40 protein-coding genes are annotated in these 42,322 nt (G+C 63.3%); 23 read left to right on the top strand and 17 right to left on the bottom strand.

Annotated features, from left to right (window positions below):
• Positions 1-135: 135 nt before the first annotated feature.
• Positions 136-1,020, bottom strand: a complete 885-nt coding sequence (locus tag HX824_RS24780; RefSeq protein WP_076016066.1) for a LysR family transcriptional regulator — start codon at positions 1,018-1,020, stop codon at positions 136-138.
• A gap of 104 nt (positions 1,021-1,124) precedes the next feature.
• On the opposite strand from HX824_RS24780, the gene HX824_RS24775 reads away from it, so the two are divergent.
• The 4 genes from HX824_RS24775 to HX824_RS24760 all read left to right on the top strand — a co-directional run bounded on the left by HX824_RS24775 (position 1,125) and on the right by HX824_RS24760 (position 5,131).
• Positions 1,125-1,781 carry an RraA family protein gene (locus HX824_RS24775; protein WP_177055261.1) on the top strand — a complete coding sequence of 219 codons (657 nt, stop codon included), beginning with the start codon at positions 1,125-1,127 and terminating at the stop codon, positions 1,779-1,781.
• Positions 1,778-3,001 carry a pyridoxal phosphate-dependent aminotransferase gene (locus HX824_RS24770; protein ID WP_177055259.1) on the top strand — a complete coding sequence of 408 codons (1,224 nt, stop codon included), beginning with the start codon at positions 1,778-1,780 and terminating at the stop codon, positions 2,999-3,001. The genes HX824_RS24775 and HX824_RS24770 overlap by 4 nt, the downstream gene beginning before the upstream one ends.
• Positions 3,002-3,104: 103 nt before the next feature.
• Positions 3,105-4,442 carry an MFS transporter gene (locus tag HX824_RS24765; protein WP_023658999.1) on the top strand — a complete coding sequence of 446 codons (1,338 nt, stop codon included), beginning with the start codon at positions 3,105-3,107 and terminating at the stop codon, positions 4,440-4,442.
• A 26-nt stretch (positions 4,443-4,468) separates the two neighbouring features.
• Positions 4,469-5,131 carry an RraA family protein gene (locus HX824_RS24760; RefSeq protein ID WP_177055257.1) on the top strand — a complete coding sequence of 221 codons (663 nt, stop codon included), beginning with the start codon at positions 4,469-4,471 and terminating at the stop codon, positions 5,129-5,131.
• Between the two features lie 8 nt (positions 5,132-5,139).
• Here the strand turns inward: HX824_RS24760 and gspD are convergent, their stop codons facing one another.
• From gspD to HX824_RS24700, 12 genes are all read right to left on the bottom strand, one after another.
• Positions 5,140-7,338 carry a type II secretion system secretin GspD gene (gspD, locus tag HX824_RS24755; protein ID WP_177055255.1) on the bottom strand — a complete coding sequence of 733 codons (2,199 nt, stop codon included), beginning with the start codon at positions 7,336-7,338 and terminating at the stop codon, positions 5,140-5,142.
• Positions 7,335-7,859 (bottom strand): general secretion pathway protein GspN, encoded by a 525-nt coding sequence (locus tag HX824_RS24750; protein WP_102368632.1) that lies wholly within the window; start codon positions 7,857-7,859, stop codon positions 7,335-7,337. The genes gspD and HX824_RS24750 overlap by 4 nt, the downstream gene beginning before the upstream one ends.
• The gene (gene gspM, locus HX824_RS24745) at positions 7,856-8,467 is read right to left on the bottom strand and encodes a type II secretion system protein GspM (RefSeq protein WP_023659000.1); all 612 of its coding nucleotides are present in this window, start codon (positions 8,465-8,467) and stop codon (positions 7,856-7,858) included. Before gspM ends, HX824_RS24750 begins: the two co-directional genes overlap by 4 nt.
• Positions 8,442-9,482, bottom strand: a complete 1,041-nt coding sequence (locus HX824_RS24740) for a PilN domain-containing protein (protein WP_177055253.1) — start codon at positions 9,480-9,482, stop codon at positions 8,442-8,444. Before HX824_RS24740 ends, gspM begins: the two co-directional genes overlap by 26 nt.
• Positions 9,479-10,201, bottom strand: coding sequence for a general secretion pathway protein GspK (locus tag HX824_RS24735; RefSeq protein WP_177021243.1), 723 nt, complete (start codon positions 10,199-10,201; stop codon positions 9,479-9,481). The genes HX824_RS24740 and HX824_RS24735 overlap by 4 nt, the downstream gene beginning before the upstream one ends.
• A complete protein-coding gene (locus HX824_RS24730) occupies positions 10,198-10,815 on the bottom strand; it encodes a prepilin-type N-terminal cleavage/methylation domain-containing protein (RefSeq protein WP_177055251.1) in 618 nt (205 codons plus the stop codon). Before HX824_RS24730 ends, HX824_RS24735 begins: the two co-directional genes overlap by 4 nt.
• A complete protein-coding gene (locus HX824_RS24725) occupies positions 10,812-11,180 on the bottom strand; it encodes a prepilin-type N-terminal cleavage/methylation domain-containing protein (protein ID WP_177055249.1) in 369 nt (122 codons plus the stop codon). The genes HX824_RS24730 and HX824_RS24725 overlap by 4 nt, the downstream gene beginning before the upstream one ends.
• Positions 11,177-11,608, bottom strand: a complete 432-nt coding sequence (locus HX824_RS24720) for a type II secretion system protein (protein WP_003209913.1) — start codon at positions 11,606-11,608, stop codon at positions 11,177-11,179. Before HX824_RS24720 ends, HX824_RS24725 begins: the two co-directional genes overlap by 4 nt.
• On the bottom strand, positions 11,608-12,033 hold the full coding sequence (gene gspG, locus HX824_RS24715) for a type II secretion system major pseudopilin GspG (protein ID WP_003209911.1): 426 nt from the start codon (positions 12,031-12,033) through the stop codon (positions 11,608-11,610). Before gspG ends, HX824_RS24720 begins: the two co-directional genes overlap by 1 nt.
• A 20-nt stretch (positions 12,034-12,053) precedes the next feature.
• Entirely contained in the window at positions 12,054-13,256 is a 1,203-nt protein-coding gene (gene gspF / locus HX824_RS24710; protein ID WP_177055247.1) for a type II secretion system inner membrane protein GspF, read from the bottom strand.
• Positions 13,253-14,947: a type II secretion system ATPase GspE gene (gene gspE, locus HX824_RS24705; RefSeq protein WP_166742193.1), complete on the bottom strand. Its 1,695-nt coding sequence runs from the start codon at positions 14,945-14,947 to the stop codon at positions 13,253-13,255. The genes gspF and gspE overlap by 4 nt, the downstream gene beginning before the upstream one ends.
• A gap of 627 nt (positions 14,948-15,574) precedes the next feature.
• Entirely contained in the window at positions 15,575-16,615 is a 1,041-nt protein-coding gene (locus HX824_RS24700; RefSeq protein ID WP_008437199.1) for a LacI family DNA-binding transcriptional regulator, read from the bottom strand.
• 205 nt (positions 16,616-16,820) lie between these two features.
• Here HX824_RS24700 and HX824_RS24695 point away from each other — a divergent pair, with 205 nt between their 5' ends.
• Genes HX824_RS24695 through HX824_RS24685 form a run of 3 tightly spaced genes read left to right on the top strand, consistent with a single transcriptional unit; the run spans position 16,821 to position 21,345 of the window.
• Positions 16,821-19,061, top strand: a complete 2,241-nt coding sequence (locus HX824_RS24695) for a TonB-dependent receptor (RefSeq protein ID WP_177055245.1) — start codon at positions 16,821-16,823, stop codon at positions 19,059-19,061.
• Positions 19,062-19,063: 2 nt separating this feature from the next.
• Positions 19,064-20,395: an LLM class flavin-dependent oxidoreductase gene (locus HX824_RS24690; RefSeq protein WP_102605829.1), complete on the top strand. Its 1,332-nt coding sequence runs from the start codon at positions 19,064-19,066 to the stop codon at positions 20,393-20,395.
• Entirely contained in the window at positions 20,392-21,345 is a 954-nt protein-coding gene (locus tag HX824_RS24685; protein ID WP_102605828.1) for a sulfonate ABC transporter substrate-binding protein, read from the top strand. Before HX824_RS24690 ends, HX824_RS24685 begins: the two co-directional genes overlap by 4 nt.
• Here HX824_RS24685 and HX824_RS24680 read toward each other — a convergent pair.
• Positions 21,315-23,705: a TonB-dependent receptor gene (locus HX824_RS24680; protein ID WP_177055243.1), complete on the bottom strand. Its 2,391-nt coding sequence runs from the start codon at positions 23,703-23,705 to the stop codon at positions 21,315-21,317. The genes HX824_RS24685 and HX824_RS24680 overlap by 31 nt on opposite strands.
• A gap of 88 nt (positions 23,706-23,793) precedes the next feature.
• Complete coding sequence (gene hpaR / locus HX824_RS24675) at positions 23,794-24,216, bottom strand: homoprotocatechuate degradation operon regulator HpaR (RefSeq protein ID WP_008437189.1); 423 nt, start codon at positions 24,214-24,216, stop codon at positions 23,794-23,796.
• A gap of 212 nt (positions 24,217-24,428) precedes the next feature.
• Here hpaR (HX824_RS24675) and HX824_RS24670 point away from each other — a divergent pair, with 212 nt between their 5' ends.
• On the top strand, positions 24,429-25,685 hold the full coding sequence (locus HX824_RS24670; protein WP_177055241.1) for an OprD family porin: 1,257 nt from the start codon (positions 24,429-24,431) through the stop codon (positions 25,683-25,685).
• Positions 25,686-25,696: 11 nt separating this feature from the next.
• On the opposite strand, the gene hpaA is transcribed toward HX824_RS24670, so the two are convergent.
• A complete protein-coding gene (gene hpaA / locus HX824_RS24665) occupies positions 25,697-26,599 on the bottom strand; it encodes a 4-hydroxyphenylacetate catabolism regulatory protein HpaA (protein ID WP_003209891.1) in 903 nt (300 codons plus the stop codon).
• A gap of 143 nt (positions 26,600-26,742) precedes the next feature.
• Here hpaA and HX824_RS24660 point away from each other — a divergent pair, with 143 nt between their 5' ends.
• The 8 genes from HX824_RS24660 (at position 26,743) to hpaI (ending at position 34,171) form a co-directional block, all read left to right on the top strand.
• Positions 26,743-27,408, top strand: coding sequence for a fumarylacetoacetate hydrolase family protein (locus tag HX824_RS24660; RefSeq protein ID WP_008437186.1), 666 nt, complete (start codon positions 26,743-26,745; stop codon positions 27,406-27,408).
• Entirely contained in the window at positions 27,405-28,175 is a 771-nt protein-coding gene (locus tag HX824_RS24655; protein WP_177037364.1) for a fumarylacetoacetate hydrolase family protein, read from the top strand. Before HX824_RS24660 ends, HX824_RS24655 begins: the two co-directional genes overlap by 4 nt.
• 5 nt (positions 28,176-28,180) lie before the next feature.
• Positions 28,181-29,641, top strand: coding sequence for a 5-carboxymethyl-2-hydroxymuconate semialdehyde dehydrogenase (gene hpaE, locus HX824_RS24650; protein WP_177037363.1), 1,461 nt, complete (start codon positions 28,181-28,183; stop codon positions 29,639-29,641).
• 148 nt (positions 29,642-29,789) lie between these two features.
• Positions 29,790-30,647 carry a 3,4-dihydroxyphenylacetate 2,3-dioxygenase gene (hpaD, locus tag HX824_RS24645; RefSeq protein ID WP_003209884.1) on the top strand — a complete coding sequence of 286 codons (858 nt, stop codon included), beginning with the start codon at positions 29,790-29,792 and terminating at the stop codon, positions 30,645-30,647.
• 142 nt (positions 30,648-30,789) lie between these two features.
• The gene (locus HX824_RS24640) at positions 30,790-31,182 is read left to right on the top strand and encodes a 5-carboxymethyl-2-hydroxymuconate Delta-isomerase (RefSeq protein ID WP_087694947.1); all 393 of its coding nucleotides are present in this window, start codon (positions 30,790-30,792) and stop codon (positions 31,180-31,182) included.
• A 51-nt stretch (positions 31,183-31,233) separates the two neighbouring features.
• Entirely contained in the window at positions 31,234-32,538 is a 1,305-nt protein-coding gene (locus HX824_RS24635) for an MFS transporter (protein ID WP_008437183.1), read from the top strand.
• Positions 32,539-32,548: 10 nt separating this feature from the next.
• Positions 32,549-33,352: a 2-oxo-hept-4-ene-1,7-dioate hydratase gene (gene hpaH / locus HX824_RS24630; RefSeq protein WP_003209880.1), complete on the top strand. Its 804-nt coding sequence runs from the start codon at positions 32,549-32,551 to the stop codon at positions 33,350-33,352.
• A gap of 18 nt (positions 33,353-33,370) precedes the next feature.
• Positions 33,371-34,171 carry a 4-hydroxy-2-oxoheptanedioate aldolase gene (gene hpaI / locus HX824_RS24625; RefSeq protein ID WP_177022136.1) on the top strand — a complete coding sequence of 267 codons (801 nt, stop codon included), beginning with the start codon at positions 33,371-33,373 and terminating at the stop codon, positions 34,169-34,171.
• A 132-nt stretch (positions 34,172-34,303) separates the two neighbouring features.
• Here the strand turns inward: hpaI and hpaR (HX824_RS24620) are convergent, their stop codons facing one another.
• A complete protein-coding gene (hpaR, locus tag HX824_RS24620) occupies positions 34,304-34,726 on the bottom strand; it encodes a homoprotocatechuate degradation operon regulator HpaR (protein ID WP_003209875.1) in 423 nt (140 codons plus the stop codon).
• A 195-nt stretch (positions 34,727-34,921) separates the two neighbouring features.
• Between hpaR (HX824_RS24620) and HX824_RS24615 the strand changes: the two genes are divergently transcribed.
• The 7 genes from HX824_RS24615 to HX824_RS24585 all read left to right on the top strand — a co-directional run.
• A complete protein-coding gene (locus HX824_RS24615) occupies positions 34,922-36,220 on the top strand; it encodes an FAD-binding oxidoreductase (protein WP_008437180.1) in 1,299 nt (432 codons plus the stop codon).
• Positions 36,221-36,374: 154 nt separating this feature from the next.
• On the top strand, positions 36,375-36,740 hold the full coding sequence (locus HX824_RS24610) for a cupin domain-containing protein (protein ID WP_087694950.1): 366 nt from the start codon (positions 36,375-36,377) through the stop codon (positions 36,738-36,740).
• Positions 36,741-36,792: 52 nt separating this feature from the next.
• Complete coding sequence (locus tag HX824_RS24605; protein WP_177055239.1) at positions 36,793-37,452, top strand: LuxR C-terminal-related transcriptional regulator; 660 nt, start codon at positions 36,793-36,795, stop codon at positions 37,450-37,452.
• Positions 37,453-37,538: 86 nt separating this feature from the next.
• A complete protein-coding gene (locus tag HX824_RS24600; RefSeq protein WP_177055237.1) occupies positions 37,539-38,360 on the top strand; it encodes a molybdenum cofactor biosynthesis F family protein in 822 nt (273 codons plus the stop codon).
• Entirely contained in the window at positions 38,353-39,153 is an 801-nt protein-coding gene (locus HX824_RS24595) for an SDR family NAD(P)-dependent oxidoreductase (protein ID WP_102605817.1), read from the top strand. The genes HX824_RS24600 and HX824_RS24595 overlap by 8 nt, the downstream gene beginning before the upstream one ends.
• A complete protein-coding gene (locus tag HX824_RS24590) occupies positions 39,146-39,907 on the top strand; it encodes an SDR family oxidoreductase (protein ID WP_177055235.1) in 762 nt (253 codons plus the stop codon). The genes HX824_RS24595 and HX824_RS24590 overlap by 8 nt, the downstream gene beginning before the upstream one ends.
• Positions 39,908-40,081: 174 nt before the next feature.
• Positions 40,082-42,322 (top strand): DUF6531 domain-containing protein (locus tag HX824_RS24585; protein WP_177055263.1); only part of this gene is annotated, 2,241 nt, incomplete at its 3' end.

Here is a 42,322-nt window from a genome sequence, read left to right as displayed (position 1 = left end):
CCTAAGCGAGGTGCTGAGTGGTGGGGCAAGAGCGTTTTGGTTACTTTTGGGGCGTTTGCCAAAAGTGACCCGCTGTAAGAGCGGAACCATAAGCCGCCGTTACCTAAATAACGGATATGTACTCAACCCCAACCCCTAGCGAAACCGCGCAATCACCGCCTCCACCACCGGATTCGGCCGCTGGGTATTCCACGCGACAGCCGTAGTCACCACATTGAGTTTCTGACTCAACCCACGAAACACCACATTAGCCGGCGCCAGCTTCTTCAACGACGCCGGCACCAACGCAATACCCTGCCCATAGCTGACAAACGCGATCTGCGAAGCCACCGACCGCACTTCATGCAGCACCCGAGGCGAAAACCCGCTGGCACGACAGGTAGCGATCAAATTGTCGAAATACACCGGACTGACGTTGCGCGAAAACATCACCAACGGCTCATTCGCCAGGCTCGACAAACTGATCCGCGTACGACTCGCCAACGGGTGATCCGCCGGAAGCGCCACCACCAGCCGGTCCTCCGTCAGCGGCAATGACTGCACCGAAGCCCCAAGGTCACCATCCAGCCGGGCAAACGCCAGGTCGATATCCCCGGCCTCCAGCGCCGGCAACGCCTCGACGCTGTCGATTTCCCGCACCGACACCGTGAGCTGCGGGTAATCAAGCTTCAGTTGCTCGATCAACCCCGGCAGCACATCAAACATCGCCGTGGAAATCGCGCCGATGGTCAACATCCCCGACTGCCCCGCCACCGCTTCTTCCACGGCGAGTTCCAGGCGCTCCAGCTGCTCGGCGAACTTGCGCACCGCCGGCAGGATCGCCGCGCCCACCGGAGTCAGCTTGGCCCCCCGTCGGGAGCGGTCGAACAGCTTGACCTTGAGCGCCTGCTCCAGCACCTGGATCTGCTCGCTCAGCGGTGGCTGGGACATGCCGAGGCGCTTGGCCGCACGGCCAAAGTTCTGCTCTTCAGCCACGGCCAGGAACAACCAGAGGTGACGAATCAGGCGAAAGTTGATCATGGTCTTATCCATAGGTTAAGCGTATGCAAGGCTTCTGTACTTCGTAATATACCTATCATAGGCACTGCCTGACACTGGCCGCCTCCGTCACCCGAGGCTTGCCCATGACCCCTGACCGTTTGCTCGACCGCCTGGCCGCACTGGACACCAACACCGTGTCCGACGCCCTCGACTTCCTCGGCCTGCCCGGCGCCACCGTGGGCCTGCGCCCATTGTGGAACTGCCCGAAGATCGTTGGCCGCGCCAGTACCGTACTGCTCGGCCCCAAGTCCGACATCGCCCCGACCGTGCACTTGATCACCCCGGTGATCGAACAGGTCGCGACAGACGACCGGGTGCTGGTGATTGCCGGCGGTATCGAGGGCATTTCCTGCTGGGGCGACATCATCGCCAACGCGGCGTTGCGCAAACACATACGCGGTACGGTGATTGATGGTTTCAGCCGCGATATCGACGGCAGCGAAGCCATCGGCTATCCGGTGTACGGACGCGGCGTGACCATGATCAGCGCGCGCAACCGCGTGGTGCAGCTCGACGCCGGCGTGACCCTCAGCGTTGCTGGCGTAAGCGTCAGCGAGGACGACTACGTGATTGCCGATACCTGCGGCACGGTATTCGTGGCCCAGGCGGTGATCGAAAAGGTCCTGGACCTGGGCGAGCGCATTGCCCGCCGCCAGGACGGCATGGTGCAGGCCGTGCGCAGTGGGCGCTCTGTGGTCGAGGTGATGCACGACGCACAGTTTGAGGCGATCAGCCGATGAGTACCGATATCCAGCGGCTGAACCCGCGCCTGGCCAGCGCACAACCGTCTGCCACCTATCGCATCATGGACCGCGTCGCCGAACGCCGGGCGCAAGGCGCGCAGATTATCTCGCTGTGCGCCGGCGAACCGGATTTCGACACCCCGGCGCATATCCGCGAAGCCGCGATCCAGGCCATTGAAACCGGGCATACCCGCTACACCCAGGTGGCCGGTGCGCGGGCCCTGCGGGAGGCGGTGGCGGCGAAGTTCCGGCGCGAAAACGGCCTGGACGTGTCCTGGCAGGATACCCTCGTGTGCAACGGCGGCAAGCAGGTGATCTACAACGCCCTGGCAGCCACCCTCAATGAAGGCGACGAGGTGATCGTGCCCGCGCCGTACTGGGTCAGTTACCCGGAGATGGTGCAACTGTGCGGCGGCGAGGCGCGCATCGTCACTTGCAATGCCAACAGTGGATTCAAGCTGACACCCGAGGCCCTGGCTGCTGCAATGACCCCGCAGACGCGCTGGCTGATCCTCAACTCACCGTCCAACCCCACCGGTGCGGTGTACAGCCAAGACGACTTGCGGGCACTCGCCGAGGTGCTGCTGACCCACCCGCAGGTGCTGATCCTGGCCGATGACATTTACGAGCACCTGATCTTCGACGGCCAGGCCTTTCATACCCTGGCCCAGGTTGAGCCGCGTTTGGCACCACGCACATTGACCATGAACGGCGTGTCCAAGGCCTACGCCATGACCGGCTGGCGCATCGGTTTCGCCACCGGCCCACGCTGGCTGCTGGAGGCCATGGAAAAACTCCAGGGCCAGCAGACCTCCGGCGCCTGTTCGATCTCGCAACAGGCGGCCCTCGCGGCACTGGAAGGCCCCAGGGATTTCATCCGCGACAGCCGCCGGGTGTTCCAGGCGCGCCGGGACTTGATGGTCCAGTTGCTGAACGACACGCCAGGCCTGACGTGCATCAGCCCCGCCGGCGCGTTCTACGCGTTCGCCTCATGCGCCGTGCTGATCGGGCGCACCTCGGCGGGCGGGCGGCTGCTGCGCAGCGATGAAGACGTGGCCCTGGCGCTGCTGGATGAGGCCAATGTAGCCGTGGTGCATGGCAGCGCCTTCGGCCTGGGGCCGTACATCCGCATCGCCTATGCCCTGGATGACAAGTCGTTGCGCCAGGCGTGCGAGGCAATCCGCGGCTTCTGCAGCAGCTTGCTGGCAGAAGAATAAAAGTGATGAGTTCACATAGATAAATATCGCTAATGGTGGCGTGCGCCCCTTCTTAAGATTAAGGCCGAACAGGACAACACTCACAACAACAAGGTCCGCCCCCATGTCTATGCCTGAAGTCATAAAACCCGCTGTGCGCAGCCAATACCGCTGGGTGGTTGCTGCGCTGATTTTCCTGATCTACACCGTGGCCGCCGCCGACCGGGCCAACCTCGGCGTGGCGCTGCCGTTCATTCGCCAGGAATTTGCAATGAGCAACGCCCAGGCCGGTGGCCTGGTCAGCCTGTTCCTGCTGGCTTACGCCCTGGCACAACTGCCGTCGGGCTTTGCCTTCGGGCGCTTTGGCGTCAGCCGGATCCTGCCGGGGGCCATGGTACTAACCTCCCTGTTGACCGGGCTGGTGGGCACCGCCAGCTCACTGCTGGCGCTGAAACTCTATCGCCTGGGCCTGGGTATCGCCGAAGGCCCGCTGCCCATCAGCATGACCACCACCATCAATAACTGGTTTCCGGCACGGGAAAAAGGCACCGCGTCGGGGATCTTTCTGTCGGCCGTGAAGTTCGGACCGGTGATCGTGCCGCCGCTGTGTGCCGTGATCATTTCGGTATGGGGCTGGCGCGAAATTTTCTACTTCTTTGCGATCCCGGGCATCGTGCTGGCGGTGGTCTGGTACTTCCTGGTCACCGACCATCCGTCCCGCAGCCGCTTCGTCAACCAGGCCGAACTTCAATACATCGTCGAAGACACCGCAATCGCCCAGACCGCCCGTGTGCACAAGACGCCGGCGTGGGTGAAAAAGCTCGACCGGGTGATCCGCACCCGCGATGAAAAGCCCCTGGAAACCAACCGTCAGGTTTTCACCTCATGGAATATCTGGGGGTGCGCCACCAGCTACTGCTTCCAGCTCGGTGTCTCCAGCGTGCTGCTGGCGTGGATTCCCACCTACCTGATGACCGTCAAGCAGTTTTCGATCATGAACATGGGCCTGGTCTCGGCAGCGCCCTGGGTGGGCGCGGTGCTGGGCAACCTGCTGGGCGGTTTCTGCTCGGACCGCCTGATGGGCGGGCGCCGCAAGCCGGGCATGTTGCTGTCGGCGGTCGGCACCTCGTTGATGATGTACCTGCTGATCAACTCACCGGCCGAGCCCCTGCCCTACGGCTTGCTGCTGATGCTGACCGGCGTGGTGCTGAGCCTCGGCTTCTCGTCCTACATGGTCTACCCGATGGGCCTGACCACCAAGAAGACCTTCCCGATCTCCAACGCCATCGTGAACATGATCGGCCAGTTGGGCGCCGCCGCCACGCCCTTCATCACCGGCCTGCTGCTGGACAACTACGGCTGGAACTACGTATTTGCCTGGCTGGCGATCGGCTCGTTCATCAGCTTCATCATTTTGCTGACCATTGCCGAGCCCCGCCCGGCCTCCAGCCACCCGACCTGATTTGTCACCACCACGAGGAGTTATCCATGTCACCCCAAGACCAAGAATTGGTTGCCCTGTTTACCGGCCTGGACACCCCGGGCGTGTCCGACGCCCTGGACAAACTCGGCCTGCCCGGCCAATGCCTGGGAATCATGCCCCTGGACAACTATCGCCAGGTGGTGGTCGGCCCGGCCTTCACGGTGCGCTACGTCAGCGCCAGCACCCCGCCGGGCACCGTAGGCGACTTTATCGATGACGTGGCCGAAGGCGATGTGGTGGTGATCGACAACGACGGACGCACCGACTGCACGGTGTGGGGCGACATCATGACCCAGTACGCCGGCAGCCAGCGGATCGCCGCGACGGTGATCGATGGCGTGTGCCGCGACGTGAGCAAGGCCCTGGGCGACGGCTACCCGCTGTTCACCAAGGGCCGGTTCATGCGCACGGGCAAGGACCGGGTTGAAGTGGAAGCGGTAAACCAGCCGGTGTCCATCGGCCAGGCCCGGGTGTGCGCCCGGGACATCGTGGTCGCCGACGCCAACGGCGTGGTGATCGTGCCGCGCGAGCGCGCCCATGAAGTGGCAGCCTGTGCACGCTCGATTGAAGCGGTGGAAGCGCGTATCCGGGCGCTGCTCGATGAAGGCAAATCCCTGCGTGAAGCACGGGCGGCGCTGGGTTATCACACCCTGCAACGCAAGGGCTGAAAGGTCCTTCAGTTGGCCGGTCGCAACAGCTGCATCTGCTGGCGGTAGTCATCCGTCACCTGCCGCGACTGGCTGCTGCTGGTAATCACCCTCGGTGTGATCAGCACGATCAGTTCGGTGCGATCCTTGGACTTGCTGGTGTTGCCAAACAACCAGCGCAGCCCGGGGATTTTCCCCAGGTACGGCACGGCGCTGACGCTCTCGGCGTTGTCCTGCTTGATCAGCCCGCCGAGCAACACGGTCTGGCCGCTTTGCACCGCCACCTGGGTCGACACCGAACGTGTGGAGATGCGCGGGTTGTTGGGTGTGTCACTGCTGTTGGTGGTTTGGTTCTCGGCGTCGCTGACCTGTTGCTGGATGTCCATGTACACCAGGCCGCCCGGGTTGATCCGCGGCACCACGTCGAGGATCACCCCGGTCTGCACGTATTCGACGCTGCTCAAGGTGCTGTCGGCGTTGCCGGTGTTGACCGTGGTCTGGCTGATGGGGATGTTGTCACCCACCTGGATCTGCGCCGGCTGGTTGTTCATCACCACCAGCGATGGCGCCGACAGCACCTGGGTGCGGCCGTTGGTTTCCAGGGCGTGCAAGGCCACTTGCAGGTTGGAGCTGACGAAGGAATAGAACAGCGAATCCGCGCCCAATCCCGCACCGCCGCCACCCAGGGCGCCCTGGCCGCCAGGGGTATTGGCTACCGTGGTGCTGGTGGAGTTGCCCGCCAGGCGGCCCAGGTACCATTGCACCCCGAGGTCCAGTTCGCCGGTGAGTTTGACTTCGAGGATGCGCGTCTCGATCTGCACTTGCAGCGGCGGGTTGTCGAGGCGCTTGATCGCCGATTCGATCTCCTTCCACTGCACCGGTCGGGTGCGTACCAGCAACTGGTTACTGCTTTTTTGCGCGGTGATCCGGGTGCCGGCGTCGAGGCTTTTGGCAGCGCCCGGCTCTGCATTTTCACCGTCTTCGCTGGCGGCCGGGGCCTGGTCCTCATCGTCACTGACGGGCGGGCTATTGCTGCTGTTGTTCAAGCCACCGGAGGTGCCGCCGCTGGTGTTGAGTGACGACAAGGTCGCCGTGCGCAGCCCCGGCGCCACCTTGGCCGGCGCATCGTCCTTGATCGCGCCGGTGCCGTAGATCTGCCGCAGGTATTTGGCGAGGTCCGTGGCCTTCATGTTGCGCACGTCGTAGACGTACATCTGCGGCTCGTTGCCGCCGCCCTCATCGATGGTGTGAATCCAGTCGCCAACTTCACTGAGGTACTGCGGCTGGGACGAGATCGCCACCACCGAATTGGTCCGCTCGATGGGCAGGAAGCGCACCATGCCCGCCAGGGGCATGCCGCTGTCGGGGCCAAACATTTTTTGCAGCTCGGGCATCAACTCGGCCACCGAGGCCCGTTGCAAACCGAACACCCCCACCGACATCCCCTTGAGCCAATCGACGTCGAAGGTGTCGATGGTGTCCTGATAGTTGGCCAACTCATCCGGCGTACCGGCCAGGCTCAGCACATTGCGCGCCGGGTCCACCAGCAGGAACGCGTTTTCCCGGGCAAACGGCTTGAGCAGTTTCTGCATTTCCGTGGCCGAGATATAGCGCAACGGAAACAGCCGCGCCGAGAGCCCGCTGGAGGGTTGCGACACGCTCATTTCCGGCACCAGCTTGCCCGCCACCGCCTGGTTGGCGGGCAGAATCACGTAGCGCTGGCCCTGGCGGATCATCGCGTTATCGGTCCAGGACAACAGGGTTTCGAGGATCGACAGCGCCTGTTTCTTGTTCACCGGCTTTGAGGTGGAGAAGCTTACGTTGCCTTTCACACCCTGGGCGATGCTGTAGTTCTCGTGCAGCAGGTCGCCCATGACGCTGTTGATCACCGCCTCAATCGGCTGGTCGGCGAAGTTGAACACGATGTCGCCGCTGGCTTCATCCTTGACCGCCGGCGCAGGTGCGGGCTGGCGCACGAACTGCTGGTTACCGCGAATCAACTGGCGCTGGGGCGGCGTAGGCACCTGGGGTTGGCGGCTGTCGGCCGCAGGCGACTCGCTGGCCGGGTCCACGGGCGGCCGTTGCGAACCGGTGCCCTGCATCGCCTCGTGAAGCAAGGCATCGTCCGGGTCGAGGTGATCGGGGAATGACCCACAGCCGCCCAGGGCGACGGCGGTGGCCAGGCAAAACACGCTGGTGCGCAAGGCGCTAGGGGAAGTATCGATCAAGGGGCGGGCTCGTGAGGAAGGGAAATCGGGGGTGTGGTGGACGGCGGCGGCAAACGCGGAACGCTGAGGCTCAGGGTTTGCGTGCGGCCATCCAGCACAAAACGGGCGTGCAGCGGTGTCAGGTGTTCCAGGCGCCAGCCGTTGGGCAGGGTCTGGCCTTGATGGATTTTGAGCGGCGGGCCGTCGGCACGCTTGAGCAGCGCGACGCGCAGGTCGCCGTCGAGCAGCACGCCGGTCAGCTTCAGGCTCGACAGGCTGGAAATCTCGGCCTGGCCAACGGCGGCATCGGGGCTGCGGTCGGGGCTGAACAGCGGCGCCTGCCAGGTGCCGGCGAGGCTTTCCAGGGTCGCACTCGGGGCCACGTGAACCTTCGCCGAAGCATTGGCGCGCACGGCGGAGGCAGGCTCATCCAGCCACTGCGGCGCATCGCCGATGCTGCTCAAGATGCCCACCATCAGCAGGCCCAGCAGCCCGGCCACACCGAGCAACACCCACTCGAGGGGGCGCAATGAATTGATCATCGGCGGGCCTGCGTGGCGGCTGCCGGTTGCAGATAACCGCGCACCAACAGGTGCACCACCAGCTTTCCGGCACCGCCGCTGGCGGGGGCATTCGGCCCGCGACGGACGCTCATTTCATCCACGAACAGGAAAGGTCGCTGGTACTCCAGCTCATGCAGGATCGCGGTCAGGGGTTCGATGGCGCAGTTGAGGGTCAGGCTGACTTTGACCTGGCGATAGGGCTCGGTGTCGTCCTGCTCCGGAGTAATGGGCATGCGCTGGGTCAGGCTGCAGCCGCCGCCGAGGCCGGCGCGGCTGTTGATCAGGTCGGCGATGCGCTGCATCAGGTCCGCCGCCACGGCGCTGGGGTCATCCCCCGGCAACAGGCTGGTGCTGCTGGCCGGGTCCTGGCGGGCTTGCTCCAGTTGCTCACGCAAGGCGGCGCCCTGGTGCAGGAGGCCCGCATAGCGTTGCTGTTGTTCGCGCAGCTGTTCGGCCTGCTCGCCCATGGCACGCAATGGCCCGGCGAACCAGCTGTCGATCAGCAGCCAGTAACCGCCGCCCAGCACCAGCGCCAGGACCAGCAAGGCGGCGCCGCGACGCTCACGGGGTGTCAGTGGTCGGCGCATCGGCGGCCTCCTGGTGCAAGTGGGCGCGCAGGGAAAACTGATCCTTGCCGGTTTGCGCATCGGGTTGGATCACCCCTTCGAACTGGGGGTTTTCCAGGCTGTGGCACGCCTTGATCCGAGTGATCAGGGCACTCGCCTTGGCGCTTTGCCCGGAGAAGGACACGTCGGCGCCGTTGTTGACGTCCAACTGGTCGAGCCAGGTATCGGCGGGCAGGCAGGCGGTCAGCTCGTTGAGCAACGCCGCCAACGGCGGTTGTGCCGACTTGCGGCGAATCAGGTACTGCGCGGCGCCACGGGTATTGAGCAGTTGCTGGCGCAGGCTCTGGACCTCGGCGACCTGGGCTTTCTGTTGTTGCACCTGCGCCTGCATGACGTCGAGCACCCGCTGGCGGTCGTTGAGCCACAGCAGCATCGCGGCAATCAGCAAGGCGCCGCACAGCCAGGGCAGGCTGCGTTGCAAGCCCTTCCCGGCCGGCCGCTGGCGTGGGCGCAACGGCGCCGGCAGCAGGTCGATGCCCATTGGCCCGTCCACATCCACAGCATGGGGCTGCAAGCCGAGGGCAGCGCAGTCCAACAGGATTTGATCCAGGCGCTCCCGCAGGATGGCCACCAGGGTCACTTGCACATGCGTGGCGGTGCGCCGTTCCTGGCGGGCCACGAAGTACAACTGTTCAGCCTCGAACGGGGTAAAGCGGTCCAGCTCATAACCCATAACGGTCGACAGGTTGCGCGCGACCGCCAGGGGCAGTTGCAGGGTTTGCAGCAGCACCGCCGAGGGCGCGAGCACCAGCACCTGGCGCACCTCGTCGGCAGGTTTTGCCACCGGCTCGGTCAACGGCCAGTGGTAGCGGTGCTCGGGGATGTCACGGACCGACAGCCACGCCGGCAGGCAGCCACGCAGCTCCTTGAGCCACAGGCGCCAGCCCACTTGCAGCAAGCTGCCGCGCCAGCGCCGGGTGAGCGGTTCGGCCAGCTGTTGAAGGCGCGCCACTGGCGCCGAAAGGTATGGATTCATTCTTGCCAACGCAGCACCCGATAAGGTTGTGCGCTTCCCTCCGATGGGCTCAATAAAACCGTGGTTCGTAACCGGGCGTGGTAACCGCCGGGGCGTTGTGCGCGGCTGTCGATCACCAGCACGTCACCGGGGTCGGCCCCTACTGCGCTCTGCCGGGGCAGGTTCAGCGCCTGGCGCATCAAGGGGCTGGCGAAGGCGGGATCGGGCCGGTCGAGGCCACTCCACAAACTGATTTCCGGGGCCAGCCGGCTGTACAGCGCCTGGGTCATGCCGGGCAATTGCCGCACTTCCTCCACCACGCGGAACGGCGCCAGGCCTGCGTTGCGCCGCATTTCCAGGTCCCTGGCGAGCCGGCCGGCCTGAGCCTGGGTGGCGCCGCAGGCCAGGGCCAGGCGGGCAAAGTCAGCGGCCTCGGCGCTGTTCAAATACAGCTTGCCGCGCTCGCTGTGCAGGCTCACGTGAAGCTGTGCGTCATCAAATACCAGGGGCATTTCACGGCCGTCGGCGATCCATTGCTTGCGTTGCAGCGGGTCGGCCAAGGCCTGCATGGCCAACGCCACACCCGCCTCCGCCGCCAGCAACGCCTGGGTATGCTGGCGATGCCACAGGGCCTGGCGACTTTCCAGTTGTACCCACCCGGCCAGGCCGCCCAGCAGCAGGCTGAGCAACGCCAGTACCCACAGCACCAGCAGCAATGCAACGCCGCGCTGACGCTTCATTCGCCTGATGCTCCGCTAGAGAGGTTCAGCCGCAGGGCAACCACTTGGGTGACCCACGGCACCGGTCCGTTGACTTGTGCTGCAATGCGTACCGCATAAGGCAGGCGTTTGGTCCACGGCCAGTCACTGATCCAACCGGTGGCCTGGCCCTTGGGCGACAGGCCGCGATAGCTGAATTGCAGATCCTCGACGTTCTTCAGCAACACCTGCGGTTCGCTGCGGGTGGCCGGCACGCTCACTTGGGCATTGGGCTCAAACCGTGCGAACGCCACCTGCAACTCGCGCTCGGTCAACTGCAAGGTGAAACGCTGGATACCGCCGCCGAGCACGCCCGGCAAGGTCGCGACGTATTGCAGGCGCTGGGGAGCGCCGACAAAAAAGCCGTTGGTCTGGCTGTCGTCCTCGGTCACGTCCAGGGGCAGCGCCTCGCTGATGGAAGTGCGCAGGAACTGTTGCGCGGCGCGACTTTCATCCAGGCTGACGGTGTAGCGCTGCGCCTTGAGTACTGCACGGTTGGCTCCCAGGAGCGCGCCGCCCACCAGGGCCAACAACACGCCCAGCAGGCTAAGCACGATCATGATTTCGAGCAACGAGAAGCCCCGCTGCTGCTTCACTGGAGGCACCCGTCGCGGCTGGCGCGCAGTTTCAAGGTACTGAAATTTGCGCGGCGCGGACCTTCGCTGACGCTGAGATCAAGGCGAAACAAATGTGGCTGACCGATGCGGGTGGGCTGCTGGGCGACGCGCAGTTGCCAGGCAATGCCGTCCAGCTCGCCCTGGCGCACGCCACTGGCCAGGGGCCCCGACGCCTCCTGATCCATCACGCTCAAGGCGGTATGGGTCAGGCGGTCGCTGTGGGCCACCTGCAACAACGAGCGCGCGCTTTGGCCGAACGCGACCAGCAACACCGTGCTGCAGATCGCCATGAGGGTCAGCGCTGCGAGCATTTCCAGCAAGGTGAAACCCGACTGACGCTTCATGGCAATGCCCTGGACTGCACGCTACCGGTCAGCCAGCCGACGTCGATGCGCCAGCGCCGCGTGCCATTGGCCAATAACAGGTTGCCGCCGGTAGAGCTGCCGTCGGGGTAAAACTCCACCGCAGCGCCTGCGTGTTCGGCGGTGTGCAGGGTCACTTGCAGATCGGCCGGCCAGTGCTTGATGGGTTGCCCCGGCGCCTGAAAGCTCAGCCGGGCCAAGTCGAAGACGGTCTTGGCCGACCTGCCGCTGACAATCGCCCGTGCCCGTGTGCTGCGCAGGGCATCCACCATCTGCCCGACCACCTGGCGCTCTTTCGCTACCCGCAGGCCTTGTTGCAGGCCAAATCCCACCAACCCGGCCGCGATGCTGATCAACACGATCACCACCAGCATCTCCAGCAGGGTAAAGCCGCGTTGGAGGGCCGGCATTATTCCCAGTTGCCCAGGTCGGCGCTGTAGCCTTCGCCGCCGGGCTGGCCGTCCTGACCGTAGAAGATCAGGTCGAAGGCGCCATGTTCACCGGGGAAGCGATAGCCGAAGGCATGGCCGAACGGGTCCTTGAGGTCTGAGGGCTTGGCGTACGGTCCGGCCCAGCCGGCGGTGTTGCCGGGCTTGTCGACCAATTGCTGGAGGGTCTTGGGTGGCGAGCCGACGTCCAGGCCGTAGCTCTCGATCTTCATGCTCAGGCTGGCCAGTTGCGCCTTGCCCGCGCCGTATTTGCCCTTGTCGACGTTGCCGCCCACCTGGCGCACCACGATGGTCGCGACGATGCCCAGCAACACAATCACCGCGAGCATTTCCAGCAAGGTGAAACCGCCTTGGCGGCGGGCGGGTTTGAAACGGGTATGGCGCATCGGCTTGCTTCCTTGGGTCTTCATATATTGCTGGTCAGGCTCATCAGCGGCAGCATGATCGCGAGCATGATCACCGCCACCAGCACCGCCATGACCACCGTCAGGGACGGCACCAGGGCGGCGAGCAGGCGGTCGATGCCGCGCTTGGCTTCGACGTCGAACACGTCGGCGACCTTGAGCAGCATGCTGTCCAGTTCACCGGCCTGTTCGCCGACTTCAATCATTTGCAGGGCCAGGTCCGGCAGCAGCGGTTGGCTGCCAAATGCACTGGCCAGGGTGCCGCCGCCTTTCACCGACTCGGCGGCCTGGGCCACTTGTGCCTGCAAGGCACGGTTGGTGCAGACCTGGCGGGCGATCACCAGCGCTTGCAGCAGCGCCACGCCGTTGCTCAGCAAGGTGCCGAGGGTGCGCGCCAGGCGTGCGGCTTCGACCCGCTGCAACAGCGGGCCGATAACGCGGATACCCAGCACGCACCGGTCGTACTGCTCGCGGTGTCGTGGGTTGCGCAGGCGTGCCGCCAGGGCCCAGACCGTCACGATCAACCCGGCGAGTACCGCCAGGCCATAGGCGCCGAGGAACTGGCCAAGGCCCAGGATCACTTCGGTGATCAACGGAATCGGCACGCCCAGGTCCTTGAAGATCGGCACGAACTGCGGCACCACGTAAGCCAGCAACAGCGCCAGGGAACCGAGCACGCCCACCACCAGGAAGGCGGGATAGATCAGCGCGTTGATCACCTCGCCTCTCAATAACTGGCTGCGTTCCAGGTAGTCACTGAGTTGGCGCAGGGTGTTCTCCAGCGCACCGCCCGCCTCACCGGCACGCACCATGCTCAGGTACAGCGGCGAAAACTGGCTGCCCTCCTCTTCCAGCGCTGCCGACAATGGCTTGCCGGCCTTGACGTGCTCGCGGATACGCTCGATCAGCGCCCGGGTCTGCGGCTGGCCGGGCTGCTTGAGCAGGATGCCCAGCGAGCGCTCCAGCGGTTGGCCCGCGCCCAGCAGGGTGGCCAGTTGCTGGGTAAAACTGACCAGCGCCGCGCCATTCAACTGACCGCGCCCGAAGGCATTGCGCAGCCCTTGGGCACCGGCGGCATCGATGTGCAATAGCAGCAGGCCACGCTTGTGCAGCGCAGCGACGGCGGCGGCCTGGTCCTTCGCTTCGAGGGTGCCGTTCTGCGCGACGCCCTGGCTGTCCAGGGCACGGTATTTGAACAGGCTCACGCGCCCTCTCCACGGGTGGCGCGCAACACTTCTTCAAGGGACGTGACACCGGCCACCGCCTGGCGCAGGCCTTCTTCATGCAGGGTGCGCAAGCCACCACGGCGGGCGGCCTGTTCGAGGGTCGCGGCGTCGGCCTGGCGCATCAACAAGCTGCGCAGTTCGTCATTCATCACCAGCAATTCGGTGATTGCACTGCGGCCGTGGTAACCGCCGCCGGCGGCGTTGGCGCGAGGCCGGTAAAGCAGGATCGGGCGCTGTTCGGTGAAGCGGTCGAGGCCGTGTTCCTCGATCAACTCCGGCGGCGCTTCGAACGCCTCACGGGTCGCCGGGTCGAGGCGGCGCACCAGGCGCTGCGCGAGGATGCCATTGACGGTCGAGGCGATCAGGTAGCTCTCCACACCCATGTCCAGCAGGCGCGTGATACTCGCTGCGGCACTGTTGGTGTGCAGGGTCGAGAGCACCAGGTGGCCGGTCAGGGAGGACTGGATGGCGATGCGGCAGGTTTCGAGGTCGCGGATTTCACCGATCATGATCACGTCCGGGTCCTGGCGCACGATGGAGCGCAGCGCGCCGGCGAAGTCCAGCCCAATGGCGGGTTTGACCTGGATCTGGTTGATGCCTTCCAGCTGGTATTCCACCGGGTCTTCGACGGTGATGATCTTGCGCTCGGCGGTATTGAGCCGCGACAACGCGGTATAGAGCGTAGTGGTTTTACCCGAGCCGGTGGGGCCGGTGACCAGCAGGATGCCGTGGGGTCGCTCGAGCACTTCAAGGAAGGTTTCCAGGCGCTGGCCGTCAAAGCCCAGGCTCTGGAAATCGAACTGCACGGTCTGGCGGTCCAGCAGGCGCATCACCACCGACTCGCCAAAACTGGTGGGCACCGTGGATACCCGCAGGTCCAGTTCCTTGCCCTGGATGCGCAACATGATCCGGCCGTCCTGCGGCAGGCGGCGCTCGGCGATGTCGAGGCGCGCCATGATCTTGACCCGGGAAATCACCGCCGCCGAGGAACTCGCCGGCGGCGCTTCCGCTTCATGCAGCACACCGTCGATGCGGTAGCGCACCTTGAGCTGGTTTTCGAAGGGTTCGATATGGATGTCCGAGGCGCGGTGCTCCACGGCCCGTTGCAGGATCAGGTTGACCAGGCGAATCACCGGGGCTTCGGAGGCCATGTCCTTGAGGTGTTCGATGTCTTCCAGGGCGCCGCCCTGTTCATCGAGGTTTTCGATCAGGGTGCCCATGGCGGAACGGCCCTGGCCGTAGTAACGCTCGATCAGGGTTTCGACTTCGTTGCGCGGCCCGACCGCCAGCCACACCGGCACGCCGCACGCGTACGCCAGGGCCTGGAACGGATACAGCAGCGCCGGGTTGGCCGCCAACACCCGCACACCACCGTGGCTCCAGCCTACCGGCACCACCTGGTAATGGCGCATGAAGCGTTCGGTCAGCGCCGGCAGCGGGTCGAGCACGGGCGGTGCGGCATCGGCCAGCAGCAACGGCGCGCCGAGCAAATCGGCCCAGGCCCGCGCCAGTTCCACTTCGGAAACCAGCCCCAGGCGCGTCAGCAGGCCGAGCAGTTCGGGGTCGTCGGATTCCTGGGATAACCGTCGAGCACGTTCCAGGTCGACGGTTTTCAGACCGGCTTTTCGCATCAGCCACGCGCACACTTGTTCGGCATCCGGAATCTGCATTCGGCATGCATCGATGGGCATTGACGGTATCGGCTGGGGCATCTGCACAAGTCTGAGGGGCTATTTAAAAACCTGTTCCGTGGCACGCGCCGGAACAAGGGCATCCACACTAAGCTGGAGGTTTTTAGCGCAAGCGCTGTCATGACAAGGTACGGACCCTACACCAAAAAATTTTGTATTACAGCCCACTTAAGTTATGGCCTTTTAGAACTACCAACAGGCGCCATTAGTTAGCCATGACCGTACACATGATATTTAAAGCATCGACTGACATGTTTAAACTTAGTTCATCAGCGCAAGAAAATATCGCCAGCCTCACGCAAGATCTGGGTCTATCCCGGCACCTAATGGCAATCAATGATCAGTTCAATAGGCCACCTTGCAATATCACATGGACACTACTCAAAAGAACAACCCACCAAGTCATTGCACTTTTTAAATCGCGAAACTCACCGCACTAATTGCAATTAGCCATCGCTAAAACTTGTCACCGAAGAAGAACTACCCACTGATAAAAAAGAGACGAGCGCACGCAATCAAACGCATGTTTCAGCGCCTGACCTTGAATAATCCGTTATCAGAAAATACCGAGAGTCAACGCAACATGGCCATGAGCCGCAACTGGACTCAGGCGCTCTCGCGCTCGATCAAGCGGCACTCCAGCAGGTTCAAGCGCTGCACCTCATCCTCAACCGGCAACACGCCCAGGCTTTCCAGTACCCGCGTTGCCGCCAGCACACCGATCTCCAGGGCGGGCGGCTTGATGGTGCTGAGACTGGGCAAGAGCATTTCGGCAAACGGGTAATCACCAAAGCCGAGCACGGCGCAATCCTTGGGGATCTCCAGACCTGCCCGTTGCCCGGCCAGCAGGCCACCGGCGGCCAGGTTGTCATTGGCGAAGATGATTGCGTCCGGTGGAATGGCGGCACTCATCAATGCCTGCATCGCTTGCTTGCCCGCCTCAAACGGTGCGCGATCGGCGTCCGGGGCAAACACCCACGGCTGCATGCCCAGCTCAATCAGGGTCGCGCTGTAGCCATCCCGGCGTTCCAGTGCACTGAAGTCCCCCGGCGCGCTGTTCTGTACGAACGCGATGCGCCGATAACCCTTGCCATGCAGGTAGCGCGCAGCCGTTACGCCCACCTCGTAATGCGAGAAGCCAATCTGCAACGGCTCCCGCTCGGGTTGGTAATCCCAGGTTTCAACCACCGGGATATCCGCCTCGGCGATCATCTTCTCGGTGCCCGCGCTATGGAAGCGGCTGGTGAGCACCAATGCCGCCGGGGACCAGCCGAGAAACGCGCGCACTGCATTTTCTTCCTGCTCGGCGCTGAAGTAACTGGACGCCAGCAGCAATTGGTAGCCGTGGCGGCTGAGGGTATCGCTGAAGCCCTGGATGGTATTGGCGAAGATCGGCCCGGAGATGTTAGGAATCACCATCGCGACGATCCTGCCCCGCGCCGACGCCAGCCCACCCGCCACCAGGTTCGGCACGTAGCCCAATTCGGCAACCACCGCCGCGATGCGTTCGCGGCGTTCGGGCGAGACCTGTTCCGGCTGGTTGAAATAGCGCGACACGGTAATCGCTGACACACCGGCCTGGCGCGCCACGGTATTCAAGGTGACGCGGCCGGCACCACGGCGTTTCCGGGGTTTGTCTTCGCTCAAGGGACGATCCTGTTAAAAACCTAAAAGAATATAAAACTAATTTTTTAGTATTTGACGCTCTATATCGCACCTACCAATAATGCCGATGTTAGCGCTACCAAAGCGTTTTGTCTGCTACTCGCTCGAGCGAATGCCCAAGACGGATTCAACGGCGCTGTCGTCGCAGAACGGCAGCGGTTCAGGGCATTTTTCGAGCGGTCAGAGCATGCACACACATTCGGGGCAACCTCAAAAACTTTCGCAATCCATACGCGCCGCCACCGGGCGCCGCGCCCACCTGGGTTGGCTACTGGCGGGGCTCGCCGCCCTGCCCGTTCCCGCTGCATTCGCCGCCGACGACCAGGAACCCACCCTCAAGCCGGTCACGGTCACCGCCACCCGCCGCGAAGAGTCGCTGCAAAAAGTCCCGGTGGCGGTTTCGGTACTCGATGGCGAACAACTGGAGCGTGACAATCGCAACGGCGTGGCGAGCATCGTCCAGCAGGTACCCTCGCTGAATTTCCGTACCGGCGCGTCGAACAAGGACACCTCGTTGTTCGTACGCGGAGTGGGCACGATATCCACCTCGCCCGGGGTTGAACCCACGGTGGCGACGGTGATTGACGGCGTGGTGTACGCCCGCCCCGGCCAGGCTACCCTGGACCTGCTCGACCTGGATCGTGTCGAAGTGCTGCGCGGGCCCCAGGGCACACTGTTCGGCAAGAACGCCTCGGCCGGCGTGCTGAATATCACCAGCAAGGCGCCGACGGCCGAGACCCACGGCTATATCGACCAGTCCTACTTCAGCGGCAATGAAAGCCGCACCCGCTTCGGCCTGGGCGGCAGCCTGATTCCCGGCACGCTGAAGGGCTCCATCAGCGGGCTGTTCGGCAGCTACGACGGTAACGTCGACAACAAGCACAACGGCCAGGAAGTGAACGGCTACAACCATCAGGGCGTGCGCGGCAAACTGGAGTTCACCCCCAACGACGACGTGAAACTGACCCTGATTGCCGACTACATGCAGTCCCACGACGATGCGCCAAATGGCGTGGTGAGCAAATCCCTGACCCCGGCGTTCGCCAACGCGCTGAACCCGGTGCGCGTGACCAGCGACAACCGCGACATCAACACCGACACCCGCAGCCACGTGGAGGACACCAACAAAGGCCTGTCTGCCCAACTGGACTGGAACCTCGGCGACTACACCCTGACCTCGATCACTGCCTGGCGCGGCTGGGACAACACCCAGTACCAGGACGGCGACCGCCTGGGCACCGTGACCGCCGCTTTCCCCGGCACCGCCGACAAAGGCCAACTGGCGTTCGACCAATACTCCCAGGAGCTGCGCCTGGCCTCGCCCAAAGGCGAATTCCTCGAATACGTCGGCGGCCTGTTCTACATGCACGGCAAGGATCAGGAAACCTACCAGCGCACCCTGACCACCACCACGCGCACCGACCGCGGCATCGCCGACTACGGCACCACCAGCGACAGCTACGCGGTGTTCGGCGAGACCACGCTGAATTTCACCTCGGCCTTTCGTGGCATCGCCGGCCTGCGCTACACCCACGACGACCTGGAATACGATCACCGCCGTGTCTCCACCTCGGCCACCACTGTCAGCGGCATTCAACCGGCCACCAGCAGTTCCGGCTCGGTGGACGAAGACGGCTGGTCCGGCCGGCTGGGGGTGCAATACGACCTGAGCGACACCGTCACCAGCTACCTGACCTACTCGCGCGGCTACAAGGGCCCGGCCTACAACGTGTTCTTCAACATGCAGCCACGGGACACCGATGCGCTGAAACCGGAAACCTCCAACACCTGGGAAGTCGGGATCAAGGCCACCAGCTGGAACAATCGCCTGACCACCAACCTGGCGATCTTCCACAGCGACTACGACAACTACCAGGCGAACTTCTTCGACACCGTCGCCGGGCAAGTGGTGACGCGCTTGATCAACGCCGGGAGCGTCAGCACCGAAGGCGTCGAACTCGACTACGCGTTGCAGGCCACTCAACAACTGAAGCTCTCCGGCGCGCTGGCCTACACCCGGGCCCGCATCGATGAGTTCGCCTGCCCGCCTGGCGCGGCGGCGTCCTGCAACGTCAACGGCAAGCCGCTGCCCTTCAGCCCGGACTGGAAAAGCTACGTGCGCGCCGACTACAGCATCCCGCTGGATAACGGCCTGGATATCGAACTGGGTACCGACTACAGCTGGCAGAGCGAAGTGCAGTACGACATCAGCCAGAACGTCGACACCAAGCAAGGCGCCTACGGCATCTGGAACGCCAGCGTCGCCCTGGCCGACTACAGCAACGGCTGGCGCGTGGCCCTGCTGGCGAAGAACCTCACCGACAAGTCCTATTCATCGCTGCTGGCCAGTGGCGGCAGCTACATCTACCGCGCCGTACCCCGTGACGATGAGCGTTACTTCGGCGTGCAACTGCGCAAGGATTTTTGAGCATGCCCCGTGAACTGAAACTCGGCGCTTTCCTGATGGCCACCGGGCACCACGTCGCCGCCTGGCGTCACCCCGATGTACCGGCCAATGCCGGGCTGGATTTCGCCCACTACAAACGCCTGGCGCAAATTGCCGAAGCGGCGAAATTCGACGCGCTGTTCGTGGCCGACAGCATTGCCGCCGCCACCGGCGAAATTGCCAGCCGCATGGCGCGCTCGGATCACTTCGAGCCACTGACGCTGCTGTCGGCATTGAGCGTGGTGACCGAACACATCGGCCTGATCGCCACGGCCACCACCAGCTACAACGAGCCGTACCATGTGGCGCGCAAGTTCGCCTCACTGGATCATCTGTCCGGCGGGCGCGCCGGCTGGAACCTGGTGACCTCGGACAACGCCGCCGAAGCACAGAATTTTGGCCGCGACGAGCACCTCGGCCACGGCGAACGCTACAGCCGTGCCCGGGAATTTCACCAGGTGGTGACGGGGCTGTGGGACAGCTGGGAAGACGATGCCTTTGTGCGCGACAAGGCGAGTGGCAGCTACTACGACCCGGCGAAACTGCATGTACTCGGGCATGTCGGCGAACACTTTCGTGTGAAGGGCCCGCTGAACGTGGCGCGCTCGCCCCAGGGCCAGCCGGTGATTGTCCAGGCGGGTTCGTCCGAGGCAGGCCGCGAATTGGCGGCACAAACTGCCGAAGTGGTGTTCACCGCCCAGACATCATTGGCCAATGCCCAGGCGTTCTATGCCGACCTCAAGGGTCGCCTGGCTCGATACGGGCGTGAGCCGGACGCACTGAAGATCATGCCGGGGGTGTTTGTGGTGGTCGGGCAGACAGAAACTGAAGCCCGGGACAAATTCGAGGCCTTCCAGCAGTTGGTCGAACCGCAGGTTGGCGTCGCGTTACTGGGGCGCATGCTGGGTAACTTCGACTTGTCCGGCTACCCGCTGGACGGCCCGCTGCCGGACCTGCCATTGACCGACAGCGGCCAGCGCAGCCGCCAGCAACTGCTGACCGAACTGGCGGGCCGCGAACAGCTGAGCCTGGCGCAACTGGGCCGGCGCATCGCCGGTGGCCGTGGGCACTACAGCCTGATCGGCACACCCGCGCAGATCGCCGATGAACTGCAGCACTGGTTCGAGAATGGCGCCGCCGATGGCTTCAATGTGCTGGTGCCGCACCTGCCGGGCGGGCTGGAAGATTTCGCCCAAGGGGTGGTGCCGGAACTGCAACGGCGTGGCCTGTTCCGCACCGAATACGCCGGCACCACCCTGCGTGAAAACCTTGGATTGGCGCGACCGGCCAATCGCTTTGCGGAGAAACCGGCATGAGAATTCCTGCACTGTTGTTTGCGCTGTTTGCCCTGACTCAAACTGCAATGGCCGCCGAGCCGGCCACCCTGAGGATCGGCTACCAGAAAGGCTCGATCGCCCTGGTACTCGCCAAGGAACATGGCCTGCTGGAAAAACGCTTCGACCAGACGAAGGTGCAATGGATCGAATTCCCCGCTGGCCCGCAGATGCTCGAAGCCTTGAACGTGGGCGCGCTGGACGTGGCGTCCACCGGTGATATCCCGCCATTGTTCGCCCAGGCGGCGGGCGCCGACCTCGTCTACATCGGCGCTGAACCGCCCAAGCCGACGGCGGAAACCATCCTGGTGCAGGCCGACAGCCCACTGCACGGCATCGCCGACCTCAAGGGCAAGAAAGTCGCCTTCCAGAAAGGCTCCAGCTCCCACAACCTGATCCTGCGGGCCTTGAACAAAGCCGGCCTGAGCTACAAGGATATCCAGCCGGTTTACCTGCCACCGGCCGATGCCCGCGCCGCCTTCGAGCAAGGCAGTGTCGACGCCTGGGCAATCTGGGAGCCCTACTCGTCACTGGCCCTGAGCCAAAGCCCGAGCCGCGTCCTGGCCAACGGCGAAGGCTTGAACCTGTCTGGGCCGATCTATACCGCGCGCCGTGCATACGCCGAGGCCAATGGTCCGTTCATCCACGCCCTGCTCGATGAACTGAGCGCCGCCGAAGCCCTGACCCGCAGCCAGCGCGAAGACAGCCTGCAGGTGCTGACCCGTTTCATGGGTTTGCCGGCCGGGGTGATTGCACGTTACGTCGACAACCGGCCGCCATCGCCCATCCTGCCGATTGATAAGCACATCATTGGGGCGCAGCAAGAGACGGCGGACCTGTTTTACCAGAACCGCCTGCTGCCCAAGCCCATCGATGTACAGAAGGCTATATGGCAGGCTCCTCAGAAGTCGACGGTGGCCGACAGCAAGTAAGTGCGCGGCGTCGACAAGGTCAACCCCGGCTCGCTGTCATCCGAGGCACCGGCCGAACTCCAGTAGCGCCGGTTGGCCACGTTCTCGACATTGGCCCGCAGGGTGATGTGCTTGTCGTCGACCTTGAAGGCGTAGCGTGCGCCGACATCAAGCCGCGTCCAGGCGTCGATTTCCTTGACGTTGGACTGGTCCAGGTACTGCGAGCTGGAATAGATCCCGCGGCTGGTCAGGGTCAGGCCTTCAACAGTCGGCACGTCCCACTCCGCGCCCAGGTTGACGTTGTACTTGGGCGTGGCCGGCGCGCGGTTGCCGTCGTAGGTGCCGTTGGTGGTGTGGGTCAGTTCGCTGTCGATGTACATCACCCCGCCCAGCAGGCGGAAACCCTTGAGCGGCTCGCCGAACACGCTGAGTTCCACACCATCGTTCTGGCGCTTGCCATTGGGGCCGAAGACCAGCGTGGTGGCGTTGGTCTCGTAGGCCGGCTGCTTGATCCTGAATACAGCGGCCGTCACCGCGAACGCACCGGCGTCGTACTTGGCGCCGACTTCGACCTGACGGCTGATGAACGGTGGGAAGATTTCGTCATCGTTGACCGACGCCGACGGCGCGACCTTGCCCTGGCTCAGGCCTTCCATGTAGTTGGCGTACAACGAGAGCTTGTCGGTGGCCTTGAACAGGATGCCGCCGGACGGTGAAATTTTTTCCTCGTCGTAGGCGGTGTCGCCTTTGACGTCATCGGTCCAGTCGTCGACCTTGACCCGCTGCCAGCGCGCACCGAGGGTCAGCAGCAACCGGTCATCGAAAAAACCCAGGGTGTCGGACAACGCCACACCGCTGAAACGGTTTTCGGTGTAGACCTTCGAGTCAAATCGCGTTGGCCGGCCAGGCGCGGGGGTTTCCACAGGGTTGTAGATATTGCTCGAACCCGGCGCATATCGCGCGCCGCCGTTTTCGAAGTCCATGTAGAAGTAGCTGGCCGCCAGGTTGACCTCATGGCTCACCGGGCCGGTATGGAACCAGTTGCGCACGCCCGCCGTGGCGGTGCGCACGTTTTCATCACGGGTGAAGTCGCGGGGCTGCACGCTGAAATCGCCGGCGTTGTTGGTCACTGACACAGCATGGCGCAGGAAGTCATGGTTGCTTTTGCGCGCACCGACGCCGCCGTAGAGCATTACGTTGTCGCTGAGATCAAACTCGCCGTTGACCGTGCCGAAGGTGTCGTTGGTGCTTGCCTTGCTCCAGGGCTGCGCGTAGTTGTGGCGTACGTCGTTGGCACTCGGCACCCTGGCGTTGGGCCCGACTTGCACACGTTCCTGGGGGGCGTCGGTGTCGCGCTCGGTGCGGCCGATGTCGGTGGAGAGTCGCAGGCGTTCACCGCGAAAATCCAGGCCCAACACGGCCATTTCGCGGTCGACACTCTGGTCGTCCCAGGCAGTGTCGCCGGACTGCTTCACGCCGTTGAAACGCAGGCCGAATTTATTGTCTTCACCAAAACGCCGGCCGATATCCACGGCTCCGCCCGCCTGGCTGTCGGAGGCCCAACTGCCGGTGAGCGAGGTGATGGGTGTGTCGGTGGCACGCTTGGGCACCACGTTGATCCCGCCGCCCACACTGCCCCGTGGCGAGATGCCGTTGATCAACTGGCTGGGGCCTTTGATGATGTCGACGCGCTCGGCCATTTCCATATCGATGGTGTAGGTCGGCAATACGCCATAGAGGCCGTTGTAGGCGACATCACTGTTGAACAGGCTGAAGCCGCGAATGGTGAATTGCTCATAGCGCCCGCCGGCCGGGTTGGTGGCGCGCACCGAGGGGTCGCTGGCAATCAGGTCGCCAAGGGTACGCGCCTGTTGGTTCTTGACCGCCGCGCTGGTGTAGGTGGTCATGCTGAACGGAGTATCCATGAAGTCCTTCGAGCCCAGCAGGCCCTGGGAGCCACGGCGCGCCACCTGGCCACCGGCGAAAGACTCGCTGTCGGCATCGCCGGTGGTGCCGAGAATCGAGGTGGGCGCCAGTTGCAGGCTGCCGCCTTCGGGAATCGGGGTCAGCCTATAGGCCTGCTCGCCCATGGGCTGCAGTTGCAGGCCGGAGCCCTGGAGCAGGCGCGCGAAACCTTCTTCGACGCCGTATTCGCCGGACAACCCGCTGCTGTTGCGGCCGCTGACCAGCGCCGGGTCCACCGAGAGGTTGACCCCGGCCAGCCCGGCGAAACGGGTCAGCGCGGCGCTCAGGCTGCCGGCCGGCACCTGGTAGCTGCGCCGGGACGCACCGTCTTCGGCATAGCTGATGGGAACGAACAACGGGCTGGCACTCAGGCTCAGCATGAGGCTGAGGTTCAGCAACGGGCGTATTGCGGGCATTGGAAGAAGCTCTCGATTTTGTTCACTTACCTGGAATGACCAGTCACGTGAAAAAAAGGGACAGGCTTCAGCCACTATTTTTTGATTATTACGGTTTGATGCCTTTGAGCTTCTGGAGCAGCTCCATCAATTGCTCCAAGGATTCCTCGCCGAACTGCTCCTGAATCTTCAGGTAATTGCTTTCCATCCCGGCGCTCATGTCGACGAAACACTGCTGGCCCTGTTCGGTCAGGGCGACGAACACCCGGCGCTGGTCTTCGGCGGATTTGCGCCGGCGCACGATGCCGTCACGCTCCAGCCGCCCCAGTACGCCGGTCATGCTCGGCTTGAGGATGCAGGCGAGGTGCGCCAGTTGGTGGCTTTCGAGTTCGCCTTGCTGGCGCAGGATGCGGATCACCCGCCACTGCTGTTCGGTCAGGTCATGTTCATTGAGCAACGGCCGGAAGAACGCCATGGTCGCTTCGCGGGCCTGGAGCAAGGTGAGCGTAAGGGACGGTCTGGGGGTGGGCATGGTTCACGCGCAATAGAGGTCGAAGCGACGAAGCTTAGAGTCGGTGTCCCGCGTGCGCAACCCGACGCACGCAGCAAGTCGTTAATTTCGAAACGAATTCATAAAAACCTGTTAATCCAGCTATTCAGCTTAAAGATAACATGTTAACAATATGCCCGCCCCTGCCCTGGTGGCGGGCTCTACCAACAAAAACAACAAAAGGAACGCCCCTCATGCATTCGTGCCTCTTTCGCACGGCGGCAAGCGCTGGCCTGTGCGCCGCGTTTAGCCCTCTGGTCGCCCACGCCGACTTCATCCAGGACAGCAAGGCCAGCCTGGACCTGCGCAATTTCTACATGAACCGCGACTTTCGCCAGGCCAACGCGCCGCAGAACAAGGCAGACGAATGGGCGCAAGGTTTTGTGCTGCGCCTGGAGTCGGGCTACACCGAAGGCGTGGTCGGGTTTGGCGTGGACGCCCTGGGCGAAATGGGCCTGAAGCTCGACTCCAGCCGCGACCGCCGGGGCACCGGGCTGTTGCCGTCTGGCGCCAGCGGCGAGCCGGCCGACAGCTACAGCGAACTCGGCCTGACCGCCAAATTGCGCGTGTCGAAAACCGTGCTCAAGCTCGGCACCCTGCAACCGCTGTTGCCGGTGGCTGCCTATAACGACACGCGGCTGTTGCCGTCGACCTACAACGGTGAACTGGTGACCTCCCAGGACATCGACGGCCTGACGTTGAACGTCGGCCGCCTGGAAAAGCAGAACCTGCGGGACTCCTCCAACAACGAATCCATGAGCTACGGCGGCGTCAACAGCAGCCACCTGGACCTTGCCGGCGGCACCTACGCGATCAACCCGCACCTGGCCGCGACCTATTACTACGCGCAGATGCAGGACATCTACCGCCAGAATTTCATCGGCCTGGTGCATGACCTGCCGCTGGCCGAAGGCGTGAACCTGCGCACCGACCTGCGCTACTTCGACACCCGCGAGCAAGGCAGCGCCCTGCTGCGCAGCGCTTCGCGGGTCGACGGCGGGCGGATCGACAACCGCTTTTTCAACGGCATGTTCAGTTTGTCGGTGGGCGCACACAAATTCGGCCTGGGCTTTCAGAGCCTTTCCGGCGACGGCGACTTTGCCTTCCCGGGGCAAGATCCGTATTCGGTCAACCTGGTGACCATCAATATCTTCACCAAGGCCAACACCGATGCCTGGCAGGCGCGCTACGACTACAACTTCGCCGCCCTCGGCCTACCGGGCCTGACCTTCATGACCCGCTACGTCGACGGCAGCCACGCGCAAACCGCCACGGTGCGCAACGGCCGCGAATGGGAGCGCGACACCGACCTGGTCTACACCGTGCAGAGCGGCCCGCTGAAGAACGTCAACGTGCGCCTGCGCAATGCGACCCTGCGCTCAAGCAACGGCCTGACCAGCGACATCGACGAAAGCCGGGTGATCATCGGCTACACCGTAGCCCTGTGGTAACGCCGGGCGCCTCAACGCAACCCCGATTGACGCTGGCGGTATTCCCCCGGCGTCATCTGCGCGTAGCGCTGGAAGAACCGGCTGAAATACGCCGGGTCCTTGAACCCCAACTGGTAGCAGATTTCATTCGCCGAACTGCCGGTGAACAGCAGCAGGCGCCGGGCCTCCTGCATCAGCCGCTCCAGAATCAGGCGCTTGGACGGCAGGTCGGCGATGCGTCGGCACACCTCGTTGAGCCGCGCTTCAGTGACGCCGATACCGTCGGCGTAGCGCGACAGCGGCCAGTGTTGCAGGTAGTGGTCTTCGATCAGTTCGTTGAAGCGGTGAAAGATCCGCAGGTCTTCGTGACGTGCAGGGCGGGCTTCCAGGGAATTGGCGCAGAGCCTGAGCAGGCTGATCATGATCAGCCGCGTCAGGCTGTCCAGGGCCGAACCGCGTCCGCTGGCCTGGGCGTTGATCTCGCTGCACAGCTCATCAAACAGGAATTCCAGGCGGCGCACCTCGGGCTGAAACTCCGGTGCCAGCCGCGCCAACGCCACGCAGGCCGCCGGCAATTGTGCGCCGGGGGCCAGGCTGGGGTCGGCGTCAATCAAGGCCCACACCAGTTGCTGGCGCACGGTCAGCACATGGCCGTCGGCGTCGGCTTCGGTGACGAAGGAATGCGCCACCGTCGGCGGCGTGAGGAAAAACATCGGCCCGGATTCGAGGTACTGCTGGTCGTCCAGGTAGACCCGCACCGCGCCGGTCTTGACGTAATGCACCTGGAAAAACCGGTCATGGCGATGCACCGGCATGTTGCGGCCAAAAAATCCCGCCAGGTTGCCGAGCCGGTCGTAGTGCACCTCGGCATCGCTGTAACGCTGGTCGTAGACCTGCCCGATGTTGATGTTGGGGATCGGCTGACGATCGCTCATCACTGCATTCTCTTTGTTGTTTTGACTGCCCTGAAATATTGCCACGCTTGACGATAGTTAACATCTTAATTATAACGTTAACACGTTAACGAATTTCCCACGGTGCAGGTCCGAATCTGCCCCGCCACTGCCAGGAGAAAAGCATGAGCCGTGCCCTGCATGATGTTGCGAACGGCACCCTGTTCGGCGTTGCGCTGAACTACCAGGGGTTGCTGAACCAACGTCTCGCCGAATTCGAACAAGCGCCTTACCAGAAACCACCGGTGAAGCCGGTGCTGTTCATCAAGACGCCCAATACCCGCAACGGCCACGACGGCGTGGTGCTGCACCCGCAAGGTGAACGCCTGCAACCGGGCCCGGCACTCGGGGTGGTGATTGGCAAGAGCGCCAGCCGGGTCAGCGTCGAAAATGCCCTGGAGCATGTGGCGGGCTACACCATCGTCAATGAGTTCAGCCTGCCGGAAGACAGCTACTACCGCCCGGCGGTGAAAGCCAAGTGCCGGGACGGTTTCTGCGCATTGGGCCCGGAACTGGTGGCCCGCGACCAGGTCGCCAATCCGCATCAATTGAGCGTGAAGCTGTTCGTCAACGGTGAACTGCGCCAGCAAAACTCCACCGCCAATTTCGTGCGCAGCCTGCCGCAGTTGATCGCCGAGATCAGCGAGTTCATGACCCTGCACGAAGGCGACGTGCTGATCACCGGCACCCCCGAAGGCCGGGTGGATGTGCAACCCGGCGACACGGTTGAAGTCGAGATCAGCGGCCTGGGCCGCCTGGTCAACCACATCAAGGCAGAGGAGCTGTCATGAAACACGCCCGTATTCGCTTTGAAGGTGAAGCCCACCAGGTGCTGGTAGAAGCTGAAAACGCCGTGCGCCTGGCCGACGGTCGCCTGCTGGCTGAAGACCAGGTCGAATGGCTGCCACCGGCCACCGGCAGCATGTTTGCCCTCGGCCTGAACTACGCCGACCACGCCGCCGAACTGGCCTTCAAGCCACCGACTGAACCGCTGGCGTTCATCAAGTCCCCCGGCACCTACACCGGCCACAACCAGGTGACCTGGCGCCCGGACAACGTCGCCTACATGCACTACGAGTGCGAACTGGTGGCGGTCATCGGCAAGCCTGCGCGCAACGTCAAGCGCGAGAACGCCCTCGAGTATCTGGCCGGCTACACGGTGTGCAACGACTACGCGATCCGCGACTACCTGGAAAACTACTACCGCCCCAACCTGCGGGTGAAAAACCGCGACGCCACCACGCCCGTGGGCCCATGGATCGTGGATGTCGCCGACGTGCCGGACCCGAGCAACCTGAAGCTGCGCACCTGGATCAACGGTGAACTGCGCCAGGAAGGCTCGACCTCGGACATGATTTTCGACATCCCGTATTTGATCGAATACCTGTCCAGCTTCATGACTCTGCAGCCCGGCGACATGATCGCCACCGGCACCCCGGAAGGCCTGGCGGATGTGGTGCCGGGGGATGAAGTGGTCGTGGAAGTGGAAGGCGTAGGCCGCCTGGTCAATCGAATTGTCAGCGAGGCGGACTTTTTCGCCGCCCGTAAAGAGGCTTGAGCAATATGATCAAACACTGGATCAACGGCCGTGAGGTCGAGAGCAAAGACACCTTCATCAACTACAACCCGGCCACCGGCGAAGCCATCGGTGAAGTCGCCAGCGGCGGTGCCGAGGAAGTGGCGCAGGCCGTTGCAGCAGCCAAGGAAGCCTTTCCGAAGTGGGCGGGAACGCCAGCCAAGGAACGGGCCCGCTTGATGCGCAAGCTCGGTGAGCTGATCGAACAGAACGTGCCGCACCTGGCCGAGCTGGAAACCCTCGACACCGGCCTGCCGATCCACCAGACCAGGAACGTGCTGATTCCCCGGGCGTCCCACAACTTCGATTTCTTCGCCGAAGTCTGCACCCGCATGGACGGCCACAGTTACCCGGTGGACGACCAGATGCTCAATTACACGCTTTACCAGCCGGTGGGTGTGTGTGCGTTGGTGTCGCCATGGAACGTGCCGTTCATGACCGCCACCTGGAAGACTGCGCCGTGCCTGGCGCTGGGCAATACCGCGGTGCTGAAGATGTCCGAGCTGTCGCCGCTGACGGCCAATGAACTGGGGCGCCTGGCGGTCGAAGCCGGGATTCCCAACGGCGTGCTGAACGTAATCCAGGGCTACGGCGCCACCGCCGGTGATGCACTGGTGCGCCACCCGGACGTGCGGGCGATTTCCTTCACCGGCGGTACCGCCACCGGCAAGAAAATCATGCAGACCGCCGGGCTGAAAAAGTACTCCATGGAACTGGGCGGCAAGTCGCCGGTGCTGATCTTTGAAGACGCCGACCTGGACCGCGCCCTCGACGCGGCACTGTTCACCATCTTCTCGCTCAACGGTGAACGCTGCACCGCCGGCAGCCGGATCTTCATTCAGGAGAGCGTGTACCCGCAGTTCGTCGCCGAATTTGCCGCCCGCGCCAAACGCCTGATCGTCGGCGACCCACAGGACCCGAAGACCCAGGTCGGCTCGATGATCACCCAGGCCCACTACGACAAGGTCACCGGCTACATCAGGATTGGCCTCGAAGAAGGCGCCACCCTGCTGGCCGGCGGCCTGGAACGCCCGGCCAACCTGCCGGCGCACTTGAGCCGCGGGCAGTTTATCCAGCCGACGGTGTTTGCCGATGTGAACAACAACATGCGCATCGCCCAGGAAGAAATCTTTGGCCCGGTGGTGTGCCTGATCCCGTTCAAGGACGAAGCCGAGGCGCTGCAACTGGCCAACGACACCGAGTACGGCCTGGCGTCCTATATCTGGACCCAGGACATCGGCAAGGCGCATCGTCTGGCCTACGGCATCGAAGCCGGCATGGTGTTCATCAACAGCCAGAACGTGCGGGACTTGCGCCAGCCGTTTGGTGGGGTAAAAGGTTCCGGCACCGGCCGTGAAGGCGGCCAGTACAGCTTCGAAGTGTTTGCCGAGATCAAGAACGTGTGCATTTCCATGGGCAGTCATCACATCCCGCGCTGGGGTGTGTAACCCGGATATAACAACGCTACCTGTAGGAGCGAGCTTGCTCGCGAAGAACCCGCAGGCGCCGCGGGCTAACAGAAGTGCTGCGTTATCGTTGACGTTTTTCGCGAGCAAGCTCGCTCCTACAAAAGAATAAATACTCAGGAGAATGATCATGGGCGAAGTGGTTCTGGCAGCGAAGATCTGCCACGTCCCCTCGATGTACCTGTCGGAACTGCCCGGCAAGCACCACGGTTGCCGCGAAGCAGCCATCGCCGGGCACAAGGAAATCGGGCGGCGCGCCCGTGAACTGGGGGCCGACACCGCGGTGGTGTTCGACGTGCACTGGCTGGTCAACAGCGGCTATCACGTCAACTGCGGCGAGCATTTCAAGGGCACCTACACCAGCAACGAGCTGCCGCATTTCATCAAGAACATGGAGTACGAGTACCCGGGCTGCCCCGAGCTGGGCGAGTTGATCGCCGCCGAGGCCAACCTGGCCGGCGTGCGCACCATGGCCCACAACATCCCGAGCCTGGAGCTGGAATACGGCACCCTGGTGCCGATGCGCTACATGCACATGGGCGTGCCGGACGCGCAGAAGTTCGACGTGATCTCGATTGCCGCGTGGTGCGCCTGGCACCGCCTGGAAGACAGCTTTGCGTTCGGCGCCGCCGTGCGCCGGGCGATCGAGAAAAGCGACCGCAAAGTCCTGGTGCTGGCCTCGGGCTCCCTCTCCCACCGTTTCTCGGACGACCGCGAAGCCGAAGCCAACATCCACAACTGGACCCGTGAATTCGACAAACAGATGGACCTGCACGTGGTGGAGATGTGGAAGCAAGGCCGCTTCAAGGAGTTCTGCGCAATGCTGCCGGACTACGCCGAGCACTGCTTCGGCGAAGGCAAGATGCACGACACCGCGATGCTCCTGGGACTGCTGGGCGGGCCGGACTACAACCAGCCGGCCGAGATCATCACCCAGCCGTTCGGCAGTTCGGGCACCGGGCAGATCAATGCCATTTTCCCTTTATGAGCCTTGGTGAAGATCACCTGTAGGCGCTGGCTTGCCTGTGATGCAGGCACCTCGGTGTATCTGTCGCACCGAGTTGATGCCATCGCAGGCAAGCCAGCTCCTACAAGGAATTCGCTGTACCTCACCCCAAGAGGAGATACACATGCCGCACTTCATCGCCGAATACACCGACAACATCGAGCAGCAGGCCAACCTGCCGGCCCTGTTCGAGCAGGTTCACGCCGTGCTGGGGGACAGCGGCGTGTTTCCCCTGGGGGGCATCCGCAGTCGCGGAGTGCGCCTGGACACCTGGCGCATGGCCGACGGCAAGCATGACTACGCCTTCGTCCACATGACCCTCAAGGTCGGCCACGGGCGCGACCTGGAAACCCGCAAGGCGGTGGCCGAAGCCCTGTTCAAGGTCATCACCGAACACTTCGCCGAGCTGCAATCCCAGCGGCTGCTGGCGTTGTCGTTCGAGATGATCGAGCTGCACCCCGAGCTGAATTTCAAGCAGAACAACGTGCACGCATTCCTGAAGAACCAGGCGGGCTGAGCACAGCCCACCTTTCCGCCCATGGCCACTCAAACAAAAAAGAACAACATCATGAGCACAGCCAATACCGCCGACAGCACCACCCTGATCGAACATCAGCGCACCCACAGCATCGTCACCTGGCGACTGATGCCGTTGCTGCTGATCTGCTACCTGTTTGCCCACCTGGACCGCATCAACATCGGCTTCGCCAAGATGCAGATGAGCACCGACCTGCACTTCAGCGACACGGTGTATGGCCTCGGTGCCGGCCTGTTTTTCATCGCCTACGCGCTGTTCGGCGTACCCAGCAACATGGCCCTGGACCGGGTCGGCCCACGGCGCTGGATCGCCTGCCTGATGGTGGTGTGGGGCGTGCTCTCCACCAGCATGCTGTGGATCGAAAGCTCCACGGGCTTCTACGTGCTGCGCTTTCTGCTGGGGGTGGCCGAAGCCGGCTTCTTCCCGGGGATCCTGGTGTTCCTCAACCGCTGGTACCCGGCCCGCCGCCGCGCGCAAGTCACCGCACTGTTTGCGATTGCCGTGCCCATGGCCGGTGTGATTGGTGGCCCGTTGTCCGGTGCGATCCTGGAGAACTTCCATGATTTCGGCGGGCTGCGGGGCTGGCAGTGGATGTTCCTGATCGAAGGCGCCCCGGTGGTGCTGCTCGGCCTGGTCGTCCTGAAATACCTGCCCGACAGCTTCGAAACCGTGAAGTGGCTGGAGCCCGCGCAAAAGCAACAACTGCGCGAGCAACTGAGCACTGAAGAACAGCGCAAATCCATCACCTCCTTCGGCGGCATCCTGCGTGACCCGCAGGTGTGGCTGCTGGTGGCGGTGTACTTCGCGGTGATGCTGGCGGTGAACACCCTGGCGTTCTGGATGCCCACCCTGATCCACGGCGCCGGCATCGGCCGCGACAGCCAGGTCGGCTTGCTGAGCGCCGTACCGTATCTGGCCGGGTGCTTCTTCATGATCGGCTGCGGGCGCTCGTCCGACCGCAACCGCGAACGCCGCTGGCACCTGTGCGTGCCGTTGCTGATGTCGGCCATCGGTATTGCGGTGGCCGGGCTCTCGCCCACCAACCCGACCCTGGTGCTGGGCGGCCTGATCCTCGCCGGCATGGGCGCCAGCGCTGCGCTGCCGATGTTCTGGCAATTGCCGCCGGCGTTCCTGTCCAACAGCACCCAGGCGGCCGGCATCGCGCTGATCAGCTCGTTCGGCAGCATCGCTTCGTTCCTCGCGCCCTACCTGATCGGCTGGATGCGCGACACCACCCAAAGCGCGAGCCTGGCCCTGTACGTGCTGGCGCTGCTTATCGCCCTCGGCGGCCTGCTGGTGCTGCGCACCCATGCGGCCATCGTCAATCCCCAGTAGAGATTTTGTCATGCTTGATCAAGCCCTTATTCAGCAAGCCGCCGCCCGCCTCGACCAGGCCGAGCGCTCCCGTGAACAGGTGCGCCAGTTTTCCCTGGATCACCCGAACATCACGATTGAAGACGCCTACGCCATCCAGCGCGCCTGGGTGGCCCGGAAAATCAAGGACGGGCGCAAGCTGGTCGGGCACAAGATCGGCCTGACGTCGCGGGCGATGCAGGTGTCGTCGAACATCACCGAGCCGGATTACGGCGCCCTGCTCGATGACATGTTCTTCGACGAAGGCACCGACATCCCCTTCGAGCGCTTCATCGTGCCGAGGGTGGAAGTGGAACTGGCGTTCATCCTCGGCAAGCCGCTCAAGGGCCCAAACTGCACGATTTTCGATGTGCTCGATGCCACGGAATGGGTGATCCCGGCGCTGGAAATCATCGACGCCCGCATCCAGCAGATCGACCCGCACACCAACGCCACCCGCAAGGTGTTCGACACCATTTCCGACAACGCCGCCAATGCCGGCGTGGTGATGGGCGGCCGCGCCGTGCGCCCCACCGAGATCGACCTGCGCAAGGTGCCGGCGGTGCTGTACCGCAACGGGGTGATCGAAGAGTCCGGGGTGTCGGCTGCGGTACTTAACCATCCGGCCAAGGGCGTGGCCTGGCTGGCGAACAAACTGGCGCCGTACGACGTCACCCTGCAACCCGGCCAGATCATCCTCGGCGGCTCCTTCACCCGCCCGGTGGCGGCGAATCCGGGTGACACCTTCCATGTCGACTACGACATGCTGGGTTCCATCTCCTGCCGCTTTGTCTGAATACTGGAGGACTGTTTCATGGACATGCCCATCAACCGTTTCAAGCAGCGCCTGCAACGTGGCGAGACCCAGATCGGCCTGTGGCTCGGTTTGGCGGACGCTTATTGCGCCGAACTGGCGGCGAATGCCGGGTTCGACTGGCTGCTGATCGACGGCGAGCACGCGCCCAATGACCTGCGCGGCATGCTCGGCCAACTGCAGGCTGTCGCGCCTTATGACAGCCAACCGGTGATTCGCCCGGTGATCGGCGATACGGCGTTGATCAAGCAGGTGCTGGATATCGGCGTGCAGACGCTGTTGGTGCCGATGGTGGAGACGGCTGACCAGGCACGGCAGCTGGTGCGGGCGATGCGTTATCCACCGGGTGGTGTACGGGGCGTGGGCAGCGCGCTGGCGCGGGCGTCGCGCTGGAACAGTATTCCCGGTTACCTGGATGAGGCCGATGCACAGATGTGCCTGCTGGTGCAGATCGAGAACCGTGAAGGCCTGGACAACCTGGACGCGATTGCGGCGGTTGATGGCGTGGATGGGGTGTTTATCGGGCCGGCGGATTTGAGTGCGGCCATGGGGCATCGGGGGAATCCCGGGCACCCCGAGGTGCAGGCGGCGATTGAGGACGCCATCGTACGGATTCAAAAAGCCGGCAAGGCGGCGGGCATCTTGAGCGCGGATGAGAAACTGGCGCGGCGGTATATCGAGCTGGGGGCGGCGTTTGTGGCGGTAGGGGTGGATACGACCGTGTTGATGCGCGGGTTGCAGGGGTTGGCGGCGAAATTCAAGGACACCGCAACACCGGCCATTACCGGCGGCGTGTACTGACGCTCTGAAACCACAAAGATCCAAAATGTGGGAGCGGGCTTGCTCGCGAAAGCGGTGTATCAGTGCCAGGTTTGTTGGCTGACCCACCGCATTCGCGAGCAAGCCCGCTCCCACATTTGGATAGGCGGTGTGTCAGCGCTTGATAGTCTTCAACTCATCCAGCAACCCCAGCAACACCTGCAACTTCTCCTCCCCGAACTGCTCCTGCAACCGCTGGTAATTCTCCTCCATGCACTGGCTCATCGACTCGAAACTGGCCTTGCCCTTCTCCGCCAGCGTCACCAGCACCCGCCGCTGATCCTGCTCGGCCTTGCGCCGGTGCACCATCCCCGCCGCCTCCATGCGCACCAGCACGCCGGTCATGCTCGGCTTGAGAATGCACGCCAGTTCCGCCAGTTGGTAAATCTCCAGCTCGTCATGCTGGCTGAGAATTCGAATAACCCGCCATTGCTGCTCGGTCAGCCCATGCTCATTCAGCGAGGGCCGGAAAAAACTCATGGCCGCTTCACGGGCCTGAAGCAAGGTCAGGGTCAGGGATTGTCTGGGTTTCAACATAGGCTCAGGGTCACGATAGATTTAGTTAATGTTTTAACGAAACTCTAACACTCTCCTCCCCACCTCACGCTATAACTTGTGAAGCCGGCGAAGGCTCTGGCGCGCAGGATCAAAACCGGCGGCACACAGAATCAAGACATCCAGCGCGCCAACGGCCTTAATACACTCATTAGCTCTTCACTGTCAGGCAGCGCAATGATCAATATCGAAACGCCGACCTATTACACGGCGACCAAGAAATACAACCTCAGCTTCCCCACCCTGGAGCAGGACGTGGAAGCCGACGTGGTGATCATCGGTGGCGGCTTTTCCGGGATCAACACCGCCCTGGAGCTCGCCGAAAAAGGCATCACCAACATCGTCGTGCTGGAAGCGCGTTACCTGGGTTTCGGCGGAACCGGGCGTAATGGTGGGCAGATCATGGCCGGCATCGGCCACGACCTGGAAAAGATCAAGAAGGACGTGGGTGAAGACGGCCTGCGCCAGATCTTCGAGATCAGCGACCTGGGCGCCGACATCATCAAGAACCGCATCGCCAAGTACGACATCGATGCCGACTTCTGCCACGGCTATGGCTACATGGGCTTCAACGCCCGCCAGGAAAAGACCCTGCGCGCCTGGGAGAAAGACTTCAAATCCATCAACACCCAACACGAGATCCGCTTTCTTGGCGGCTCCGACGTCAGGCAGATCATCGGCTCCGACGCCTACAGCAGCGCCCTGCTGCACATGGGCGGCGGGCATGTGCACTCGTTGAACCTGCTGCTGGGCGAAGCCAAGGCCCTGGCCGGCCACGGCGTGCGGATTTTCGAGAACAGCCCGGCGCTGGAAGTCAGTTATGGCGAGCGCATCACCGTGCGCACCGGCCGCGGTTCGGTCAAGGCCAGCAAGCTGCTGTGGGCCTGCGACAGTTTCCTCAACAAGCTGGAGCCGGAACTGCACCGCTCGACCATCAACACCTACGCGTTCCAGATGATGACCGAGCCGTTGCCAGAAGAGCTGATCAACCGTATCAGCCCGATTCGCGGGGCCTACAGCGACATTCGCCCGGTGATCGACTACTACCGCGTCACCAACGAAAACCGCCTGCTGTTCGGCGCCGCCACGCCTTTGGTGGAGCACATTCCCGGCGATTTGAAAGCCTGGAACCGCAACCTGATGCTGAAGATTTTCCCGTACCTCAAGGACGTGAAGATCGACCTGGCCTGGGGCGGCCCGATGGCCTGCAGCCCGAACCTGTTCCCGCAGGTCGGCACCTTGCCCGGGCGCAGCAACGCGTTCTACGTGCAGGGCTATTCGGGCTTCGGCGTGACCCCAAGCCACATCATCTGCAAGGTGCTGGCCGAAGGCATGAGCGAAGGCTCGGCGCGGTATGACTTGGTCAGCTCGATCCATCGCCCGACCATCATCGGCAAGGACGCGATCCGCCCGCTGCTGCTTACCGCCGGCAAATCCTGGCACCAGCTCTCCGGTTACTGGAACGGCCGCCGCTAAATCCCACGCCTGACACCTGTAGGAGCGAGCTTGCTCGCGAAAAACCCAAGGGCGCCGCGTTAATCCAGGACGCCAACGTCATCGTTGACGACCTTCGCGAGCAAGCTCGCTCCTACAGTTGGTCACTAATTTTTTCTCATCAGGAGCAACTGCCATGACCCTCGTTACCCTCAAGAAAGACATCCAGCTATCCGAACTCGACGCCTGGGGCACCGTCGCCGACCTCGGCTCGACCATCCTCGAAGGCGAAGTCCGGGCCTTCGGAAAAATGACCTTCGGTGCCCCCACCGACCCGGTCAGCAGCGCCTATTTCGGCACCACCCAGGGCAAGTTCCGCATGGTCTACCCGTTTGCCGAACAAGCCACCGTGGTCACCGGCGAAGTGGTGCTCACCGACGAGTCCACCGGCCAGAGGACCCGCTACAAGGCCGGTGACAGCTGGTTCGTGACCAAGGGCACCCCGGTGCTGTGGGAAGTGGTCAGCGAAAGTTTCGTCAAACACTACTTCGCCGTGGTGTGATAGCCCCGGCTGCCGGCACCCGTCGGCAGCCTTTTGGCGCAGGTGCCCACCCATGCACGCTCTCCCCGCCCACGAAGTCGCCGGCCAGTGCCTGCAGGCTTTCACCCGCTTGATTCCGGTCAGCCAGGCCGCGTTCTATTGCGTCGACCGCCAGCTGCAAGCCCGGGATTTCCAGTTGCACGGCATGAGCGGCGAAATGCACCGCGACTACCTCGACAACTACCGCCAATTCGACCCGTTGCAACCGCGCAACTGCCTGTCCAGTGGCCTGGCGGTGGTGCCGCTGGGCCTTGCCATGGCCCGCCAGCCGGCGCGGGATACCCGGCGCTATGGGGATTTTCTGCGGCGCTATGGCGTGGTCGATGTGGTGGAGATTTTCGCCCAGCGCGCCGGCCAGCCCCAGGCGGCGATTTCGCTGTTGCGCACCGCCGACCAGGGCGCTTTCACCGGCGAGCAACTGGCCCAACTGAACGCCCTGCAAACCTTGCTGCAACTGGCGGTGGCCAACATGCAGCCCACTGAAGATGCATTGGCCGGTCTCACACCCAAGGAGCGCCAGATCGCCCTGCTGTTGCGCCAGGGCGCCAGCAATAAACAGTTGGCCCAGGAGCTGGATGTCGGCCTGCCCACCATCAAGACCCACCTGATCAACCTGTTTCGCAAGGCCGGCGTCAGCAGTCGCACAGAACTGGTGGGAAGTCTTTTCCTGTAGTTCGCCTCAACCATCCGGTTGATACCCGCGCCTGCTCCCGGGCGCGATGATTCGTGGTGTTCACCCACCCAACCGGAGCTTCGCAAATGACCACCCCTTCTGACTGGATCACCGTGGGCGCCCTGGCCGACGGCTTCGCCCCAGAGGCATTTATCCTGCCGAACCTGGCCGACCTGAGCGGCAAGGCCTTCACCCTGCACTTCGCCAATGGCTGGCAGATCGAGCACCGTTTCGAGCGCGACAGGCTCTCCTGGGTTGCAGCCGACGGTCACTCCAGCGGCAGCGCCACCTACCGTGCGACCTCGGTGCGCCCCGGCCTGTACCTGGTGGATTTCATCAAGCGCGAAGGCACGCAGGCCTGGTCGGTCAGCCTGGTGCTCGACACCGCCAGCGCTTCGTTCACCGCTGTGCTCGGGCGCATGCCCACCCAGGAACAAACCCGCGAAGGCCTCTACAGCCGCGCCCTTGCCGGCAAGCCGCTGACGTCGGTGGAAGTGGAATTCCTCCACGGCAGCCTCGACCGCCCGTGGCAGCCAGGCCAATGCCCCCACGCACCAACCACCGACCTGATCGGCCTGCGCAACCAGTACCGCTACAGCCCGAGCGAGGTCTACGAGCACATCTACCTCAACCACCAGTTCTACGCCTGGCAATGCCTCAAGGGTGTCGAGCAAGGCCTGTGCGACACCGACCGCTGCGATTACTACAAGATCGCCCACCAGCTCTACCTGTTCGTCTGGCGCGAAAAAATCATCCCCACCCTCGGCCTGGTGCTGATCGACCTGCAGCAACACCGCAGCGACGGCAAGATCTTTGGCTATGCCGACGCCTCCTTCGATGAACTATCGAACTTTCCCATCAGTTCCTACTGCCAGGTGCTCAATCGCACGGAGCATCCTGATGACTGAGCCGCGCACGATTGTGATCACCGGGGCCGGCACGGGCATCGGTGCTGCGTGCGCCCGGCTGTATGCTGCCGAGGGTGCGCAGTTGATACTGATCGGCCGTCGTCGCGAACCGCTGGAGCAGGTCGCGCGGGAAACCGGGGGGTTGGTGTTGGTGGGTGATGCGGCCTGCCCGCAGACCTGGGAGGGTTTTATTACGCAGATTCGCCAGCACTATGGGCGGATCGACGTGCTGCTGGCCTGTGCGGGCGGCCATGGCGTGGGCAGCGCCACCGACACCAGCCCGCAGACCTGGGAAGCGGCGCTGCGCAGCAACCTCGACAGCGCCTTCTACAGTGCGCGGGCGTGTTTGCCGCTGCTGCTGGAAAGTGGCGGGAACATCGTGCTGATGGGTTCGATTGCCTCACTGGCTGCCGGGCCCGAGGTGTGCGGCTACACCACGGCCAAGCATGCCTTGCTCGGGCTCAATCGCTCGCTGGCCCGAGATTATGGCCCGCGCGGGGTGCGGGTGAACGCGGTGTGCCCCGGCTGGGTGCGCACGCCGATGGCGGATGAGGAAATGCAGCCGTTGATGGATTTCCATGGCGAGACGCTGCAGCACGCCTATGACCGGGTGTGCGCCGATGTGCCGTTGCGCCGGCCGGCCAGCGCTGAAGAAATCGCCAGGGTGTGCCGCTTCCTGGCATCCAGTGACGCGTCGATCATTACGGGTGCGACGCTGGTGGCGGACGGAGGCTCAAGCATCGTCGATGTGCCGACGCTGGCCTATGCGCGTATGGAGCAGCGTCATGAATGAAGACCTGGATTTCACTGGTCGCAACGTATTGGTAACGGGTGGCGCCCAGGGTATTGGTCGGGCCATCGTCGAAGCGTTTGCCCTGCGGGGCGCGCGGGTGATGATCGCCGACCTGCAACTGGCAGAGGCGCTCGCGCTGGAGCTGTGCGGGCGCGGCTGCCAGGTGGAAGCGGTGACGGTGGATCTGGCGGATGCGGCTGCGGTTTTCGAGCTGATTGCGGGGGTGGAACACGACTGGGGGCGGCTGGATATTCTGGTGCATAACGCCGGGTATTTTCCGCTGACGCCCTTTGCCGAGATCACTCCGGCGATGCTCGGCCGTACCTTGGCGGTCAACCTCTCGGCGTTGTTCTGGCTGACCCAGGCGGCGCTGCCGATGTTCCGCCGTCAGGGTCGGGGCTGCGTGCTGGTTACGTCGTCTGTCACAGGTCCCCGGGTTGCGTTTCCGGGGTTGAGTCACTATGCGGCGTCGAAGGCCGGGGTCAACGGGTTCATTCGCAATGCGGCGCTGGAACTGGCCGGTTTGAATGTGCGAGTCAACGGTGTGGAGCCCGGCATGATCGCAACCCCGGCCATGGGCAACCTGGGGAATGACCAGGTAAATGCACAGATCGCCAGCCGGGTACCGCTGGGACGGCTGGGCGCACCGTCGGATATTGCCGGGGCAATGCTGTTCCTGGCATCGGACCTGGCGGGCTATATCACTGGGCAGACGCTGGTGGTGGATGGCGGCTCGACCTTGCCGGAGGTTTAACGAAACGTCCTACCGAACTGCCGGATAACCTCTACTCCCCTGCCCTGAGAACCTCTGCAAAGTCCCTCGCCTGATCACACAGCGCGAGGGAACGCCGATGTTTTTTTCGATTAATGCCCTGCCCGATGGGGCTGCCTCTTGAATCCCGCCATAGGCTTTCTGGTCGTGGCGGCGATGGACCCGAAGACGCGCGACGTCGATGGGGTTCTCAACGACTTCACACATTGCCTGAACACCTACGACGCGTGGGCCGAGAGCTTCTGGAGCTTTTCGGCACTGGATGTCGAGCAGGTGTTCAAGGTCGGCGACGAGGTTTCGCTGGTCGCGCCCATCACCCATTCCCTGTATCCCGCCAGCACCGTCGCGACCTGCAAGGCCAACTCACCGTTGACCCTGGTGCACATGTTCCAGAGCACACGGTTCGTGCCCATCGGCAATACGCCGGTGATGCTGCAGGAAGTCGCGCAAGACGGTGGCGCCCTCGGCGACCCCATCCATAAAACCATCGGCCCCAGCGGCATTCTCGAAGTCACCGAGTGCACCGTCGACCGGCAGTACCGGGTCAGTTTTTATCCCAACGTTTCCCAGGATCACATCAAGGCACTGTATGCCTCCTATCAGTCCGAGATCAGCTCGCTGGAAGGCAACTTGCGCGGTCAGTGGACGAGCACGTTCAAGCCGATATGGGAGAGCTATTCCAAGGCGGGTTATGGCGAGCGCTACACCTCGCTGCAACTGGCTTATGCGCGGGGCTTTGAAAACGTGCTTTACGGTCTCTGGGACGGTATTGCGCAGCTGTACCAGTGGCTGGCAGACATCAAGCCCAACAGCGAAAAGCTCCTGCAGTACCTCTCCCAAGCCGAGCTTGGAGCGCTCCTGAAGCTCAGTCATGAGGCGATTGCCAAGGGATTGTTGATTCTCAGCGACGAGCCGCTGCTGTTCATCTACCTGTCCGCGATGGTCAGCTGGATGCGCATGCTGCCGCCGCATTACATGTTTGAGTTGCTCGGGGAAATCACCACCGAGGTGTTGCTCAACCTGCTGTTGCTGTGGGCTACCGGCGGTATGGGTGTGGCGGTACGGCTAGGCGCGCAGGTGCTGGGCAAGGTCAGGTCCGAGCGGGCACGGGAGTGGTTGGAACAGATTGCCAAGTTGGGCGGTACGGCCCCGTTGGATAGGCACGCGGAGGTGCTTAAGCCGTTATCGCTTCAGAGTCAGGCAGTACCGGTGAAGGCTGCGGCGGTGCCGTTGAAGGCTGGCGTGGACGAGATATCCAACCCGGCACCGATGGTGCGGGAGCCGAAGACGGCGCGCACGGCGCTGGTGAAGCAAGAACATGTGGATGATGCCCCGGCTTCGGCGAAAAACCCCAATGGGGATGCTTCGGTCTGTTCGGCGAATACCTGTACCAATGGCTGCCCGGTTTCGATGGTTACTGGTGAGGAACTGCTGACCCTCACAGACGGCTCGTTGGAGGGTGTCCTGCCATTTGCCTGGACGCGGTTGTATCGCAGCAGTGCCGTGGAAGTGGATTGCGGGTTGGGGTTTGGCTGGAGTCATGCGCTGGCGCAGCGCTTGGTGGTGAGCGGCGAATCGGTGGTGTGGACCGATCACGAAAACCGCAGCACCACCTTTCCCCTGCCCTCTGCTGCACGGCCGGCCATCACCAATAGCCTGGCGGAAGCGGCGATTTATCGGGGTGCTTTGCCGGATGAATGGGTGCTGGCTCAGGCGTCGCTTTTCTACCACTTCCGTGACGGTGTGCTGACGGCGATCAGTGACGCTTACGACAACCGGCTGCGCATTTCCCGCGATTATTCCGGGCGGATTCATCGGATCGATAACCATGTTGGCCAGGGATTGCTGCTGCGGTATGAGCGCGGCCATATCGTTGCCGTCGACTATCAGGTGCAGCGGGAGCCGGGCTGGGTCACCGAACAGAACGTTGTTTCCTACAGGTATGACGACGCTTGGCGATTGATTGAAGCGACCAACGCTGTCGGCGAAAGCGAGCGTTATCGGTACGACGATCAGCAGGTGATCCTGGAGCGGGAACTGGCCGGTGGGGCGAGTTTCTTCTGGGAGTGGGAACGGTCCGGCAAGGCGGCAAGGTGCGTCCGGCACTGGGCCAGTTTTTCGCAGATGGACACGCGGTATGTGTGGGACGACAACGGCACGGTCACCGTGCACAACGCCGATGGCAGCCAGGAAGTCTACGTCCACGACCAGCGCGCACGGCTGGTGCAGCGGATCGATCCGGACGGCGCGCAGCACTTCAAATCCTACGATGAAAAAGGCCGGCTGACGGTCGAGCAGGATCCGCTGGGGGCGGTGACGGCGTATCAGTACGACGAAGCCGGTCGGTTGATTGCGCTGTTTCCCGGGGACGATACGCCGACGTCCTACGAGCATGAC

Origin of the sequence: Pseudomonas sp. D4002 (assembly GCF_013385665.1) — a bacterium.
Classification (GTDB): domain Bacteria; phylum Pseudomonadota; class Gammaproteobacteria; order Pseudomonadales; family Pseudomonadaceae; genus Aquipseudomonas.
This window is presented reverse-complemented; position numbering and strand designations above follow the sequence as displayed.

Coding starts and splice junctions, on each gene's coding strand:
- HX824_RS24640 (WP_087694947.1), top strand. CDS start 30,790: ATGCCGCACTTCATCGCCGAATACACCGACAACATCGAGCAGCAGGCC.
- hpaI (WP_177022136.1), top strand. CDS start 33,371: ATGGACATGCCCATCAACCGTTTCAAGCAGCGCCTGCAACGTGGCGAG.
- HX824_RS24595 (WP_102605817.1), top strand. CDS start 38,353: ATGACTGAGCCGCGCACGATTGTGATCACCGGGGCCGGCACGGGCATC.
- HX824_RS24780 (WP_076016066.1), bottom strand. CDS start 1,020: ATGATCAACTTTCGCCTGATTCGTCACCTCTGGTTGTTCCTGGCCGTG.
- HX824_RS24660 (WP_008437186.1), top strand. CDS start 26,743: ATGAGCCGTGCCCTGCATGATGTTGCGAACGGCACCCTGTTCGGCGTT.
- HX824_RS24610 (WP_087694950.1), top strand. CDS start 36,375: ATGACCCTCGTTACCCTCAAGAAAGACATCCAGCTATCCGAACTCGAC.
- HX824_RS24670 (WP_177055241.1), top strand. CDS start 24,429: ATGCATTCGTGCCTCTTTCGCACGGCGGCAAGCGCTGGCCTGTGCGCC.
- HX824_RS24735 (WP_177021243.1), bottom strand. CDS start 10,201: ATGAAGCGTCAGCGCGGCGTTGCATTGCTGCTGGTGCTGTGGGTACTG.
- HX824_RS24655 (WP_177037364.1), top strand. CDS start 27,405: ATGAAACACGCCCGTATTCGCTTTGAAGGTGAAGCCCACCAGGTGCTG.
- HX824_RS24765 (WP_023658999.1), top strand. CDS start 3,105: ATGTCTATGCCTGAAGTCATAAAACCCGCTGTGCGCAGCCAATACCGC.
- HX824_RS24690 (WP_102605829.1), top strand. CDS start 19,064: ATGCCCCGTGAACTGAAACTCGGCGCTTTCCTGATGGCCACCGGGCAC.
- HX824_RS24685 (WP_102605828.1), top strand. CDS start 20,392: ATGAGAATTCCTGCACTGTTGTTTGCGCTGTTTGCCCTGACTCAAACT.
- HX824_RS24590 (WP_177055235.1), top strand. CDS start 39,146: ATGAATGAAGACCTGGATTTCACTGGTCGCAACGTATTGGTAACGGGT.
- HX824_RS24740 (WP_177055253.1), bottom strand. CDS start 9,482: ATGAATCCATACCTTTCGGCGCCAGTGGCGCGCCTTCAACAGCTGGCC.
- hpaR (WP_003209875.1), bottom strand. CDS start 34,726: ATGTTGAAACCCAGACAATCCCTGACCCTGACCTTGCTTCAGGCCCGT.
- hpaD (WP_003209884.1), top strand. CDS start 29,790: ATGGGCGAAGTGGTTCTGGCAGCGAAGATCTGCCACGTCCCCTCGATG.
- HX824_RS24720 (WP_003209913.1), bottom strand. CDS start 11,608: ATGCCGGCCCTCCAACGCGGCTTTACCCTGCTGGAGATGCTGGTGGTG.
- hpaE (WP_177037363.1), top strand. CDS start 28,181: ATGATCAAACACTGGATCAACGGCCGTGAGGTCGAGAGCAAAGACACC.
- HX824_RS24600 (WP_177055237.1), top strand. CDS start 37,539: ATGACCACCCCTTCTGACTGGATCACCGTGGGCGCCCTGGCCGACGGC.
- HX824_RS24695 (WP_177055245.1), top strand. CDS start 16,821: ATGCACACACATTCGGGGCAACCTCAAAAACTTTCGCAATCCATACGC.
- hpaA (WP_003209891.1), bottom strand. CDS start 26,599: ATGAGCGATCGTCAGCCGATCCCCAACATCAACATCGGGCAGGTCTAC.
- HX824_RS24750 (WP_102368632.1), bottom strand. CDS start 7,859: ATGATCAATTCATTGCGCCCCCTCGAGTGGGTGTTGCTCGGTGTGGCC.
- HX824_RS24760 (WP_177055257.1), top strand. CDS start 4,469: ATGTCACCCCAAGACCAAGAATTGGTTGCCCTGTTTACCGGCCTGGAC.
- hpaR (WP_008437189.1), bottom strand. CDS start 24,216: ATGCCCACCCCCAGACCGTCCCTTACGCTCACCTTGCTCCAGGCCCGC.
- HX824_RS24605 (WP_177055239.1), top strand. CDS start 36,793: ATGCACGCTCTCCCCGCCCACGAAGTCGCCGGCCAGTGCCTGCAGGCT.
- gspG (WP_003209911.1), bottom strand. CDS start 12,033: ATGCGCCATACCCGTTTCAAACCCGCCCGCCGCCAAGGCGGTTTCACC.
- HX824_RS24635 (WP_008437183.1), top strand. CDS start 31,234: ATGAGCACAGCCAATACCGCCGACAGCACCACCCTGATCGAACATCAG.
- HX824_RS24725 (WP_177055249.1), bottom strand. CDS start 11,180: ATGAAGCGTCAGTCGGGTTTCACCTTGCTGGAAATGCTCGCAGCGCTG.
- HX824_RS24775 (WP_177055261.1), top strand. CDS start 1,125: ATGACCCCTGACCGTTTGCTCGACCGCCTGGCCGCACTGGACACCAAC.
- HX824_RS24770 (WP_177055259.1), top strand. CDS start 1,778: ATGAGTACCGATATCCAGCGGCTGAACCCGCGCCTGGCCAGCGCACAA.
- HX824_RS24680 (WP_177055243.1), bottom strand. CDS start 23,705: ATGCCCGCAATACGCCCGTTGCTGAACCTCAGCCTCATGCTGAGCCTG.
- gspE (WP_166742193.1), bottom strand. CDS start 14,947: ATGCAGATTCCGGATGCCGAACAAGTGTGCGCGTGGCTGATGCGAAAA.
- HX824_RS24615 (WP_008437180.1), top strand. CDS start 34,922: ATGATCAATATCGAAACGCCGACCTATTACACGGCGACCAAGAAATAC.
- gspM (WP_023659000.1), bottom strand. CDS start 8,467: ATGCGCCGACCACTGACACCCCGTGAGCGTCGCGGCGCCGCCTTGCTG.
- hpaH (WP_003209880.1), top strand. CDS start 32,549: ATGCTTGATCAAGCCCTTATTCAGCAAGCCGCCGCCCGCCTCGACCAG.